The 43257-nt window shown below is 55.5% G+C and carries 29 protein-coding genes; 23 read left to right on the top strand and 6 right to left on the bottom strand.

Features of this window, described 5'->3' with window-relative positions:
- Positions 1–261: 261 nt before the first annotated feature.
- The 8 genes from RE6C_RS02945 to RE6C_RS02910 all read left to right on the top strand — a co-directional run bounded on the left by RE6C_RS02945 (position 262) and on the right by RE6C_RS02910 (position 7488).
- Positions 262–714 carry a hypothetical protein gene (locus RE6C_RS02945; protein ID WP_008653715.1) on the top strand — a complete coding sequence of 151 codons (453 nt, stop codon included), beginning with the start codon at positions 262–264 and terminating at the stop codon, positions 712–714.
- Positions 715–762: 48 nt separating this feature from the next.
- Positions 763–1059: a hypothetical protein gene (locus RE6C_RS02940; protein ID WP_008653712.1), complete on the top strand. Its 297-nt coding sequence runs from the start codon at positions 763–765 to the stop codon at positions 1057–1059.
- Positions 1060–1206: 147 nt separating this feature from the next.
- A complete protein-coding gene (locus RE6C_RS02935; RefSeq protein ID WP_008653711.1) occupies positions 1207–1713 on the top strand; it encodes a hypothetical protein in 507 nt (168 codons plus the stop codon).
- Positions 1714–1739: 26 nt separating this feature from the next.
- Positions 1740–2249 carry a hypothetical protein gene (locus RE6C_RS02930; RefSeq protein ID WP_008653709.1) on the top strand — a complete coding sequence of 170 codons (510 nt, stop codon included), beginning with the start codon at positions 1740–1742 and terminating at the stop codon, positions 2247–2249.
- Positions 2250–2405: 156 nt separating this feature from the next.
- Positions 2406–2987, top strand: a complete 582-nt coding sequence (locus tag RE6C_RS02925; RefSeq protein ID WP_236617901.1) for a transglutaminase-like domain-containing protein — start codon at positions 2406–2408, stop codon at positions 2985–2987.
- A gap of 359 nt (positions 2988–3346) precedes the next feature.
- Positions 3347–4579, top strand: coding sequence for an efflux RND transporter periplasmic adaptor subunit (locus tag RE6C_RS02920; protein ID WP_008653704.1), 1233 nt, complete (start codon positions 3347–3349; stop codon positions 4577–4579).
- A gap of 25 nt (positions 4580–4604) precedes the next feature.
- Positions 4605–5894 carry a prenyltransferase/squalene oxidase repeat-containing protein gene (locus RE6C_RS02915; RefSeq protein ID WP_008653703.1) on the top strand — a complete coding sequence of 430 codons (1290 nt, stop codon included), beginning with the start codon at positions 4605–4607 and terminating at the stop codon, positions 5892–5894.
- 190 nt (positions 5895–6084) lie between these two features.
- Positions 6085–7488 (top strand): alkaline phosphatase D family protein, encoded by a 1404-nt coding sequence (locus tag RE6C_RS02910; protein ID WP_008653702.1) that lies wholly within the window; start codon positions 6085–6087, stop codon positions 7486–7488.
- Between the two features lie 159 nt (positions 7489–7647).
- Here RE6C_RS02910 and RE6C_RS02905 read toward each other — a convergent pair whose 3' ends face one another.
- The 4 genes from RE6C_RS02905 to RE6C_RS02890 all read right to left on the bottom strand — a co-directional run bounded on the left by RE6C_RS02905 (position 7648) and on the right by RE6C_RS02890 (position 16511).
- Positions 7648–8559 (bottom strand): sugar phosphate isomerase/epimerase family protein, encoded by a 912-nt coding sequence (locus RE6C_RS02905; RefSeq protein ID WP_008653700.1) that lies wholly within the window; start codon positions 8557–8559, stop codon positions 7648–7650.
- 248 nt (positions 8560–8807) lie between these two features.
- Positions 8808–11660 (bottom strand): hybrid sensor histidine kinase/response regulator, encoded by a 2853-nt coding sequence (locus RE6C_RS02900; protein ID WP_008653699.1) that lies wholly within the window; start codon positions 11658–11660, stop codon positions 8808–8810.
- Complete coding sequence (locus RE6C_RS02895; protein ID WP_008653696.1) at positions 11660–13174, bottom strand: ATPase domain-containing protein; 1515 nt, start codon at positions 13172–13174, stop codon at positions 11660–11662. The genes RE6C_RS02900 and RE6C_RS02895 overlap by 1 nt, the downstream gene beginning before the upstream one ends.
- A gap of 4 nt (positions 13175–13178) precedes the next feature.
- The gene (locus RE6C_RS02890) at positions 13179–16511 is read right to left on the bottom strand and encodes a PAS domain S-box protein (RefSeq protein ID WP_008653694.1); all 3333 of its coding nucleotides are present in this window, start codon (positions 16509–16511) and stop codon (positions 13179–13181) included.
- 980 nt (positions 16512–17491) lie between these two features.
- Here RE6C_RS02890 and RE6C_RS02880 point away from each other — a divergent pair.
- On the top strand, positions 17492–18691 hold the full coding sequence (locus tag RE6C_RS02880) for a DUF1559 domain-containing protein (RefSeq protein ID WP_008653691.1): 1200 nt from the start codon (positions 17492–17494) through the stop codon (positions 18689–18691).
- 153 nt (positions 18692–18844) lie between these two features.
- A complete protein-coding gene (locus RE6C_RS32095; protein ID WP_160167180.1) occupies positions 18845–19018 on the top strand; it encodes a hypothetical protein in 174 nt (57 codons plus the stop codon).
- 4 nt (positions 19019–19022) lie between these two features.
- On the opposite strand, the gene RE6C_RS02870 is transcribed toward RE6C_RS32095, so the two are convergent.
- Complete coding sequence (locus RE6C_RS02870) at positions 19023–20234, bottom strand: AraC family transcriptional regulator (protein ID WP_039961032.1); 1212 nt, start codon at positions 20232–20234, stop codon at positions 19023–19025.
- 207 nt (positions 20235–20441) lie between these two features.
- Between RE6C_RS02870 and RE6C_RS02865 the strand changes: the two genes are divergently transcribed.
- From RE6C_RS02865 to RE6C_RS02820, 10 genes are all read left to right on the top strand, one after another.
- On the top strand, positions 20442–22640 hold the full coding sequence (locus RE6C_RS02865; RefSeq protein ID WP_008653685.1) for a right-handed parallel beta-helix repeat-containing protein: 2199 nt from the start codon (positions 20442–20444) through the stop codon (positions 22638–22640).
- 136 nt (positions 22641–22776) lie between these two features.
- Positions 22777–24309 (top strand): sulfatase family protein, encoded by a 1533-nt coding sequence (locus RE6C_RS02860; RefSeq protein ID WP_039961038.1) that lies wholly within the window; start codon positions 22777–22779, stop codon positions 24307–24309.
- Positions 24310–24362: 53 nt separating this feature from the next.
- On the top strand, positions 24363–25517 hold the full coding sequence (locus tag RE6C_RS02855; RefSeq protein WP_008653681.1) for an alpha/beta hydrolase: 1155 nt from the start codon (positions 24363–24365) through the stop codon (positions 25515–25517).
- 9 nt (positions 25518–25526) lie between these two features.
- Positions 25527–26915, top strand: coding sequence for a sulfatase-like hydrolase/transferase (locus tag RE6C_RS02850; protein ID WP_008653679.1), 1389 nt, complete (start codon positions 25527–25529; stop codon positions 26913–26915).
- A 48-nt stretch (positions 26916–26963) separates the two neighbouring features.
- Complete coding sequence (locus RE6C_RS02845) at positions 26964–27857, top strand: alpha/beta hydrolase (protein ID WP_008653677.1); 894 nt, start codon at positions 26964–26966, stop codon at positions 27855–27857.
- Positions 27847–29406, top strand: coding sequence for a sialate O-acetylesterase (locus RE6C_RS02840; RefSeq protein ID WP_052034909.1), 1560 nt, complete (start codon positions 27847–27849; stop codon positions 29404–29406). The genes RE6C_RS02845 and RE6C_RS02840 overlap by 11 nt, the downstream gene beginning before the upstream one ends.
- A 20-nt stretch (positions 29407–29426) precedes the next feature.
- Positions 29427–32441, top strand: a complete 3015-nt coding sequence (locus tag RE6C_RS02835; RefSeq protein WP_390175911.1) for a sulfatase-like hydrolase/transferase — start codon at positions 29427–29429, stop codon at positions 32439–32441.
- A gap of 9 nt (positions 32442–32450) precedes the next feature.
- Positions 32451–33887 carry a sulfatase family protein gene (locus RE6C_RS02830; RefSeq protein ID WP_008653671.1) on the top strand — a complete coding sequence of 479 codons (1437 nt, stop codon included), beginning with the start codon at positions 32451–32453 and terminating at the stop codon, positions 33885–33887.
- Between the two features lie 63 nt (positions 33888–33950).
- Entirely contained in the window at positions 33951–34925 is a 975-nt protein-coding gene (locus tag RE6C_RS02825) for a family 43 glycosylhydrolase (protein ID WP_039961037.1), read from the top strand.
- Between the two features lies 1 nt (position 34926).
- The gene (locus RE6C_RS02820; RefSeq protein WP_008653668.1) at positions 34927–36168 is read left to right on the top strand and encodes a DUF6786 family protein; all 1242 of its coding nucleotides are present in this window, start codon (positions 34927–34929) and stop codon (positions 36166–36168) included.
- 583 nt (positions 36169–36751) lie between these two features.
- Here RE6C_RS02820 and ltnD read toward each other — a convergent pair.
- Positions 36752–37702, bottom strand: coding sequence for an L-threonate dehydrogenase (gene ltnD, locus RE6C_RS02815; RefSeq protein ID WP_390175910.1), 951 nt, complete (start codon positions 37700–37702; stop codon positions 36752–36754).
- Positions 37703–37862: 160 nt separating this feature from the next.
- Between ltnD and RE6C_RS02810 the strand changes: the two genes are divergently transcribed.
- The 3 genes from RE6C_RS02810 to RE6C_RS02800 all read left to right on the top strand — a co-directional run bounded on the left by RE6C_RS02810 (position 37863) and on the right by RE6C_RS02800 (position 43125).
- The gene (locus RE6C_RS02810; protein WP_236615640.1) at positions 37863–39020 is read left to right on the top strand and encodes an AraC family transcriptional regulator; all 1158 of its coding nucleotides are present in this window, start codon (positions 37863–37865) and stop codon (positions 39018–39020) included.
- Positions 39021–39242: 222 nt separating this feature from the next.
- Positions 39243–41576, top strand: coding sequence for a PSD1 and planctomycete cytochrome C domain-containing protein (locus tag RE6C_RS02805; protein WP_008653663.1), 2334 nt, complete (start codon positions 39243–39245; stop codon positions 41574–41576).
- A gap of 109 nt (positions 41577–41685) precedes the next feature.
- Entirely contained in the window at positions 41686–43125 is a 1440-nt protein-coding gene (locus tag RE6C_RS02800) for a DUF1501 domain-containing protein (protein WP_008653661.1), read from the top strand.
- The last annotated feature ends 132 nt before the right edge of the window (positions 43126–43257 follow it).

Raw genomic sequence — 43257 nt, 5'->3', positions numbered from 1 at the left:
CTGCACGACCTCAGCAGCGGGAGGGGGCGGGAAGCGAGCGTTCAGTGAGATTTCTGGGGGAGGGTAGGCATCGTTTTGCTCGGGATTGGCTTGATCGGTCTGCTGCATTTTCCGGATGAGTCGCCCACTACCGGATCTCCGATGAATTTGGAGACAATCAGCGCCCACGGTGACGATTGATTCGGCCCTCGATGAAGACGGGGATCATTCGATTGATCGTTGATCAATGAGCTTGTCCGTTCTCTCACTTCGAGCGTTTCCATGCAGAGAAGACATTTTCTTTCGTTCTCAGCATTCGCTGCCGCCGCATCGGTCACCGGATGCGATTCCGGCAACGTGACGGAACCCATTGCGGCCTCGGTGGAGCGAGTGGCGACGGAGGTCGACGAAGCTGTCGATGAGACGTCGACCGAAGACTTGGAACGCTATCGTGTTGCTTTGCGAGGCTACGAAATCGTTTCGGGGATGATTGGCCCGCGAGTGTTCTTCTTGCCCTATCCTGGGATGCGAATTCTGTCCGTGGTGATTGTGGCGACGACGGTTTCAGCGAAGTTGGCGGTCAAGTACATCGACACCGAGTTGATCCAGCGACAGTTCGAAGAAGAACTAACTGACGAAGAACGCTCGCTGGTCGAGGCAGATGGCTACGTCCGATTTGAAACCGAAAGCGGCGTTTCAGAGACGGTTATGTTGGGACCCAGCGAGTACGCGTGAATTCGTCGATCATCGAGATTCTTATGAGCCACGGTATCGGAGCCAATTGTGAAAGCCCCTCATCCCACGATCACTCTCGGATTCAACGTTCTCCTGATTTTGTACTCGGCGGGGACAGGGTTCATCACGTTCGCTTTTTCTGACAAAGCCCAGGGCGTTCCCATCCAAGGCTTGGTTCTCACATCGTTGATCGACTTTGTACGGTACCTGATCATGATGTTCATCTCCGCATGGTTCATTCGCGAATTCTGGAATCGGTTGGTCGCGGATTTGTTCACAACGCGACTGATCGCTTATCGCGAGGCCATCACCATCGTCGTCCTTTTGGGTTTGTTCGGATTGTGATCGACCGACAATTGATTTGTGACGGGCAATTTGACTCGTCCAAGCGGTGGCAATAAGATCACTTGATCGCTTCCCTTTCGTGACCAACGGTCGACGAAGTGCATTCGGCGAACTTTCCAGTCCATTTGTTTGTTGGAGAATTCAGCCATGCACCTTTCTGTTGGTATCTTTGAGCTCGTCTTGCCCGCCGTCCTTGGGCTCGTCTCACTGCTTTTGCGGTGGCGTCGGAGCAAGCTTCTGCAAACGGCGGAGATTGCCTTTGCTTGTTCCTGCGGTGCGACCTTGCTATCGCCCGCGGACCTCGCATCAACGCTGCTCTTCACCGTCGCGTTCTTTCTGTGTTTTCAACTTGGCACCCGTTTCAAGAAGCCGGTGAAGAAAGACGTGACGATGGAGAAGGACGTCGACCAATCACAATCGAGCTGGGTGAATCCATTTCGATTCGGAGTAGTGGTTGTTGCGTTCGGAGTTGCCGCTTTTGCGTTTGGGCAAATTCAGCTTTGGCAGCAGCCCGCCGGACCGCTGGCCCATCAAGTTTTCCGAGCATGGGCGGCCAGCTGGATTGGAACCATCCTGCTCGTGTTGTCAGCAGCGTTTTGGGGTTACCATTTCGCAAGCAGACAAATGCTGAGTAAGAAGGATGCTTCCGTTTGACCGCACTTGAGCAGAACAGGAGCTTCATGCGTTTTACATTGACGCAAATTTTGACCACGGTGCTCATCGTTGTCTTGGGTTTCGCGCTCGTTGGTACTCAGATCCGCCATCAGCGTCGGATCGCTTCGTTGGAACATGCCCTTTATCAGGCTCGCTCGGACATTGCGATTGCCGAGTATGGTTCTGCGAGTTGTCTGTTGCTGGAACTTCATCCAAGTTTCTATGGCGAACCATCGAGCGTGCGTTTCTTAAAACATGAAATTGCTTGTTCAATCTTGATGCACTGGGAACGTGAAGCGGCAATTGACGCCGCGATGGACACTCCTGGTCATTGCAAGGCATTTGCGAAACGAGGGTTGGAGCTCCTGGAGTGCGCAACACCAGACGATTTTGTTCACGGCTTGCGTTCGTCGTTCTCGATTTATCCTGACGATGAATTGGATTCTTGGTTCTTAGGTAGTCCACCAGGTGACCTGCTCAACTTCAAGGCTTTCTTGCAGGCGGCATTTGAACTGAATGAACCTGACGGTGGTTAGACTTGTCCGTCTTCCAATGGGCGTTATTCGCACGGAAAGTGTGGCATAGGCTTCCAGCCTGTGTTCTTCGCAATCACAGGCTGGAAGCCTATGCCACTTGTTTTCTGCACCGTCCTTCGCACGCTCTACTTTCCAAGACTGACCAACGGAACCGAAATGAGTTCATCTCCCAATCCAGATGACTACCTTGGGCATTGCGAGGACATTGATGCTGGCCATCCGGACATCGTTGAATGTGCACGCAAGCTGGCGGGGGCATCGATGGAGGAAACCGCGAAGAACTGTTTTGAGTTTGTGCGCGACGCGATCCGGCACACCGGAGATGAACAGCGCAACCCAGTGACATGCCGAGCGTCGGATGTGCTATCGCACGGGATTGGATACTGCTACGCCAAGAGTCATCTGCTTTGTGCTTTGTTGCGAGCCAACCAAATTTCCGCCGGGATGTGTTACCAGCGATTGTCGGTTGATGGCGATGGTCCACCGTTCTGCTTGCACGGTTTGAACGCCGTTCATTTGCCTGGGCATGGTTGGGTTCGGATCGACGCTCGTGGGAACAAACTCGGTGTGAACGCCCAGTTCGATCCGCCTCGTGAGCAACTGGCGTTTGCGACCGAAATGGAAGGCGAATGCGATCTTCCAGAGGTTTGGCAAAAGCCACATCCGGCCGTGGCAGAGCGGCTGAGGCGGCACGATGATTGGATTGAACTGGCCGAAGATTTGCCTGATGTCGTTTGAAGGCAATCGGCATCCGCCAGACAGTACAATGGAGACCACTGTTGCAGCGTGGTCGAGTGATTGGCGATGGATATTTGGTGTTCGCCTTCATGCTGCTCGTCGGTGACGATGAACCGAAGAGGGGCTGAGCCCTCCTGCGACAGCCAACTAGCGACGAGATTGCGGCGCTGCCTTCATTCAGTGCTTGGAATCGACTCGTTGTATTTCGGTCGATTGATTCGGTAATTTCTGGAGATACTCTGAAAAGCCACGCCGCTTTTTCGGCGGTATACCACGCCGAAGTGAGCCGTCTTGAAACAGACGACCGAACAAAAATTGCCGATCACTGTCGTCCCACATCGCCTTGAGAGAATGACATCATGAATTGTTTGTTGAATCGAATGACTCGAGCCGCCGTCGCAGCATTCTGCGTGATCCTCGGGGCCAATTCGCTTCTCGCGTTGGACGACGCGCCGAAGGACAAGGAAGCAGTGAAGGCTGCTGAACCGGTCAAGGTGCAGGGAACATTCGAGGCGACTCGAAGTTGGGAATTGAACCACGGGTTGGATCAGTTTGGTGAACTTGAGATCAAGAAGATCCTGCCGCACGGAACCGAAGTCAAAGAGGGCCAGACGGTCGTTTGGTTTGACACTGAATCCATCGACAAAAAACTTTCTGCCGCCGAGATCGATATCCGCTTGGCAAGAATCACCGCGGCGGATGAACAATTTGCGTTTGACCTATTCGTTGCTGCTCAGAAACTTGATCGCGAAGATGCGGAGCGTGCACGTCAGTCTGCCAAGCAGGCTTACGACAACTACTTGCAAGTCGACCGGGATCGGAAAATCAAAAGTGCCAAATTCGACATCAAATCGTCCAAGGCCTCGTTGGAAAACGCGGCGGAGGAATTGAAGCAGCTTCAGCAGATGTACGACGCGGATGACTTGACCGAAGAGTCCGAAGAGATCGTGCTCAAGCGTGCCAAGCGTTCGGTCGAGTCCGCTCAGTTTCGATTGGAAAGCACCGAGATCCGATCCAAACGAACGATGGAGCAATCCATTCCCGCAGAGGACGCTCAAACGGAGGCGACTTGGGAACGGGCTCAGATGGCTTACGAGAAAACCCTTCGCAACCTCGACAGTGCCAAGAAGAAACGCGACATCGAACGTCGAAAGGCCGCCGAAGCTTTGGCAGAAAAGGAAGCCGACTTCGAAGAGCTTCGCCAGCAACGAAAGTCGATCGTCATCAAAGCTCCTGGTGGCGGCATCTTGCTTTATGGAGAACTCAATCGTGGTGCTCTCAATGCCAAGCCCAGTCCGATCAAGGCGGGGGCGAAAGTTTCAACCGACCAGGTCATCGCCACCGTGGTCCAGCCCAAAAAGATGCGAGTTCGTTTGACGTTGAGCGAGGCGGATTTGGCAGGCATCAAGACAGGCGATTCATGCGTCATCAAGCCAGCACTTGATCCGAAGGGCGAAGTGAAAGGCGTCGTTGATTCGGTTGCGACGGTGCCATTCATGGGAACCAAGTTTGATGCGACCGTGAAGGTCGTTGGGCAATTGCCTGACGCGGTGAAGCCCACCATGACGGCAACCGTTGAACTGACGAAGTGATCGTGGTCATCCTCGGGAAAACGCTATGAACATCAAGCAAACCGAACAATCTTTCACGATGACTTTGGTCACTCGGCTCATTCGAAGATCGTCTCTTCGCTGCGTGTTGGTGATTGCTGTCTTTTGTCCGCTGGTGTTGAGCTCGCCATCCCATGCGGAAGAGTTACCGGCGGTGGCGCACTTCGATGTGACTCGCACCCCCGTGCCACCTGAAATTGATGCACCCACCGAATCGGATATTCGCTCAGCGATCGTGCGTGGCATCGAGTTCATGCTCGAAGACCAGAACCCGAACGGTTCTTGGGGATCACCGACTCGGACGAAAGGTCTGAATATCTACGCCCCGGTTCCTGGAGCACACCATGCGTTTCGAGCCGCGACCACGTCGTTAGGAATCGCTGGGTTGATTGACACTTTCGAACACTTGCCGGCGGATGCACCCGAACAAAGTTTGCGAGCACAAGTTCGCGATTCGGTTGAACGAGCGGAAACATGGTTATTCCGCGAATTGCCGAAGCTGCGTCGAGCGGATGGCTCGGCCGTGTACAACGTCTGGGGGCATGGCTATTCGATCCAGGCCCTGGTGCGTTTGCATGAATGGCACAAGGACGATGCGGATCGCCAAGGCAGCATCGTCAGTCTGATCCAGGATCAATTCGAAATGCTGCAGCGTTACGAATCGGTCGACGGTGGTTGGGGCTACTACGACTTTCGTTATCAAGCCGACCAGCCAACGTCGTCGTCGACCAGTTTTGTCAACGGAGCGGTGTTGGTTGCCCTGAAGGAAGCCGACTCGCTCGGTATCACTCCGCCCAAGCGTATGGTGGATCGGGCGGTGGCTGCGTTAGGGAGACAACAGAAACCCGACTTCAGCTATTTATATAGCGAAGACTTGCAGTACCGACCGATGCGCGAGATCAATCGTCCGGGCGGCAGTCTCGGCCGGTCCCAGTGCTGCAACGCGGCAATGCGAGTTTGGGGCGATTCCAAAATCACCGACGACGTCGTGAAGGTTTGGCTTTGCCGGCTTTATCTACGCAATGGCTGGCTCGACATTGGCCGCAAGCGACCGATTCCCCACGAAGCCTGGATGCAAGTGGCCGGATACTTCTACTTCTTTGGCCACTACTACGCCGCAGTGGGAATGGATTTGTTGCCCGCAGACGAACGTGCGCCATATCAATCGATGCTGGCCAAGCTGATGCTGGATCGGCAAGAATCCGACGGTTCGTGGTGGGATTACCCGCTGTACGACTACCACCAACCCTACGGCACCGGGTTTGTCTTGATGACATTGGATTCCTGCATGCCATGAGCAATCTGAACCGTAGTGGACGACGCAAGAAGTCCTTCCCCAAAGAAGCCGTCACTCTTTCCACCGCATCAGCGATTGCCTGACGTTCCAGGCATCTCTCCCCAGTTGGCAACCTGGCTGTGATAACATGGTCGCCCCTCCTTCAAACGGGCCACGCCAGACTCTCCCACAGAACGCCACCATGAAGAGAATGCTGTCCGGGATCCTCCTTGCGATCCTTCCTGCCACAACGGTTTCCTTCGCCAAGCCGCCGATCCCAACACCCCGCGAGACGCCGGTGGTGGGCGACATGGATCACTACTTCCTTGAGTCCATGTACGGACTCAAAGAATCGGACGCTGGATTGCAGCACGTGGTCGATTCGCCCGAGTTTCGTGAATTGGTGGCGAAGCATGACTTGAAGCTGTTGGGCGGACCAATGCTGGGCTGCGTCACCGACCACAGCGCTCGCATCTGGGTTCGAACGACAGAAGCCGCCAGCGTGCAGGTTGTGATGGACGGTCAATCCAGCGAGGTCGTCGAAACCTCTGCGGAGATGGACTACTCAGCACTTTTGGACCTCGACGATCTCCAGCCCTCGACGTCGTACACCTACGATGTTCTGGTCAACGGAAAGAGTGTCTTTGCCGACAACAAGCCAACCTTCCGGACTTATCCGTCCAAAGATGAGAAGGCGACGTTCAGTGTCGCTTTCGGCGGTGGAGCCCGTTACAACCCGCCGAAAGAAAAAATCTGGGACGTAATCGCTGGTCGGTCACCGGACGGAATCCTGCTGCTTGGTGACAACGTTTACATCGATCAACCCAAGTCGCGTACGAAGCAGCGTGTTCACTACTACCGCCGGCAATTACGACCTGAATTTCAACGTCTGACCGCGTCGACGTCGGTGTACGCGGTCTACGACGATCACGACCTTGGCGTGGATGATTCCTCGGGCGGCCCCCGTAAATTCAAGCCGAGTTGGAAATTCGAATCGTGGAAAGTTTTTCGCGAGAATTGGAACAATCCAGCATACGGCGGTGGTGATGAGCTTCCCGGTTGTTGGTTTGATTTCTCTATCGGCGATGTCGACTTTTTCATGCTCGACAATCGGTACTACCGATCGTTCGAAGATGGAACGATGCTGGGGCCAGAGCAAAAAGAATGGCTGCTGGACAAGCTGAAAGCGTCCGATGCCACGTTCAAAGTTCTCGCCTCAGGGACGCTGTGGACGGAGCACGCGGACAAGGGAGGTCGGGATTCGTGGTGGGGCGTGAAAGAAGAACGCAACGAGATCTTCGATTTCATCGAGACGGAAAACATCGGCGGCGTGATTCTGCTGTCCGCCGATCGTCACCGAACCGACGTGTACAAGATCGAACGTCCAAACAGTTATGACCTGTTTGAGTTCGAGACTTCGAAGATGACAAATGATCACACCCATCCAACCAAAGAAGAAGCGGTCTTTTCTTACAACGAAGGCAACTTCTTTGGGTTGCTGAAGTTTGACTTGGAAAAGCCCGATCCTGAGGTCACGTTTGAGTGCATCACAATGGAAGACCAAAAGGTCTATGAGATGACTTTGAAACGAAGCCAACTGCAGGCTGCGGAGTGACCACAACGAAGGCGATCCCGCAAGCAACAACACGAAACACGGGCAGCCAAGGGCGATTCCACAAATCATGCAAGAAATCACGATGTGTTGTGAAAGTAGCGTCAGTTGAACTGTGAGTTGCAAGAACCAGATACCGAATCGGATCGGCCCAGGTGTTTGCTATGGAGTCGTGTAGGGTGCCGGTGTCTTCGGTTTCGCACCGCCGCTGCCGGGCATTTGAAGCTCTTTGCGAACCCAGCGAACCCCTTCGATGTTCTCAGTCAATGATTCGCTGGTATCCAAATCTGAGCGATGGTCGAGAATGCCAATTGGCCCCTGGTAGTCGCTTTCCATAACGACCCGAATCATCTCGGTTTCATACTGCCCCTTGCCGAGGCCCAGGATCTTCGGATTGGCGCCATCCACCATCCCGTTCAGATTCAGACAGTGCAGATACGGGAGCATCAACTCGAACGATTGCTTCCAGTCGTGGATGTGATCATGACCATGATGAAAGTTGTAGGTGATGCCAACGTGATCGAATCCTTGCTCACGAAGCAAACGGCACATTGAGACCAGGTTCTCTGGTTCGCCCGCCCAACCCCCGTGGTTGTACAGAGACAGCTCGCAGCCCAATCGCTGGGTTTCCTCCGCGGCAGGAACCATGTGCTCGACGGCTCGCTGTATCTTCTGCTCCTGAGTTCCTTCGTTGAGGTTGGGCGGCATCATCCAGATTTGCGGATGCAGGTCGTGCTTTTCAAACAAGCGATATGCTTCTGGATGGCCGCCCCAGAAGGCGAAGAACTCGATCCCGTGCTTGCGGTATTCCAGAATCTCTTGTTCGAAAGTTGGGACATGTTCGGCTCGCCAATCGTAAGCACAACGGCGGATGCCCAACTCGCGGAGCATTCGAGCTCGCTCGGCCGGTGTCCGCTTGGCTGCGTCAAAGGGAACAATGCACCAAGCCACCAGATTCTCTTGTCGCAGGATGTCAGTCGTCGCGTCGTCGTCCGCAACGGGAGATTGGGCCAGTGCCCTTGCTGACAACCCGATGAACAAAAGCAACGCCGAAACACGAAACAAAACAGACATGGGTGAGTGCTTCAGGTGGAAGTGAGATCAACGCGGTTCAACACAGAACACGCGCCGATGAGGCGGGGTGGAACAGAGATTTGCAGGATACACGGGCGGCTTGCGAAACCAGTTGAAAAACAACACAGTCGCTCCCCCGGAAATCTCGCTGAACGCTCGCTTTCCGACCCCTGCCGCTGCGCGGACGGGGTTCTCAAAGCGTTACTGGCACAGCACCTAACAACTGCACGACCCCCACAAGGCAGAGGCTACGACTTCAGTAACCGATCGATCATTGCGATCAATTTTTGACTGTCCAGTGGTTTGGTAGTGTAGTCGGTGCAGCCGGCCGCCAAACACTCGTCGCGATCACTCTTCATCGCATTTGCGGTCAATGCAATGACGGGCAGCTCGCAACCGCGACGACGAAGTTCCGCCGTGGCATCGTACCCGTCTAAGACTGGCATCTGCATGTCCATCACAATCAAGTCGATTTCGGGCCTCGGTTCGGCAAAGATGGTTTCGATTGCTTCTTGGCCATTGGTCGCTGTGATGACCGTCCCACCGGCTTTCTCGATGAAGTGCTGAGCCAGATAGCGAATATCACGACGGTCATCGACCACCAAGATATTCGCCGAAATTCGAATCTCTTCTTTGATCTTTTCAGACGAAACATCGATCAACAGGTTTGGCTCCACTAACCGTCCCGACGAGACAGCTTCAATCGTCAAGGTAAACGTGCTGCCCTTTCCATAGGTGCTTTTAACCGAGACATCGCCGCCCAATGCGTGTGCTAAACGGCGACAAATTGCCAGTCCCAATCCGGTCCCACCAAATGAACGCGTCGATGTGCTGTCCGCTTGAACAAACGGTTCAAACAACGACGCTTGATCTTCCGGTTTGATTCCGATTCCCGTGTCGACAATCTGGAAGATCAATCGGCAAGTACCGGCAGGCGGCGATTGTGAATTCGATTCATCAATCTCTTCAGCTCGCGTTCCGGGGCCGTCATAGCACACCAGAATTTTCACTTCGCCGGAGTCTGTGAATTTGATCGCGTTGCCGACCAGATTCAACAAAACTTGCCGAAGCCGTACCGCATCAGTTTCGATCAGATCCGGGATCGGACCGTCGAACTCAATCTTCAATGGCAAATGTTTCTCAGACGCTCGAACATCCATCAACGAGCGGACCTCCGCCAACAAACCATCGGGCCGAACGCGATCGGTTTCCAATTGCATCTTGCCCGAATCGATCTTGGACAAATCCAAGATGTCGTTGATGATGTTCAACAAGAAGTTCCCATTCCGACGGATCGTTTCGACCACCTGGATGTTGTCCGGATCCTTCAAATGGTCCTTCAGAATATTCGCATGACCGAGGATCGCGGCCATCGGAGTCCGAATCTCATGCGACATATTGGCAAGAAATTCACCTCGTGAACGGTTCGCATTTTCCGCGATCACCTTCGCTTGCTTCAGCGACTTCTCGAACGCCTTTCGATCATCCACGTCGATGACATAGCCGGTGTAGCCAACAAAGACGCCTTCAGAATCAAAACGCGGCCGTCCCACATCAACCACCCACCGATAGCTGCCATCGGACATCCGCAAGCGGAACTCTGACCAGAACGGTTGACGAGCTTCTGCCGAATTCAAGAATTCTTGGGCGGCGCGTTCATGGTCCTCAGGATGAGTCGCATTCGTCCAACCGAGTCCCATTCCTTCTTCTTGGGTCTGGCCGGTCGTGTCGTACCAGTTCTTGGACAAAAACGTACACATGTGGTTTTCGTCGGTAACCCACAGCATCGCAGGCGAAGCGTCCGCGATCTCACGAAAGTACCGCTCACTTTCGCGAAGCAAATCCACCGACAACTGACGTTGTGTGTTGTTATAGAAATGACAAACCACGCCATGGCGGCTGTCCGGCAACACGATTCGCTCGATCGACCAATCATAGGCCTCGGTCTCGCTGGTATCGACTCGCTGTTCCACCAACGGTGGCGCAACGTAAGGCTCGCCGGTTTCGAGAGTGTGCCGAAACACTCGAATCGCTTCCTCGACGAACTCGTCTGGCCAGATCGTTCTCATAACCTCTTCGAACGGTCTGCCAATCAATGGCTCCGCATTGATAAATACCTTTCGTGCACCGGCACTGACGTAACGCATTCGAAAATCTGCGTCGACAACATACAAACCTTGCGGGTTGTCGTTGATCAGCCGCTGAAACGTTTCATGTGACTGACGAAGTTCCATTTCAGCGGTTTTGCGTTCCGTGATATCCCACTGCAAACCCGTGTACCGCAATGTCTTTCCAGACTTTCCCTTTACCGGCTCTCCCACAGCCACCAACCATCGCTCGCCTAGCTTGGGATGATTGATTCGAAACTCGCTTCGAAAAGGAGCGTTTTGCTCGATCGCCTGAGACCATTGATTCGCGATCTGTTCGCGTTCCGATTCCACAATCGATCCAAACATAGCCGACTCACTCGGCTGTACATTCTCGCCGAATCCATGCAAGCGTCGAAATGCTTCGGACCAGTAGACGTGCGTCTTGCTCCACTCCCAAGCAGCCATTCCGCCAGCCTGAATGGCCATGTCCAATCGACGCGCCTCTCGCCGAAGGCTCGTCTGGACTCGATCCTTTTCAAGTAGCAGGTCTCGCACTTCGAACTGTCGCATGCGGTCTCGTAGTTTTGCCCGCACCGTGTTGATGAAGACCGCAATTCGCAGCGGTCGATTGATCAACGTGACGTGTTCCAGCGAGAGGATTCGTTCCAACAATTCTGAATCGGGATCGCCCGCTTGCAGAAGCACTAAGATCGGCACCTCGGACCATTTGGGTTGGCGGGCAAGCACTGTCTTCAGGTGCTCGATGGCCGGATCGGTCAGGTGTTCCTGCGCAATCAAGGCGATACCAGCACCTTCAAGAATGGTGCTGGCAAATCCTTCGATCGTTTCGCAGCAACAAACGGCGACGTCATTTGCTGTCAAAATTTTGACGCACAGTTTGGCATCTTGCTGCGTCGGAGCATACGCGACAACGCGTTGGTTGTTGCTGTCTTGATCAGTGTTCGGGCTCTCTAGTTCATCTTCGATTACCGCTTTTCGCAAGGATTCCATCAGCTCGGCCGACCTTCCGCGTCTCCCCGGTCAATCAACGAATCGTTCTCGCCTTTGAACTCAGGAACCCCCGTCAGAATGCCACTGAACTCTGTCAGTGGAGGCCCAATTTCGACACCGCGTTCACTGAGTTTGAATTCCCGAATCGTCCGTTCATGCTGCCCGGTGCGTTTCTTGATGACGGAGATCGCTTGACGGATTTTTCCGTCGGCTTCGAAATAGCGGAACAGCACCACCGAATCAGCTAGGTAACTGGTGTCGACCGGCGTCCCCATCGTTTGTCCCAACATCCCATGTTGAGCGACGACGACCAACGTGAGGATGCCGCGCTTGCCGAGGTACTGCAGCATCTCGTGCATCTGGATAATGAGAAACTTCTCGTGGGGCATCGCATTCAAATAGCCATTTACGCTGTCGATGGCAACGATCCCGACGCGGCGGCCTTGTTCATCGGGTTGAACCGAGTCGCGTACCAAACAAGCAAACTCACTGGGCGTGATTTCTCCCGGAACCAAACTGATGATTTGGATCAAGCCCTCGTCAACTCGTTTTTGCAGATCAAACCCGAGCCCTTTCGCACGAACGAACAAAGACTGCACGCTTTCCTCAAATTGGAATAACACCGCTCGTTCGTTTCGATCAGCCGCCGCAATCGCGAATTGCAACGCCATCGATGATTTCCCAACGCCCGCAGGTCCCAAAAACAGCGCACTGGTTCCCGCGTTCAAGCCTCCACCGAGCAACTTGTCGAATCCCTCGTTGCCGCTATCAATCAAATGCGTTTCGGCGACCTCGATAGGTTGGTCGGTCGCTTCCCGCGGGAAAATCTTCAATCCCCCACGAACGATCCGCAAGTCGTGGGCACCACCAATGAAGCTGTTGCCACGATGTTTCAAAACTCGCAGTCGGCGTCTTTCGCCACCATAGTCCGACAGCAGATGTTCCAGCCGGATGACTCCGTGAGCGATGCTTTGCAAGTGCTGATCATCCAACCCCGAATAGTCGTCCAGCAATAGAACCGTGCAACCTCGGCCAACAAAGAACTGTTTGAGAGCAAGAATCTGTCGGCGATATCGTAGTGAACCCTGCGACAACAAACGCATTTCGGACAGTGAGTCAAAAACAACTCGTGTGGGTTCCAGCTCTTTGACGCGTTCCAAAACACGGTCGACCGTGGCGCCGAGTTCGATTTCGGAAGGCTCGAACATTGTGTACTGCAAACGTGCGTCGTCGGTCGCATCGATCAATTCAAAAATTTCGATGTTGTCGAGTGACCAACCATGCGATTCCGCGACTCCCTCGAGCTCTTGCTTGGTTTCCGAGAGCGTGACGTACAACCCATTCTCACCTTTGCGGGCACCTTCCAGCAGGAATTGCAGTGCGAGTGTCGTCTTGCCAGTGCCAGGCATTCCTTCGACGAGGTAAAGCCGATCGGCGGTCAGTCCTCCATGCAGGATGTCATCCAGTGGCGGATTTCCCGTGCTGATTTTCGATTGCGAGTCATACGTCGTCATGTCGTCAATTGCCTTTGCGTTCAACCGCGTCGGAATTTAGCTCGGTGAATTGGGCGATCAATCCAATCATTCGATTCGCGTCGATCGGTTTCGAGAGATAGTCATTGCACCCCGCTTCCAAACATTCGTTCATATCACCCTGCATGGCGTCGGCGGTGAGCGCAATGATCCATCCCGTGTAGCCAAGCCTGCGAAGAGTCCGAGCTGTTTCATAACCATCGAGGTTGGGCATTTGCATGTCCAGAAGGACCACGTCCGGGCAGTTGTCATTGTTCAAGCGGTCGGTCATGTAATCAACTGCGATTTGTCCATCCTCGCATTCGTCGACCGTTGCTCCCGCTTTCGTGAGCAACGCTCGACTGAGAAAACGAAGGTCATGACGATCGTCGACAACGAGCACATGGCAACGTAACGGGTTCTGCACGCCCGCCAACCGGTTGCCGCCAGTTCCAGCGAATCCCGCATCAGATTTGGACAACATTTCGTCGTGATCCACGTCAAATAAGTGCGAATAGTCTACCATCGCGACATCCGCCAAATCGCCCACCGCGACCGACACGGTGAACGTGCTACCAACTCCTTCGGTGCTGCTGGCGAGGATCGTTCCGCCGAGCATCTCGGTCAGCCGTTTGCTGATCGCCAGCCCCAAGCCCGTTCCGCCGAAGGTCCGCGTCACACTGGTATCACCTTGTGAAAACGGTTTGAACAAGCGTTTTTGTTGTTCGTCACTCATCCCGATGCCGGTGTCAACGATATCGATGTGCAACAACTTGTTGAATCGAACTCGGATTTGCACCCTACCCTTTGGCGTGAACTTGATCGCGTTGCCAACCAAGTTGATCAGGATCTGCTTCAAGCGTTTGCTATCGGATTCAATCGTTTTAGGAAGCAAACCAGAGTATCGAACTTCGAGCGATAGGCCGCCTTCTTTCGCACGCACCTCCATGATGCTGCGGACGTCTTCGATCAGTTGAGCGGGCTCAAATCGTTCGGGATGAACCTCCAATTTGCCAGCTTCAATCTTCGACAAATCCAAAATGTCGTTGATGATATCCAACAGGTAGTCGCCATTGCGGCGGATCGTTTCCAAATGCTCGATGGCTTCTGAGTTCTCCACCATGTCCCGAACCAAATCGGCGTATCCCAAGATCGCCGTCATCGGTGTCCGAATCTCGTGCGACATATTCGCGACAAAAGCACTCTTGGATTGGCTCGCCGCTTCAGCAACCGCCCGAGCTTGTTCGAGTTCGAGTTGCGATTCGGTACGCTCGATTCGCAAATAAACCATCTCGGTCAAGTTGTCTAAGAAGCGAACCTCATCATCACGCCATCGATACGGTTTGTCTTTGGTGATGAACAACGTCCGATGCAAAATCTTCGTCGCTTCGAAGGAACCCTGTGTTACCGCCGCGATTCCCAGGTCTGCGAATTGTTGAATTTTCTCGGCACTTCGACCCGAATGGCTGATGTCATCGATTCGCACCGGTTTGCCGGACTCAATCTCTCGCATCTCGTCGTCATTCAGAAAATCCTTGATCTGATGAGTCCCGACGATTGGCGACAGATGTTCGTCGTGCGATTCGTGGAACACTTCCGTCGTCTGAGCGTCCAGCCGAATGTAGGCCAAGTAGCAACGTGACGCGGAGAAGTGTTTTTGAATCCGCTGAGTCGCGAGCTGCATGATCGCTTCCGGGTCCGTCAACTCACTGAGTTGTTCCAGCAACTCCGAACGCACGCGAGCTTTGACTTGCCGCCGTAGATCGACGGTGACATCCATCGTGACACCGAAGAAATCAGCGATGCCCCCGTTCCCGTCAGCGACGACTTGCCCGATCGCCCGAATCCAACGTTGATTCCCGGATGGCAAATCAATCGTGTACTCTTCGCGATAGCTCGAGAAGTTCTTCATCGCATTCGTGATCGATCCAATCACGCGATCTCGATGGTTCGGTGAGATTCGCTTGGCAAAGTCATCAAGCGTGACATCTTGCTGGTCGTCGAAACCCCACATCCGCCTGAGCGGACCGTCCAGAATCAGACGCTGCTGATTGCTGTCCCAACCCCATGCGGCAATGCCGGCGAACGCCAAGGATTTATCCAGCCGAGCGGACGCACGTTTGAGCTCAACTTCGTGGGCCTTCTGAACAGTTGTGTCACGAACCTCGATCACCGTCGAAACGGGTTTGCCATCCTCAAAGATCGGACTCGCGGCACAGACAACAGGGAACGAGCTGCCATCTTTTCGAAAGAACAGATCCTCATGGGCGCGAACTGAAAAGTCCTCCGGCAGCGCTCGGTCGATCGGGCACTCTGACATCGGATACGGACGACCATCGGGATAATGATGGTGGATCAGATCATGAAGCGGTGCGGATCGAATTTCCTCTTCATCAAAACCAGTCATGTCGAGCAACGCTTGGTTGCAATAGATCACGTGACCGGTGGCATCCATCATCACCAAGCCCTGGGTCGAGTTCTCAGCGATCGTGCGCACGAGTTGTTCGCTTTTCTTCAATTCGACTTCCGCTCGATGCCTGTCGCCAATGTCTGTTCCGGAGGGAATGAGGAACTCAACTTCGCCATAGCGGTCCATTACTGGCGCGATCATGAAGTCGATGCGGACACCTTCATCACCGTACGCAAACAGCGACACATCGAATCGAACTACCTCGCCGGCGAACGCTCGGTCCATCGCTTCTCTCACTCTGCCAGCAACGCTTGGGTCATAGGTCCACCACGGTGCCTCGGCAAAATGTTTCCCGATCACATCTTCGCGAGCAACTTTGGCAATCTCCAAACTCCGATCATCGACCTCGACGAGAATCCCCTCTCGATCGATCACGCCAACCAACCCGAGTTGGTGATTGATGACTCGCCGCAGATGTGCCTCCCGCTCGGCAGCTTCCGAGTGATGAGTCTCTTTCGATTGAGACGTCTTGGGATCATCGATGGCGGAGCTCATCAAGACCCAGCAATCGATCGAACCATCGGCTTGGCGCTGAGGCACTGCCTGAGCTTGCACGCCGATGTACGCCCCATCCTCCCGCCGCAGTCGAAACTCGATCGCAGCGACGCCCTCGCGAGCCGAATTGTTCAGGGCCTCAACCGCAGATTGCCGGTCCTCGGGATGGACAGCATCGAGCCACTGCGTTTTCGTCAAATGATCGAGTGTTTGGCCTGTGAAAGCACGCCAACTGGGCGAGTCTTCGACAAACTTTCCATCGCGGTCAGCGATCCAAACAATTCGCGATGAAGCTTCAGCTAGCAATCTGAACGCTTCCTGGCCTGCCGCGGACGCTCCCACGCCAACAATCAAAGGAGAATCCGGGTCCGTCATTCGCTCAACGCTCGTTCAGTTCTGATGTTACGTCTGCATATCCGCCTATGCAAAACTTGTTCAGCGTCCATTCATGGTGCGTAAATTGAATCCGCCCCTCGAGATGCCGTCAATCCAATCGCTCAACGATTGCTTCCTCTCCCGGTCGTATTGCGTAGAAAGTGTCGCGACCACTGGCGTCAGCACACGCTGCAGATGAGCGGACACCTCGTGAGCACGCAAAATGCGACCGTCTCGACACAATGTAGACGAATTCAGCGCGCACCCTCCGCTCGTCTCAGCCACAAACCAGACGAGAACAATCGCGAGCCAGGCACAACTGCGTGCATCCAGCCAATGCCATTGTTTCCGCGAGCACGTTGCTGACCTACGAACCAGGCGGATCTCAATGATTGCCGCCCCGGCAGTCCAGCCCAAACTTCAGCCGCCACGTCAAACAATGGAGCAGTAGCCAACGAGACGATGCCCATCACGATTGAGCACGACTTGCCCCATCGCACCTTATCCATCTGAACGCTGGATCCAACCGAACGGTGCATCCACTCGAACGCTGCATCCACTCAAACTCTCCGGTTGCGAATCAAAGAATAGACGCCGCAGCTGATTGATGCTTTGCCTCTGTCATCGTCGGAAACCAACAGCGTTCAACCGTCGAGTCAGCAGCCCAATCAGGCGCACCCACTGGAAAACCAATTGAACGTTATCGGCGGACAACCCAACGCTAATTGCCCGTATCGCGCAGCAACCCACCGCTGCCAGTCGCAAAATGACATAAGACGGCCGTGGAAATTCATTGTTTGTCGGTTCCACAATCGATAGGTTTCAAAGACAGCCCATCAGTCATCGACATTCGTCGAAGGTCATTCGACCTAACAATCGAAGATGCGAAAGCTTGCACGGTCTTATCAAGCCCATGCGTTTTCGTCGTTCGGAAATTGGATGACTGCTATTCATTGAGCGCATTTAAAATGGGGACCATTATGACGTACTCAAGGCAACGACGCGGTTTCACCTTGGTTGAACTCCTCGTCGTAATCGCAATTATCGGCGTTCTCGTCGGATTGCTTCTTCCCGCGGTGCAAGCAGCCCGCGAAGCCGCACGGCGAATGAGTTGCAGCAACAACTTCAAACAGATGGGGCTTGCTATTCACAACTACCATTCCGCATTCAATCAAATGCCCACGCATGGTGCGGGCACAAACCCGGAACCGCCTGATGCTTGGTTCAGAACATCGACAACAGGCAATCGCGTGCGGTTGAGTGCTTTGGTTCCGATGCTGCCATACATTGAACAACAAGGTTTATGGGAACAAATCTCCAATCCCAGCACGCAACGCACCGATGGCGCAGTTCAGTCGCCACCGTGGCCGGCGATGGGCCCGACCCCGGATCAAATTCAATACATGCCTTGGGTCAATGAGATCCCTACCTTCCGCTGCCCGAGTGATCCCGGTCGTGGTTTACCCGCGTTGGGACGGACCAACTATGGCGCCTGTCTAGGTGATTCGATTTGGCAATTGCACTTCGGACCTTATAACAACAACCGTACGACCATCACCAACGGTCGCGCACGCCAAGCCCGCGCCGCGCACCGTGGGTTCTTCATGCCTTTGCAAGATTCCAAGTTCCGTGACACCCTCGATGGTCTGTCCAACACCATTGCGATGGGTGAGATGATCACGGCTTTGCAAGATGGCGACAAACGAGGCAATAGCGTTGCAACGAACGGCGGGAACTCCGGTCCATTTGGTCTTGCTGCGTTGCGTCGTAACCCCAACATTTGCACCGACCGCGGCTACGTCGATCCCGAGCGGCCACAATTCTGGCTGCCAGAGTGGCAACAACAAAATCGACGCAACTTTGCTCGCGGCCACCGCTGGGCCGACTACCTGCCGCTGATGTCAGGTGTCCTCACGATCCTGCCTCCCAACCGAGAAGCGTGCGGTCGGTACAACGCGTTGGGGACGACCTTGGTCGCAACCGTCTCCAGCCGACACCAAGGTGGTGCGCACGTCTTAATGGGCGATGGAGCTGTTCGGTTTGTCACTGACTCCATCGAAGCAGGCAATTCGAACGCCGAAAACATTTGGCAAAACAATGTGCCCGGCTCGGCGAGCCCCTATGGATTGTGGGGCGCGCTCGGCACACGTGCTTCCAAAGAAACAACCGAAGAATTCTGACGCCTGAACTTCGACGCCTGAACGATTCCATGTTTCTTCTGCCCGTGTTCATTGCAACGACTTCATTGCAATGACGGGTTCATTACAACGGCGGGCGGAAGCATCTTTTTTGAAACAACAAACTCGAACGAGAATCAACCGATGAATTCAGTCTTGAAATATTCTCTTGTGATGTTGGTCGCCTGTGTCCTGTCCGGATGTGGCGGGTCCGACCAGAACCCACTGGCCACCGACGGTGCCACCGCGGACGACTTGGCCAAGTACGAAGCCGAATTGGCGGCGACCAACTCGGACGCGGGCTACGATGAAACGGTGCCTGCGGAATAGACCGCTACGGATCGATTTCATCGTCTGTGATTGTTTCTAAACGATGCTTCCGTCGGTAGTGACCAGGTGGAACTCCGGTCAGTTTTTTAAAGAACTTCGCCATGTGCTCGTCATAGTTGAATCCGGTGAGCCTGGCGATTTTCTTCAGTGGTTGCGAGGTGGTCTCGAGCAACTCTTTGATTCGAGCCAAACGAATCGACGCGATCAGATCCGAAGGCGATTGATCCAAGTAAGTTCTCATCCGTCGTTCGAGTGATCGCCGGGACATCGGCACCGCATCAGCGACATCCTGAACCGACACACCTCGACAAGCGTTCTCGCGAATGAAGCGGTAGGCCTTGGTAAATTCAGCGTCATCCACCGGAATGGAATCAGTCGAACCACGCACGACAATTCGCCGAGCCGGTACCCAAGTCAGTTCGGCAGGAACTTTCTCGTCAGCCATCATCTGGTCCAACATCGCTGCCGCTTCGTACCCGATTTTCTCCGTGTTGGGTTCGACGCTCGTTAGCGGTGGAGAACACAACGGACAAATCACGTCGTCGTTGTCGACTCCAACGACGGCGATTTCATCGGGAACATGGATATTGCATTCGTGGCACGCATTCAACAACTGTTGCGCGCGGATGTCGTTGCAAGCCAAAACGCCAACGGGCTTTGCAAGCGATTTGAGCCATCGCCCCAAACCGTCCTCGTCGAGCATCCCACTTTGCTCGGCATCAAAGGTCGTCGCGTGAACTGGACCGGGTGACTCGTATGCAACAACGTCATGCCCCAAAGAACGGACGTATTTCCGCATCTCGGAGAGTCGACGATCGGAGTAGTTTGCTCCTCCAAAACCGCAGAACCCAAACTGGGTGTATCCACGGTCTCGCAAATGATCGACGGCGAGCTTCACAACCGATGCTGGCTCGGTATCAAAGCCGGGAATCTTCCCCGCTGATCGCCAACACCTGAGATCGATGACCGGCAAACCCAAACCCTGAATGGCTTCAATCATCTTCGGCGTCTCAGCGCGAACAAGCACACCGTGGCCCTTCCACCGCGAAAGCCAAGAGGGCGGATCCGCGTTGATCGTCATCTCCTGATGTCGGAGCGACCAATCACCTTGCTCTTGTGCATAAGCGGCGATCCCTCGCAGCAGCCCGCGACCATAGGCGCGAGAGGACTCGATCAGCAGTGCCACACACTTCGTATCCGTTGGGCCGGTCGGCATGGGTGTCGCACATGTTCCAGTAAAAGACGCAAAGTGAAAGGTACAACGCCACTAACACAGCACTGCGGGCCACTATACTGCCTGTTTGTCGCTGTCGCAAACAATCAGGGGGTACCAAACCTCTCCCATCGCCGACATGCAAACCCGAACGATCACGAAGCGTTCCGGCGAAAACGGTTTGTCGAGAGTCCAAGAGAAATCCACCCAGTGAATCGCAAAGCAAAGCTGAGCTCGTTCCAATTCTTCGTCCTCGTCCTGCTAGCGATCTGGGTGGCAGTCGGCGATTGCTGCGCCGCCGAACCGGCCGATTTCTATGTCTCCCCCGAAGGTCGTGACAATTGGTCCGGCACGCTCGCGGAACCAAACGACTCCCAATCCGACGGACCGTTTGCATCGATTGCCAGAGCTCGTGACGCAATCCGGCACTCCGGCAAAAACAATTTAAGCGATACCTTGGTTCTAATTCGCGGTGGCACCTATCACTTGACAGAAACCGTGGTCTTCGGACTGCAGGATTCAGGACACCGCGACGGCAAAGTCACCTACGCGGCTTACCCAGGTGAAACGCCGGTGTTCAGTTCCGGCCAAGCAATCACGGATTGGCAACCGGTCACGACGGCCCCGCCCGGTCTGCCGGATATAGCTTTCGGCAAGGTGCAGGTGGCTGACGTCTCCCGCCGGTTCCACACACTCTTCGATGCAGAAGGCATGCTCCCGCGAGCCCGATCGCAAGGGTTCATTCCGCTGAAAGGTGGCAGTCGCAACGAGCTGCATTTTCCGGCGGGTCGCCTGAAGGACTGGCCCAACGTCGAAGACATCGAGATCGTTGTTCGCCCGCATCATGCGTGGATCGTGAACATCCTGCCGCTGGAATCCGTGAACGAGAACAAGCAGGTCGCCCGAACGTCGATCGACGCGACCTATGCGATGAACACGCTGCACTTCCTCAAAACAACCAGCTCGTGCTGGGTGGAAAATGCGTTGGAGGAACTCGACGAGCCAGGCGAATGGGCTCTCAATACTCAAGCTGGCAAACTCTATCTTTGGCCGCGAAACGATTCGCCAATCTTGGCCCCAAGGCTGAAGGAACTGATCCGCATCGAAGGCAAGATCGACAAAGAAGGCCCGCGAGACATTCCAGTGACGAACCTCTGCTTGCGTGGTCTGACTTTCATGCACGGCGAACGTTTCAGCATTGCTCCCGACGATGCGGGATTGCAGCACGACTGGGACATGCACGACAAAGCCAACGCGCTGGTCCGGTTGCGAGGAACAGAACATTGCAGAATCCAGCAATGCCACTTTGCTCACAGCGGTGGATCCGCGATTCGTGTCGACCTGCACGGGCGGCACAACGTGATTGACAGCAACGTGATCGAGCACATGGGCGGTGCTGGCATTCTGTTGTGCGGTTACGGTCCCGGCACCAAAGACGTCAATCGCGAAAACCTGGTATTCAACAACCACATTCATCACACCGGCCGGATCTACTCGCACTCGCCCGGGATCATGCTTTGGCAAAGCGGTGAGAATCGTGTCGCGAACAATCTGGTTCACAACACCCCCTACACCGGAATCATTCTCTCCGGTTGCATGACGGACTTCTTCCGACGCCAAGGCAGAGAACTCGGACGAACCATCCGTCGTCATGAAATCGCATCCCTGCCGAAGCAACCCAAACTGCAGGACGTGCTTCCCTATCTGCACACGCACGACAACACCATTGAATTCAACGAGATTCATCACGCGATGGAAATGCTCGGCGACGGGAATGCGATCTACGTTCGTGGGGCAGGTGCGGGAAACGTGATCCGCCGCAACTACATTCATCACCTCGTTGCACCGATGATCATGCAAGCCGCGATTCGCACCGATGGTGGCCAACGCGACACGCTGATTGCTGAGAACCTGATCTACAAGTGCACCTCGCAGGGCATCCTGATGAAGTTGAACACGCGTGTTGAAAACAACATCGTGGCCGACATCATCGCTCCGCCTCGAGGTTACTACCTCTCAGTTCGCGAAGGTCCGCTCACGGGGGCGACGATCCAGCGAAACATTTTCTATTCGTCCTCGGACACCTGCACGTTCATTGATGAACTGCCGCCTGGCAAAGGACGAACGAACGAGGATCGGCGAGGCAGGGCTTTGGCTCGTTCCAAGGACGCGAACACCGATCACAACATCTACTACTGCGACAGCGACCCCGCCCTGGGTGAGCAAATGTTGGACAAGCAAATGCAAGACGGAGTCGACACGCATAGTCTGGCTGTTGATCCGTTGTTTGTGGATCCCGCCAACGGCGACTTCCGACTGAGTCCCGATTCCCCGGCACTGCGTCTTGGCTTCGTGCCTTGGGACGTTTCAGAGGCCGGACTTGTAGATAAAGAAACCGTTCCTCAATGAGTCCATCTTAGCGGAGCGGCGCCAACCGCCCGGCACGTCACCGGAGGGCTCGCGTCCTGCCGCTATCAATTGCTTCTCCGACATCAGCACCGAACGACCGCACATGCTCACACCAACCTTGCCGAGAAACGCTTCGATGATTCGCTTCCTAGCACTTCTTCTTGCGACCGCGATTGTTTGCGGAACGCTTTGTACTCCCGCGTCCGCTCAGCAAGACGAACAAAACGGAACCAACAACGCCGAAGCGGCACCCAACATCGTCTTCCTGTTCGCCGACGACCAATCGACCTACTCCGTTGGCTGCTATGGGAACGAAGACGTCCTGACGCCCAACATGGATCAACTCGCCCGTGACGGGGTGTTGTTCGACAAGCACTACAACACCACCGCGATCTGCATGGCCAGCCGAGCCAACGTGTTCACTGGCATGTACGAATACAAAACCGGTTGCAATTTCGAACACGGAAACATGCACCAAGACGTGTGGGCCAAATCGTATCCGGTTCTCCTTCGCGATGTCGGTTACCTCACCGCCTTTGCGGGCAAGTTCGGATTGGTCGTGGATGGCAAAGGTTTGTGTGAAGACGACTTCGACTTCTGGGGCGGCGGGCCAGGCCAAACGAGCTACGCGACTGCACAGAACAAGTCGATGCGGAAGTATGCCAAGCAGTATCCCCACTCGACACTTTCTTACGCAGCCTTTGGCAAAGACGTCATCCGTGAAGCGGCGAAACAAGACCAACCGTTCTGTTTATCAATCAGTTTCAAGGCACCTCACAAACCGGCAACCCCGGACCCACGGTTCAATCACGTCTACGCAGGAAAACAGTTCACCAAACCGTTGAACTTTGGACGGGAATACAGCAAGCATCTCGCGCCACAAAGCAAGCTCGGTCGGCAATTCCCACGCTTCACCGAGTGGCACTATGACGATGACTACGACGGAGAAATGGCCAAGTACCATCAACAGGTTTATGCCATCGACGTCGCTCTCGGGATGATTCGCGACGAACTGAAAGCTCAAGGCGTGGCGGACAACACCGTCGTGATCTACACCAGCGACAACGGTTACATCTGTGGCTCACACGGCTACGGTTCCAAGGTGTTGCCGATGGAAGAATCGTCCCGTGTTCCGCTGATGATCTACGATCCACGCAGCCCACTCAATGGACAACAAGTCCGCTGCAAGCAACTGACCGGCAACCTCGATTTCGCTCCCACCATGCTGGAGCTAGCAGGCCTTCCAATCCCATCCAACATGGACGGAAAAAGCCTGCTGGGACTGCTGCAAGATCCAGAAGATGGTGGCCACGAGCAAATGTCGTTCATCAACGTGTTCGGACCGCTGTCCACTCACAGTCTGAGTTGCCTGACGAAGCAATACAGGTACACGTACTGGTGGTACGGCGACGAGCGAATGGAACCTTTTGAGGAATTGTTCGACACGCAAAACGACCCGTTGGAGCTGGTGAACCTGGCCAACGACCCAGCAAGCGCGGACGTGCTGGCGGCGATGCGAACGCGGTACGACCAAGAGCTCGCGAGGTGGAAATCGCAGGCGGTGGAGTACAACGACTACCAACGACACAGCACGCTGTTCGACCGAAACGTTTCGGTTCAGAACAAGCAACCGTTCATGAGCAAAAAGGCCAAACGAAAGAAGAAATGAATCGACGGTCGTAAACCACGCATCCATGTCATCTCACCCGGAGACGCCCCACCGTGATCCGACTCCCCATTCCGGGAACCATCTTGCTCGTTGCCAGCCATTGGTTCCTTTTGCCATCCCTGGCCGATGCCGCTCCTCCCGCCCGAACAGCGGCTGCCACGCGGCTGATGCAAAAGTTTGACAAGAACGACAACGGAACCTGGGAACAGAGCGAAAATTCGCGTGCCTGGAACCGCTATCGAAAACTCGACACCAACCAGGACAAAAAATTCTCGATCGATGAACTGAGCCAAGAACAGCCTGCGTTTCTGGACACCGACGGAGAACGCAAGCTCGATCTCGTTTACAAAACGGTCGGGCAAAAAGAACTGCTGTTGGACCTCTACTACCCGGCCAAACTGGGCTCCAGTGAACAGCAAACCGACGAACGGCCTACCGATGAACGCTGCCCCGTGATCGTGTACACGCATGGAGGCGGATGGGCGGCAGGCAGCAAACAGGGTGCCGCCAAAGGTTCGTTCAAAACCGTGTTTGAGCAACTGCTCCAGCAAGGATTCGCGGTGGCGTCGGTGAACTATCGGCTGTGCAAGCCGAACAGTGGCGTGATGATGCGGGACTGCGTGATCGACTCGAAGGATGCGGTTCGCTATCTGGCAAAGAACAGCCAAACGCTTCGGCTCGATCCCACACGCTTCTTCGTCATGGGCGATTCCGCCGGCGGGCAGATCGCACAAATGCTGTTGCTGACGACACCGGACACACTGCCGGGCGACGAAGCGTTGGCGGGAACGCCTTACCAAATGCTGGCAGGAGTCTCGTGGTACGGGCCCAGTGATTTTGAAAAGACCGAGCTGTTCAATCACGACGACCGAGCCGACTTCCGCGATCGATTTGGACCTCGCATTCTGGGTTCGAATTCATCGGATGCGAACAAGCTGGAACTCTACCGTGAGATGAGTCCGGTCAATTTCTTGCGTGCCGACAGCCCGCCGCTGTTGATGATCCAAGGCGACAAAGACACGACCATCCCGGTCAAGCACGCTCACCACATGAAACAAAAAGCGGACGTGATCAAAGCCCCCGTCCAAGTCATGATCATTCGAAACGCGGGGCACAACTGGCGAAAAGTCGACGCGGACATCGATCCATCGCGAGATGCCATTGTTGAACGCACCGTGCAGTTTTTCCTCGACCACCTCCCGAACTGATTGCCCCACATGAAGACGAACTATTCGATTTCGATGGCACTCCTGTTCGGTTGCGTGCTGGCCACGCAGCCGTCCAGATTGGCGGGTGCACACGCTGCTGATGCGGCCCATCCCAACTTTGTGGTGTTCGTCGCCGACGACATGGGCTGGGGCGACTCCGCCACCTACGGCCACGACCTGATTCAAACGCCCAACCTTGATCGCTTGGCATCTCAAGGCGTGAAGTTCACGCAGTGCTATTCCGCCTGCGGTGTCTGCTCGCCATCCCGGTCCGCGATTTTGACTGGACGGACGCCTTATCGAAACGGCGTTTATCGGCACTTGTCAGGAAATCACGAGGCCCACCTGCGCGCCAGTGAGATCACCTTTCCGGAGTTGCTGAAAGACGTCGGCTACGAAACATGTCACGTCGGGAAGTGGCATCTGCTCTCGAGGCAGCAGTTCAGCAATCCGGAATTCCCTCATCCAAGCGAACATGGATTCGATCATTGGATGTGCACTCAAAACAACGCCAGCCCCAGCCATCAGAACCCCGACAACTTTGTTCGCAACGGCGAACCCGTTGGAAAGCTCGAAGGCTACTCGGCCCAGTTGGTTGCCACCGAAGCAGCACGATGGCTGAAAGAGATTCACGATCCGTCCAAGCCATTTGCCATGACGGTTTGGGTGCACGAACCGCATTCCCCCATCGCAACCGACTCGCGTTTTCAGTCCTTGTATGAAGGACACGAAAACAGCAAGTACATGGGCAACATCACCCAAATGGATCACGCGTTGGGAATGGTGATGGACGCCCTCGATACGCAGAAAGTCAGCGACGACACCTTGCTGTTTTTCACTTCGGACAACGGTCCCGTGCCTGCCTTTGGCGGAACGTCGGGCGGACTGCGAGGCAACAAACGCAGCGACCACGAAGGCGGCATTCGCGTGCCCGGCGTCGCTCGTTGGCCAGGACACATCACGCCGGGGACCGTCAGCGACATCCCAGTCATCGGCACCGACATTTTCGCAACGGTTCTGGACATCACCGGCATCCCACTGCCTGACGACCGAACGATTGACGGCGTCAGCATGCTGCCCGCCTTCGACGGAAAACCGGTCGAGAGGAAGATCCCGCTGTTCTGGCGAACACACGTTTCGCCTCCCGCCGATCGCGTGGCACTCCGCATCGGTGACTGGAAACTGGTCGGTGACGAAACGCTCACGAAGTTCCAACTTTACGAGATCCAAACCGACTGGAAAGAAGAACACGACTTGGCCGCCGCGATGCCAGAGAAAACGGCAGCGATGAAAGACGAACTGATGACGGTCTGGCGGGGAATTGAATCCGAAGGCCCTGACCACTGGTGGAAGAACGAACGACAAAAACCGGCGAGAGGTGGAACAGTGAATTACTGAATCATTCGAACCACTTCTGCCCGTTAACACACAAGAACAAACATCCCCATGAAATTCTCACCGACATTACCGCTGTTGATCGCGTTCCTTCTGATGGCAACGCCCGCGATGGCGAAGACCGAACAAGTCGCCATGCCTGGCGCCACCGCGGAGGTTTACAAGACCGCTTCCGGCGATGATCTGCACATCTACCGTTTTGACCCGGAAGGTCACGATCCAGCCCAAGACAAACGACCGGCGGCGGTGTTCTTCTTCGGCGGCGGATGGAACGGAGGCACGGTGACTCAATTGGCACCGCAAAGTCGCTACCTCGCTTCTCGCGGCATCGTTGCTTTCGTGGCCGATTACCGCGTCAAGAGTCGCCAGAAGGTCACGCCCGACGCGTGCGTGGAAGACGGCAAGTCAGCCATCCGCTGGGTCCGTCAAAACTCACAGCGATTGGGCATCGATCCTGAAAAAATCATCGCGGGCGGTGGATCCGCAGGCGGGCATGTGGCAGCGGCAACCGGTTTCTGCGAAGGCTTTGAAGCCGAAGGAGAAGATCATTCCGTCTCTTCCAAACCGAACGCGTTGGTCTTGTTCAATCCGGTTTACGACAACGCGAAAGAGGGTGGGTATGGCTACGACCGGATCAAAGAGTGGTTCCCCGCGATCTCGCCCGCTCACAACATCACGCCGGATGATCCACCCGCGATTGTGTTCCTGGGAACCAAAGACAAACACGTTCCTGTCGCCACCGCAGAAGCCTTTCGCGACAAGATGATCGCTGCGGGCATCCCAACAGAACTCCATTTGTACGAAGGCCAACCGCACGGGTTCTTCAATCCCAAACGAGGCGGTTTCAACGACACGCTCGCCAAGACCGATCAATTCCTCGCGAAGCTTGGATACCTCAACGGACCAGTCGACCATCAACGGATCGAGGCACTCAATGTCAAATGACCCACCCGCCATGCGGCACCGTTCGCCAAGTCATCTGATGCGTCTCGCAATCGTCGTCGGATGCTTTCTGTTGTCGTATCCCGCAACTGCAATGGCCGAATTGTCGGTCGCATCGCCGTTCACCGACAACGCGGTGCTGCAACAAAAGATGCCGGTCCCGGTTTGGGGATCGGCTGATCCGGGGACGGCGATCACGGTGGAGTTCGCTGGACAAAAACAGCAGTCCGTCGCCAATGCCGATGGAACCTGGAAAGTTCAGCTGGATCCGATGCCTGCCATTGCAGAACCACAAACACTGCAGGTCTCCAGCTCCACCGGCACGGTTTCGTTCACCAATGTCGTCGTTGGTGAAGTCTGGATTTGTTCCGGGCAATCCAACATGCAGTTCTCAACCGCAGCGGTTCCTGAAATCCAATCTTTGGCCGCCAGCTCAGAGAACATTCGATGCTTCGAAGTGAAACGAACCGTCGCGATGACCGAGCAAGATCGCTTGGAAGGCGTATGGACGGAGCAGCCACCCAATAGCGCCGTTGCATTTTCGTTTGCTCACTTTTTAGAACAAGCCGGCGACGTTCCGGTGGGCATTGTGTTGGCGTGTTGGGGCAGTTCGTCGATCGAAGCCTGGATGCCGCGAGAGATGACTGAAACCGTGCCACATTTCAAGACGATGATGGACGACTTCGATGCAGACACGGCGACCCAAGATCGGATCGCTTCCATTCTGAATGGCAAGAAACCCTGGAGCCGAGCCGACGACATCTTCCTGCGTCGCCAATCGAACATTCTCTACAACGCGATGATTCATCCGTTGGTGCCTTACGCTTGCCGCGGGCTGGTGTGGTACCAAGGCGAACGGAACACCCAGTCGATGTTTGGGATGTCAAAGGAACCTTGGTTCTCACGCCACTCGGGCATTCTGAAATATGGCCCCACCTTGAAAGCATGGATCAAACGTTACCGAAAGGAGTGGGGCAACGAGGGCATGCACTTCCTGGTCGTGATGTTGCCTGGCTATTTCAAGCCACTGCCGACGGGACCGCAAATGGGCCCCGAACATCCGAGCACTCACTCTTGGGCTTGGATGCGAGAGTCGCAGTTGCAATCACTGGAACTGCCGCACACTTCCGTCGTCAACACAATCGACTTGGGTGATCTGAAAAACATTCATCCCAAAGACAAGCTTCCCATCGGCCAACGACTGGCATTGCTGGCGGCTCGCGAGACATTGGGCCAAACCATCGAGGCGGAGGGTCCCAAAATGAAACGCGTCGAAGTGCTGGACGATCGGTTGGTGGTCCACTTCGAACATGCCGAGGGACTGCGGACCCTCGATGGAAAATCGCCCACCGGATTTTGGTTGTCAGACGATTCACAAAAATGGGTTCCCGCAACGGCTGAGCTGAGCGGTCAAACCGTGGTCCTGAGTTCGTCTGAACTGACGCACCCGCTCTATGTTCGCTACGCATTCGCGGGCAAACCCAAAGTGAACCTGGTCAACGCCGCCAAGCTTCCCGCTTACCCCTTCCGCACCGACTCCTTCCAGCCATGACTTCATCCCCGTCCAAGCAAATGCCCCTCATGAATTCATCCCTGATCCCTCTTTGCGCTGCCGCATTGGTGATGCTTGTCACCTGCGGCACATCCGCCGCGGCGGAGCGACCACCCAATGTCGTTCTGATCTTTGTTGACGACCTCGGCTACGGAGACCTGAGTTGCTATGGAGCGACGAAACTATCGACACCGAATATCGATCAGCTTGCCGCGGAAGGACGACGGTTCACCGACGCCCACTCCGCATCCGCCGTGTGCACGCCTTCTCGCTACGGGCTGCTGACGGGCCAGTATCCGGTTCGCGCGATGGGCGGGCAAGGAGTTTGGGGGCCGCTTCCGACGACTTCCGGTTTGATCATCGACACGAACACGCAAACGATCGGAAAGGTCTTCAAGGACAAAGGCTACGCGACGGCCTGTCTCGGCAAATGGCACCTGGGATTCAAAGAAGAACCCAACGATTGGCAAGTGCCACTGCGGCCGGGACCTCAGGACGTCGGGTTTGATCACTACTTTGGTGTGCCATTGGTCAATAGCGGCAGCCCCTACGTCTATGTCAACGATGACAGCATCTTCGGATACGATCCAAACGATCCGTTGGTGTACGGCGGCAAACCCGTGTCCCCCACGCCCACGTTTACTGCAGAAGCGTCCATCAAGAGCCCCAACCGATTCAGCGGTGCTCTCAAGGCTCACGAAATCTACGACGACGAAAAAACGGGCACGCTTCTGACGGATCGCGCGGTGAAGTGGATCAGTGAAAAGAAAGACGAACTGTTCTTTCTGTATTTCGCCACCCCCAACATTCATCACCCATTCACCCCGGCGCCCCGTTTCAAAGGCACCAGCCAGTGCGGCCTCTACGGCGATTTTGTCCATGAGTTGGACTGGATGGTCGGCGAGATCGTGAAGTCGCTCGAAGCCAATGGCCTGACTGACAACACACTCGTCCTCTTCACCAGCGACAACGGTGCCATGCTCAACCGAGCAGGACGCGATGCGGTCAAAGCCGGGCATCAACCCAATGGCGAGTTGCTCGGGTTCAAGTTCGGCGTCTGGGAAGGCGGGCACCGCGTGCCCTTGATCGCGAAATGGCCGGGCAAAATCAAACCGGGAACTCAGTCCGATCAACTGATCAGCCAAGTCGACCTGTTTGCCACGTTTTCGGCACTGACCGAGCAGGAGATGCCATCTTCGGAGCAGAAAGACAGCATCAACATGTTGCCTGCTTTGCTGGATGAACCCAGCGAACCCTTGCGGACGGAGTTGGTCCTCGCACCACGCCAGCCACGCAACTTGGCCGTTCGCAAAGGCAAGTGGCTGTACATCGGAGCCCGTGGCAGCGGCGGATTCAACGGTTCCAAACCCCAGCATCACGCCTGGGGCGGTCCCGCCGCGGTTCAGTTCTCCGGCCATAAGAACAGCGACATTGTCAACGGTCGCATCAAGAAGGATGCTCCGCCCGCTCAGCTATACGATTTGGAAAAGGACCGATCACAGACCACCAATGTCTATCGGGAACATCCCGAGGTCGTGGAAGAAATGAAAACGCTATTGGAGTCCTATCGTCCCAACAAAGGATCCCAAGGCACGCGGCAAAAGAAACCGGCGCCGAAGAAGAAACCCCAAACCGCAAAACAACCTCCGTCCCCCACCGCGTCCGTCTCGCTGGCAGGTCGCGGGACAACAGCGGGAACGACCAAGCCCAACTTCATCGTCATTCTCACGGACGACCAAGGTTACGGTGACCTCAGTTGCTTTGGTGGAAAGCATGTCGCCACGCCTCGCATCGACCAAATGGCGGCCGAAGGTTCCCGGCTAACCAGCTTCTACGTCGCCGCTCCCGTTTGCACTCCATCACGAGCGGGGCTGATGACGGGTTGCTATCCCAAACGGATCGGCATGGCGATGGGTTCCAATTTCGGAGTGCTGCTGGCCGGCGATCGCAAAGGCTTGCATCCCAATGAAATCACCATCGCGGAAGTTTTGAAAACAGTGGGCTATCGGACCGGCATGTTTGGCAAATGGCACCTCGGCGACCAACCGGAATTCCTCCCAACGAAACAAGGCTTTGATGAGTTCTTTGGCCTTCCCTACAGCCACGACATTCATCCGTTTCATCCTCGGCAGAATCACTACCAGTTCCCACCGTTGCCTCTGCTGGAGAACAACACCGTCGTCGAAATGGAACCCAACGCTGACCTCTTGACCAAACGGATCACGGAACGTGCGGTCTCGTTCATTGACCGAAACAAAGACCAGCCATTCTTTCTGTACATCCCCCATCCCATTCCTCATGCGCCGCTGCACGTCTCGCCTCCGTTCATGAAGGATGTTGCCGATGACGTCGTGGTTGCCATTAACAAAGAAGACGGAAACATTGACTACGCAACGCGTGCGAATCTCTTCCACCAAGCGATCGCCGAAATCGATTGGTCCGTCGGACAAATCCTCGACGCACTGAAATCCAATGGGCTCGACGAGAAAACCATGGTGCTGTTCACGTCCGACAATGGACCGCCAAAGAACACTCTCTTCGCCAGCGCCGGCCAACTTCGTGGACACAAAGGAACCGCGTTCGAAGGCGGTGTGCGTGAACCCACCGTGGTTCGCTGGCCAGGACAAGTCCCCGCCGGCCAAGAAAACAACGAACTCATGTCCACCATGGACCTGCTGCCCACATTCGCGAAGCTCGCCGGAGCAGCAATCCCAACGGACCGGGTCATCGACGGCAAAGACATCTGGACCACGCTGAAAGGCGAAACGCAATCACCGCACGAAGTCTTCTTCTACCACCGCGGCAATCAATTGGCAGCGGTGAGGTCGGGCAAGTGGAAACTGCATGCCAACAAAGGAGTCCCCCAGCAACTCTACGACCTCGAAAAGGATCTCGGTGAAAAGGTGAACGTCATCGAAGCCAATCCGCAAGTTGTCAAAAAACTGCAACGCCATTTGAAAGACTTTGCCGCTGACATCGCCACTAACAGTCGGCCGGCTGCTTTCAAAGACAACCCCAAGCCACTTTCCAACTGAGAACACACGATGCGCACCTTTGTCCGATCTGGCGTTCCAAATCAGAATCGCCAATGCTGTTTTTGGGTTGGCTTGCTCATGGCCGTTGCCATGCCATGGCTGCAAGCTTCCTCCATCGAGGCCGCCGACAGACCACCCAATTTCGTTCTCATTTTCGCGGATGATCTCGGTTACGGTGACATCAGTTGCTACGATTCATCGGGCGTAAAAACGCCGCACCTCGATGCGCTCGCCGAAGAAGGTTTTCGCAGCACGGACTTTTTCGTCTCTGCCAACGTGTGCAGTCCTTCTCGCGCCGCTTTGCTGACCGGTCGCTACCCGATGCGATGCGGCATGCCCGTGGCCCGCAACGAAAACGTCGCGAAATACCAAGACTACGGTTTTGCCCCGGAGGAGCTCACGATCCCCGAACTGCTGCATCCCGCTGGCTATCGTTCCTTGATGGTGGGCAAGTGGCACTTGGGAATGGAAGTGGAAGGTTCGCACCCGCTCGATGCCGGTTTCGATGAATACTTTGGAATCCCCAGCAACTACGAACCACGGCGAGGCAAGAATCACAACACCTTGTATCGCGGCAAAGCGGTGGAGCAAGAAAACGTTCCCTGCGAAGTGCTGACGAAACGCTACACCGACGAAGTCATCGAGTTCATCGATCGGCAGCAAGACGATCCGTTCTTCATCTATGTATCGCACCACATCGTGCACAACCCGTTGCGTCCCAGCAAAGACTTTGTCGGCACATCTGAAAAAGGCAAGTACGGCGACTTTATCAAAGAACTGGATCACAGCACCGGCCGAATCATGCAAGCGATTCGCGATGCCGGGATCGATGAGAACACTTTGGTGGTGTTCACATCCGACAACGGTCCCACGCGAAATGGATCCGCTGGCGGATTGAACGGCGGCAAGTATTGCACGATGGAAGGCGGCCACCGCGTGCCAGGGATCTTTCGTTGGGCAGGCAAAATCGCACCCAACCAAGTTTCGGACGCCACGCTGACCAGCATGGACCTGCTGCCGCTGTTCTGTGGACTCGCCGGAGTTCAGCCACCGGATGATCGCAAGCTGGATGGCAAGAACATTCTGCCGATCCTGCTGGGCAAAGACACCCAATCACCGCACCAGTTTCTTTACTACTACAACGGCACCAATCTGCAAGCCGTCCGAGAAGGCAACTGGAAGCTGCATCTTCCTCGCACGACGGACGACCAACCATTCTGGTCGAAGAAGCCCGACAAAACGAAAGGCTTTGTGACACTCAAAAAGCCACAGCTGTTCAACCTGGATCGCGACGTGAACGAAAAGCAAAACGTCGCGGATCGTCATCCCGAGATCGTCGTCCGCCTGCAAAGCCAAGCCGAACGGATTCGAAACGAACTCGGTGACGTTCACACGACCGGAACCGATCAACGAAAAATCAATCTCGTTGCCCCGCAGGAACGCTGAACCGTTGCCTGACTCGGCCGCAAACAAATTCACCTCACTCGTAAAAACACCTTGATCACCAACATGCAAAAACTCTTTGTCCCTGCCCTCCTCGTGATGTTGGCAACCTCCGCCCACGCTGATTCGCCCGATGCACCGACTGTCGTGGTCACGCACTCGGCCGTCGAAGGCATCGGCGCCGAACCCGGTGTCATGCGCCGCGACCCGAGCGACATCATCCAAGTCGGAGACCTCTTTTACGTGTGGTATTCGAAAGGAAAGATCTCACCGGGATACGATGCCACGATCTGGTACGCGACGTCGAAGGACGGTCATCAGTGGACCGAAAAAGGCATGGCCCTCGCGAAAGGAGAACCCGGCAGTTGGGAAGGAGCCAGTGTCTTCACACCCAACATCCTGGTCGCTGAAGGACGCTATTGGCTGTTCTACACCGGGACATCCAAGAAGTATGGCAAAGGCTTTCAACCCGATTCGAAAATCGGCATCGCGGTTTCCGATTCACCCGACGGTCCTTGGGAGCGTCTGGCAACCAATCCGGCGCTGTCCAACAGCGAAAACCGGGATGACTTCGACAGTCACCTGGTCGACGATGCTTGCTTGATCGTCCGAGACGGAAAGATTTGGTTCTACTACAAAGGCCGCCAACTGGGCAAAGGCCCCGGACAAACCCAAATGGGGTTGGCAATCGCTGACAAACCAGAAGGGCCCTACGTGCGCCACGAAGCCAACCCGGTGATCCCTGGCAACCACGAAGTCTTGGTGTGGCCTCAAGGCAAAGGCGTGGCCGCGATGATCGGCACGACTGGCCCGAAAGCGATCACGAATTCAATCCTGTATGCCGGAGACGGAATTCACTTCACCAAAATTCACCATGTGGAAAACGGCCCGTGGGCAGGCGGCGCCTATCGGCCGGAAGCGTTCACTGAAAGCGGCAAAGGCCAACTCCCGGATTGGGGCGTCGAAATTGGAAGACCAAAAGGCAAGCAACGCGGTGGGCTGCCATTCATTCAACGGTTCGATGTCACGGAGAAAAACTGAGATGAAGAACACGCCTTTCACAAAGCTTGCAGGATTGGTGGTAGCAACCATGAGTCTCTTTCCTGAATCAGCCACCGCGGTGGACGGGTTCGCCGATGACGTGGCCTTCATGAAAGAACACACCGATGTGGTTCTGCTGCATCGCGGTGATGCTGCGGTCGCCGTGGCGCCGGCCTACCAAGGCCGGGTGATGACCAGCACGTTTGATCGCAACACCGGCCCAAGCTTTGGCTGGATCAATCGCCCGGTCATCAAGCAAGGCTTCCTTTCCGAGGACGAAAGAACAGGCAAACTCGAAGAACACATTTACATCTTCGGCGGTGAAGAACGTTTCTGGCTCGGGCCGGAAGGTGGGCAGTACGGACTGTTCTTCGATCCCGGAACTCAATTCGAGTTCTCGGACTGGACGACACCTCCGGCGATCGACACCGAGACTTACGAACTGGTCGAGCAAACAGACGTCTCCGCCAAATTCAGTCACTCAGCGAAACTGACCAACCACAGTGGCACGAAATTCAACGTCGGTATCGATCGCACAATCAAACTGCTCAGCCCTCAAGAAGCCGCTGACCAATTGCAGGTTGAGTTGGGTGACGATCTTCGCGTCGTGGGTTACGAAACCGACAATCGAATCACCAACACGGGCGAGAATCCCTGGAAGAGCGAAACGGGTTTGCTCTCGATTTGGATCCTCGGCATGTACAACCCTTCGCCCGCAACAACCGTCGTCATTCCCTTTCGCTCCGGTGATGAAGAAGAACTCGGCCCCAAGGTCAACGACGCCTACTTTGGCGAGGTCCCACCGGACTACCTGAGGGTCGAGGAGCAAGAACTGTTCTTCCGTGGCGATGGAACTCGTCGAGGCAAAATCGGCATCTCCCCAGAACGATCCAAAGGCATTGCGGGCAGTTACGATGCCGCGGGAAGAGTACTGAACATCGTCACCTACAACGTGCAGGACTCGCCGCACGGGTTCGTCAATTCGATGTGGGAACTGCAAGACAAACCGTACGCCGGCGATGTCATCAATTCCTACAACGACGGATCGCCCGAACCGAACAAGCCACCACTCGGTCCGTTCTACGAATTGGAAACGTCCTCACCTGCCGCGGCATTGCCACCTGGCGGCACCATGAAACACGTGCAGAGAACGTTCCACATTCACGGCACCGAAGAGGACCTCCAACCACTCGCTCAACATCTGCTCGGCGTGTCGCTGGAAGAGATCAAAACGGCTTTCTAAGCCGCTCGGCAGGAATGATCGGGTATGGGAAACAGAGTCGAACATTTGTCTCGAAATGTTCGCGTGGTTGGTTGATGTCGTCGAGCAGCGTGATGCGAATGCTTGCAGATGGAAATGATTGAACCTGGGCTTGGCCGTTGAGAGTTGCCCGACGGAACAGTTGAGGACAACTGTTCTACTCTGATGCTTCGCGTGTCGCTTATTCATCATCCACTTCTCCCGAAACGAAGCAGGTCGTGCAGTTTTCTGGTGCTGTATCGCTGGCTGGCGCCTGGGTTTCGCCCCGGACGGGGCCGTCATGCTTAGCTCGGGGCGGTAGCCCCGAGACACTGAGTCCGGAAAACAAACGGTCGCCCCGGATGGGGCCGTCATGGGAGTTGGGGGCGTCCCTCGCTCACGCTTCGGGTTGTGATGGGCGGTCTTGGCCGACACTGACGGGCAAGGGTGCCCATCCTCCATGCGTTGAAACGTCGTTGAGGACTGCGTCGACAAGCCGTCATCATTGACGCTCTGATTGCGGATGCCAAGTTATTCCTGGACTGCACCGAAGGGAGGGTGAAGTAAAACGGCACAACCGCTTGAGTCAATCATCCCCCGGCAGGTCCAGACTCGCGTTGCGAGCGTAGACTTTCGCGACAGCCGCGTCGTCTTCGGCGCCCAACCCCATTCCCGCGGCGGCCAGGAACTGCTGCAGCGCCGCGGCGGTCAACGGAGCACTGAACTTCGCATCCCGAGCGATGTCCAAAACGATGCCCAGGTCCTTCGGCCAGATGTTCACTTGGCTCAGCGGTGTGTAGTCGCCGGCGGCAACGTGCGGCCCGCGGTTCTCAAGCATCCAACTGGTCCCGGCACACTGCGGGATCACCTCCAGAAACTTTTCCGGTGACACGCCTTGGGTCATGCCAAACGTCATGGCTTCCGCCATCGCAGCGATGTGAACTCCCGCCAGCAGTTGGTTGACCGCCTTCATGGCCGAACCTGCACCAACCTCGCCGAGCCGGAATACGTTTTCGGCCATCGCGTCCAGTGCGGGCTGCGCCACCTCAAACGCTTTCTCAGAACCAGCCGCCATGATCGAGAGTTGTCCCTTGGCGGACTTGGCCGCGCCACCGGAAATCGGAGCGTCCAAGTAATGCAGTCCGCAATCGTTGCACCGACTGGCCATCTCACGGGCAAAGTCAGGAGCCACGGTCGCGCAGGCGATCACGACGCTGCCCTCTTTCATCATGCGTGCCACTCCGTCGGGACCGAACAAAACCGCCGATGTCTGATCGGCGTTGAGGACAGAAACGACAACGATGTCCAGCGTCTCAGCGACGTCCTTGAGGTCGCCGGGCTGGCCACCTTCGGCGCGAAATCGCTCGACTGGATCAGGCGAGATGTCTGCGCCCCAAACCTCATGTCCGGCCCGCAAACAGGACTTGGCCATGCCGTACCCCATCGCTCCCAAACCAATCACAGCAATCTTCGCGGCAGTGGTCATTGATGTCTTTCTCGTCGGTGTTGTTTGACGTTGGTTCCTGCCTCGAGACAGGATAACGCGCGGTGAATGATTGATTGGCGTTCACGCAGAGAAGCAAACGCTCGGAAAGAATTGTAGGTGAGACCTCCCTTCCAACCCTGCGCAGTTGCGCACTTCTGCTACGCTAATGCGCATCGCAAAAAACCTTGGACCGCCCTTGGGATCAGGCCCCGTGACAACCACGAAACGACCACGACATGTTGGCATTCTTGTTGAGACCGATGACTCTTGGGGTCGCAACGTGGTCGAAGCGATTTGCCGGTTCGGTCATTCAAGCGGTTGGACAGTTCTGATCTCACCTCGTGACGCCCAAGGTCGCCTGCGTTTGCCAAAGGTTTGGAACGGCGACGGCATCATCGCTTCATTGCGAACCGCCTCTTCTGTCCGCCATGTAAAAAGTCTGAACCTACCGGTGGTGGATGTTGGAATCATGATCCCAAAGGCCGATTGGTTCGGACGAGTCGCGACCGATGACGCGGCCCGCGCAAAGATGGCCTTTGAGCATCTTCGCGATCGAGGGCTGACTCACTTTGCCTGCTATGCACCCCCAATCGGTCGATACTCCGACGTGCGATCCATCGCCTTTGCAGATGCCGTCGCCGCTGGCGGGTATCAGTGTGCAATGTACGAAGCCACCCGTGACGACACCGCGGGATGGTTGACCAACTATTCCAACGTCCGCCGATGGTTGTCGACTTTGCCGCGTCCGCTGGGAATCTTCGCTGCGGATCCCTATCCGGCCAGGCAACTGGTCGAGATCTGTTCAGTCGACTCGATTCAAATTCCCGACGAAGTCGCGGTGCTTTCGGGAGACGACGACGAACTCCTGTGCAACGTTGCGTCGCCGCAGATCTCGGCGGTTGAATTGGCCAGTCACCAACTCGGTGAAACGGCTTCGCAGATGTTGTCAAAGATGATGAGCGGGAGTGCCACGCCAAAACGCGAAACCCTCATTCCGCCGCTTCAAGTTCGCGGGCGTCATTCGACCGATATCCTCGCCATGCCGGACGATGAAATCGCGGAAGTCTTGCGGTTCATTCGTGATCGAGCTCGCGACGGCATCACCGTTGCCGACCTGTTGCAAACATTTCCAATCTCACGAAGAAGGCTGGAACAACGTTTTCGCGCGGAACTCAATCGCAGCCCGGCCGAAGAGATTCGTCGCGTTCGCATGTCTCACGTCGGACGATTGTTATTGGATTCAGACAAACCCATTTCAACGATTGCATACGAATCTGGATTCGCGACCGGAGCGTCTTTGTCACAAGCTTTCCGCCAGCACTTTGGAACCACACCGGGCGAATACCGACGTCAAAACCACGCGACATGAACATTCGCAGACGACACTCCTGAACGAAAAATCGAAAGTGATTTGCGCGTCTGCGAATGGCAACGAGGTCGCGATCATCTATCCTCTAACCTCACACCGGCACCGTAACACCCCACCACGGTGACTCGGTCCGCCATAAACGCATCGTTCAACGCCTGACGCATTGAGTTGTGTTGGCGTTCAGCATCCCGCCCATCTCCTCCCCTCAGGACGGAATATCCGATGATCTTTCCGTTTGGTTTTCGATCGCTTTTCATCGCGTTTTGTTTCTTCTCGCTCGGCAGCGTTGGCCTGGCCAACGATGCAGAATTACCGCATTCTGATCTGCAACATCACTCCGGCCAAATCGACTTTGTCCGCGATATCCAACCGATCCTTCGCGACAACTGTTACGAGTGCCACGCTGGGACAACGGAAGAAGGCGGCTTGAACCTTGGAATCAAAGCCAAGGCATTCAAAGGTGGAGACAGCGACGAAGTCATCCTCGCGGGCAACAGCGAAGACAGCTTGCTCATCGACTTGGTGTCCGGCGGGAAAGACAACGCGTTGATGCCGCCGGAAGGATCCGAGCCGCTGACCAAAGAACAAGTCAGCCTGCTTCGTGCTTGGATCGATCAAGGTGCAATTTGGCCAGACGACGCCGACGTCATCGATCCCAAAATGGATCGAGCAAAAACGCACTGGGCGTTTCAACGACTGCAAAATGTCGTCCCGCCAACACGTTCGTCCCACGACAACTGGTCCAAGAGCCCGATCGATTTGTTTATCAAGCGGCGATTGGATGACGCTGGAATCCGCCCCGCGAAACCGGCCGATGCGAGAACTCTGGTACGACGCTTGTACTTTGACCTGGTTGGATTGCCTCCGACCCAGGAACAAACGTCGGAGTTTGTTGATGTCCATTCGGTAGACTCGAAGACGGCGGTCCAAAATCTGATCGATGAACTATTGAGTTCGACCCGCTATGGCGAACGTTGGGGAAGACATTGGTTGGACGTGGCTCGCTACGCAGACAGCGACGGCCAGGAAGCCGACCAAAATCGACCGCATGCCTATCACTACCGCGACTTTGTGGTTCAAGCCTTCAACGATGACATGCCCTACGAGCAATTCGTCCGTTGGCAAATCGCGGGCGACGAAATCGAACCGGACAATGACGCTGCCGTTTCAGCCACCGGCTTCCTGACCGCCGGCACGTCGTTCAAGCTGCCCGATTCGTTTCTCGAAAGTGAACGTCTCGCCAATCGCTACAACGAATTGGACGATGTGATTTCGACACTCGGGTCTGGGATGCTTGGGATCACGGTCGCCTGCGCTCGCTGCCACGATCACAAATACGATGCGTTCTCGGCGAAAGAGTACTACCAACTGCTGGGCGTCTTCCACAGCGGCGATCGCGTGTCGGACAAGTTGCCCAGTGGGAAAGACGGATACTTTTTTCGCGACTTTGGCAAAGAACGTGAAACGACTTGGCTGTTCCGTCGAAGTGATTTCTACGACCGCGAAATTGAAGTCGACATCGGGTTCCCAGCCATGCTGTCATCCGGCGCCGACGCTCATGACTACTGGCGAAATGCCAAGGAAGCCTACAACGAAATCGGCGAACCCAAGAGCACGCTGCAGCGCCGTGCCCTGGCCGATTGGATCACCGACACTGACCACGGCGGCGGAGCTTTGCTGGCTCGTGTCATCGTCAATCGAGTTTGGCACCATCACTTCGGCAAGGGGCTGGTGCAAACGACGGGTGACTTTGGCGTCAATGGCGACGCACCGTCACACCCTGAATTGCTTGAGTACCTGACGAACGCATTCGTCGAGAGTGGCTGGAGCCTCAAGACTCTGCACCGCGAAATTCTCGGCAGTGCCGTTTGGCAGCAAGCCAGCACCCGGGATGCGACTGACGAACGAGGTTTGGAAATCGACCTCGGCAATGAACTGTTGTGGAAGATGAATCCGCTGCGTCTCGAAGCGGAAGTGATGCGTGACGCGATGCTTGCCGTCAGCGACACGCTCAACCTGCAAGCCGGCGGACCGGGTTACAAGCCCTACATCGCTCCGGAAGCCAACCTGGCCAGAAACATCCAAGGCGAAGGCTATCCCAAGAACGCGCCCGACGACGCCACGACCCGGCGACGAAGTGTCTACATGTTCCACAAACGTTTGATTCCTTATCCGATGTTTCAAGCGTTCGATCGGCCCGACCTGATGACCAGTTGTGCTCGAAGACAGAACACGACCGTGGCACCTCAAGCGATGGTGATTCTCAATGATCGCTTTGTCCGCACCGTGGCTCGTGACTTCGCAAACCTTTTGCTTCAGAAGAAAGCCAGTGGATCCCACCCAGCGAAATGGCAACCGCAGCCGGTCATCGAAGATGCCTTCGAAACGGTGTTCGCCCGTTCGCCAACTGAGAGTGAAATGAAAACCTCGATCCAGTTCATCGATGCACAAGCCAACGCACGAAGTGACCGAGCGGAACGAGACTCGCGGATCGAAGCGCTGACTGATTTTTGCCAGTCGTTGTTCGGACTCAATGAATTCATCTACATCGATTGAATTTCAAGGCCCCGTACGATGGGCTTCCGAGCCCGCCGAAACCACTCAACAACCGCCGGCAACCAACCGCATCATTCAATAACTTACATTGAGTCAGAGGCGAACCAAAATGACCAATCATTCACAACTGTTTCCCTGCGGTCGCGTCGCGAACATGCTCAGCCGCCGTGAGTGGCTGTGCCGGGCGGGTGCCGGTGCAGGAATGATCGGCCTGGCCAATTTGATGTCCGAGCAGAATTTGTTGGCCGAACCACCGACGAATGACCTCTCAGATCCCATCACTTCGCTGGCACCGCGACCGGGCCACTTCCCCGCGAAAGTGAAGTCGGTCATTTGGTTGTTCATGGAAGGTGCGCCCAGCTCAGTCGACATGTTCGATCCCAAACCCGAACTCGACAAACGAGAAGGCGACACAACCGACATTCAAGCGTTCTTTGGCAACCCGGGACCGCTGATGAAGTCGCCGTTTTCGTTCCAACAACATGGCGAAAGCGGGCAGTGGGTTTGCGACAAATACACCCACGTCGCGAAACACGTCGACAAGATGGCGTTCATCAAATCGTGCTACAGCGAGTCCAACGACCACGTCCCGGCGATTTACCAAATCAACAGCGGGCTGCCACGCCCGGGATTCCCCACCGCGGGAGCCTGGGTGACGTATGGACTGGGCAGTGAAAACCAAAACCTTCCCGGCTACGTCGTGATGGGCAACACACAAGGTGCCAAAGGTGGACCTCACAACTGGGGCGCAGGCTTTCTCCCATCAACCTTTCAAGGCACGCTCTTCCGATCCCAAGGTGCACCGGTTCTCAACCTCAAACGACAACCTCAAATCACCAAACAAGACCAAGTCGCACAGCTCGACTTGATGGCAAAGCTGAACGACGAACACATGCGGCGTCACACGCGAGATGCCGAGTTCGCCAACCGAATGCAATCATTCGAATTGGCGTTTCGAATGCAGAAAGAAGCCACCGAGGTCGTCGATCTTTCGCGAGAAACGAAAGCGACGCAGCAGCTGTACGGAATCGACAACCCCAGGTCCAAATCGTTTGGGTCGAAGTGCTTGATGGCACGACGACTTGTTGAGAGCGGCGTTCGGTTCGTGCAGGTCTACAGTGACGGCGAGTGGGACGCGCACGACAACCTCGAAGAAAACCACACCCATCACTGCGCCGCGACGGACGTGCCCGTCGCTGGTCTGCTTTCCGATTTGGAACAACGCGGGTTGCTCGATTCGACCCTTGTGATCTGGGGCGGCGAGTTCGGCCGCATGCCGATCTCGCAAAACGGCAAGGGACGTGACCACAATCCCAAAGGCTTCATGCAGTGGATGGCGGGAGCCGGAATCAAAGGTGGCGTCAGCTACGGCGAAACCGATGAGATCGGATACGAGGCCGTTGAGAATCCAGTCAGCGTAAACGATCTGCACGCCACGATCCTGCACCTGCTCGGTCTAGATCACGAGCGACTCACGTACTTCCACAACGGTCGCAGCTACCGACTGACAGACGTCGCCGGCAAAGTCATCCAGGAGATTCTCGCCTGAGCAACTGTCCCAGAAGGACACGCCACAATTGCCGCCTTCATTCAGTCAGCTTCGCCAGCGGGGACAATGCGAAGGTAATCCAAAGCGAACATATACGCTCTTTTGGCCTTTGGATTGGATCCCACCACTTGA

Origin of the sequence: Rhodopirellula europaea 6C (genome assembly GCF_000338295.1) — a bacterium.
Taxonomy (GTDB): Bacteria; Planctomycetota; Planctomycetia; order Pirellulales; family Pirellulaceae; genus Rhodopirellula; species Rhodopirellula europaea.
This window is presented reverse-complemented; position numbering and strand designations above follow the sequence as displayed.

What these genes read in the sequence shown, in the direction of transcription:
- RE6C_RS02930 (WP_008653709.1), top strand. Translation starts at nt 1,740, where the DNA reads ATGCGTTTTACATTGACGCAAATTTTGACCACGGTGCTCATCGTTGTC.
- RE6C_RS02895 (WP_008653696.1), bottom strand. Translation starts at nt 13,174, where the DNA reads ATGACGACGTATGACTCGCAATCGAAAATCAGCACGGGAAATCCGCCA.
- RE6C_RS02945 (WP_008653715.1), top strand. Translation starts at nt 262, where the DNA reads ATGCAGAGAAGACATTTTCTTTCGTTCTCAGCATTCGCTGCCGCCGCA.
- RE6C_RS02870 (WP_039961032.1), bottom strand. Translation starts at nt 20,234, where the DNA reads ATGCCGACCGGCCCAACGGATACGAAGTGTGTGGCACTGCTGATCGAG.
- RE6C_RS02860 (WP_039961038.1), top strand. Translation starts at nt 22,777, where the DNA reads ATGATTCGCTTCCTAGCACTTCTTCTTGCGACCGCGATTGTTTGCGGA.
- RE6C_RS02925 (WP_236617901.1), top strand. Translation starts at nt 2,406, where the DNA reads ATGAGTTCATCTCCCAATCCAGATGACTACCTTGGGCATTGCGAGGAC.
- RE6C_RS02915 (WP_008653703.1), top strand. Translation starts at nt 4,605, where the DNA reads ATGAACATCAAGCAAACCGAACAATCTTTCACGATGACTTTGGTCACT.
- RE6C_RS02920 (WP_008653704.1), top strand. Translation starts at nt 3,347, where the DNA reads ATGAATTGTTTGTTGAATCGAATGACTCGAGCCGCCGTCGCAGCATTC.
- RE6C_RS02890 (WP_008653694.1), bottom strand. Translation starts at nt 16,511, where the DNA reads ATGACGGACCCGGATTCTCCTTTGATTGTTGGCGTGGGAGCGTCCGCG.
- RE6C_RS02805 (WP_008653663.1), top strand. Translation starts at nt 39,243, where the DNA reads ATGATCTTTCCGTTTGGTTTTCGATCGCTTTTCATCGCGTTTTGTTTC.
- RE6C_RS02840 (WP_052034909.1), top strand. Translation starts at nt 27,847, where the DNA reads ATGTCAAATGACCCACCCGCCATGCGGCACCGTTCGCCAAGTCATCTG.
- RE6C_RS02880 (WP_008653691.1), top strand. Translation starts at nt 17,492, where the DNA reads ATGACGTACTCAAGGCAACGACGCGGTTTCACCTTGGTTGAACTCCTC.
- RE6C_RS02830 (WP_008653671.1), top strand. Translation starts at nt 32,451, where the DNA reads ATGCGCACCTTTGTCCGATCTGGCGTTCCAAATCAGAATCGCCAATGC.
- RE6C_RS02835 (WP_390175911.1), top strand. Translation starts at nt 29,427, where the DNA reads ATGCCCCTCATGAATTCATCCCTGATCCCTCTTTGCGCTGCCGCATTG.
- RE6C_RS02935 (WP_008653711.1), top strand. Translation starts at nt 1,207, where the DNA reads ATGCACCTTTCTGTTGGTATCTTTGAGCTCGTCTTGCCCGCCGTCCTT.
- RE6C_RS02910 (WP_008653702.1), top strand. Translation starts at nt 6,085, where the DNA reads ATGCTGTCCGGGATCCTCCTTGCGATCCTTCCTGCCACAACGGTTTCC.
- RE6C_RS02800 (WP_008653661.1), top strand. Translation starts at nt 41,686, where the DNA reads ATGACCAATCATTCACAACTGTTTCCCTGCGGTCGCGTCGCGAACATG.
- RE6C_RS02850 (WP_008653679.1), top strand. Translation starts at nt 25,527, where the DNA reads ATGAAGACGAACTATTCGATTTCGATGGCACTCCTGTTCGGTTGCGTG.
- RE6C_RS02905 (WP_008653700.1), bottom strand. Translation starts at nt 8,559, where the DNA reads ATGTCTGTTTTGTTTCGTGTTTCGGCGTTGCTTTTGTTCATCGGGTTG.
- RE6C_RS02825 (WP_039961037.1), top strand. Translation starts at nt 33,951, where the DNA reads ATGCAAAAACTCTTTGTCCCTGCCCTCCTCGTGATGTTGGCAACCTCC.
- RE6C_RS02900 (WP_008653699.1), bottom strand. Translation starts at nt 11,660, where the DNA reads ATGGAATCCTTGCGAAAAGCGGTAATCGAAGATGAACTAGAGAGCCCG.
- RE6C_RS02845 (WP_008653677.1), top strand. Translation starts at nt 26,964, where the DNA reads ATGAAATTCTCACCGACATTACCGCTGTTGATCGCGTTCCTTCTGATG.
- RE6C_RS02820 (WP_008653668.1), top strand. Translation starts at nt 34,927, where the DNA reads ATGAAGAACACGCCTTTCACAAAGCTTGCAGGATTGGTGGTAGCAACC.